This is a genomic window from Curtobacterium salicis (assembly GCF_011759505.1).
GTDB classification, from domain to species: Bacteria; Actinomycetota; Actinomycetes; order Actinomycetales; family Microbacteriaceae; genus Curtobacterium; species Curtobacterium salicis.
This window is the reverse complement of record NZ_JAAOYO010000001.1, coordinates 284,487-342,157: the sequence shown is the minus strand read 5'-3', so window position 1 is coordinate 342,157 and position 57,671 is coordinate 284,487. Positions and strand designations below refer to the sequence as shown.

Below are 57,671 nucleotides of genomic sequence, written 5' to 3'. Positions count from 1 at the left end.
CCAGGGCAGCAGCACGCCGTCCTTCAGCGAGGCTTCGGGGTCACCGAGCACCAGGTCCGGGTCGACCGACATCCGGGTGCCGAGGCCGGAGCACTCGGGGCAGGCGCCGAACGGGGCATTGAACGAGAACGTCCGCGGCTCGATCTCGGTGAGGGCCAGCGGGTGGTTGTTCGGGCAGGAGAGGTTCTCGGAGTAGGTCCGCACCGCGCCGGGGCCCTCGTGGTCGACGAGGTCGATCGCCACGGTGCCGTTCGTCAGACGCAGAGCGGTCTCGAGCGAGTCCGTGAGGCGTCCGAGGATGTCGTCGCTCGCGACCAGACGGTCGACGATGACGGAGATGTCGTGCTTGACCTGCTTCTTCAGGGTCGGCGGGCTGCTCAGCTGGATCCGCTCGCCGTCGACGATCGCACGCGAGTAGCCGGAGGCGGCGAGCTCCTGGAAGAGGTCGACGAACTCGCCCTTCTTCTTCGACACGATCGGCGCGAGCACCTGGAAGCGGGTTCCGGTCTCCTGCGTCATGAGCTGGTCGGCGATCTGCTGCACGCTCTGCTTGCTGATCACCTCACCGCAGACGGGGCAGTGCGGGATGCCGATGCGCGCCCAGAGCAGACGCATGTAGTCGTAGACCTCGGTGATCGTGCCCACCGTCGACCGCGGGTTCCGGTTCGTCGACTTCTGGTCGATCGACACGGCGGGTGACAGGCCCTCGATGAAGTCGACGTCCGGTCGGTCGACCTGCCCGAGGAACTGCCGGGCGTACGCCGAGAGGGACTCGACGTAGCGTCGCTGTCCCTCGGCGAAGATCGTGTCGAACGCCAGCGACGACTTGCCCGAGCCGGACAGGCCGGTGAACACGACGAGGGAGTCACGCGGGATCTCGAGGTCGACGTCCCGGAGGTTGTGCACGCGCGCGCCACGGACGCTGAGCGTCGACGTGTCGTGCGGTGCCGTCCCGCCGGGCAGGTGCAGGTCCGACGGCTCGTCGAAGTCGTCCGGGCCGGACATGGCGGTTCCGCGGTCAGAGGTGATGGTCATCGCAGACGATTCTACGAAGCCGGTCCGACAATCGCCCGCCGAGTCGGCTCAGTCGAGTGCGTCCAGAGCGAACGTGACGCCGGAAGCGGCCTCGCTGGCCGCCCACAGCCGAGCGGCCTCGTGACGGTCGTACGCCCGCGGTTCCGCCGGGACGACGGTCGGCCGGCCGCGGAGCTGGAACCAGCCGTCCGGTCCCCAGTACTCGCCGGACCGCACGTCGCCGCCGACCGCCGCGTGCACGAGCGGCACCGCGCCGGCGTCCTTCCCCTGCGCGACCCAGCGCTGACCGGCGCCGATCCACGACGGTTCGGCCCGGGACGGCCCGGGACGCGACGGCACCGCTGCCGGGTCGCCGGTGCCGGTGTCCTGCGTCAGGGACTCGAGGGCGAGCCCCGGGTGCGCCACGACGCTCGACACCGTGGACCCGGCGTCCGCCAGACGCTGCGCCAGCTCGAACCCGAACAGCATCACCGCGAGCTTGCTCCGTGCGTACTGCCGGTAGCCGTTGTAGCGCCCGGCACCGAGCGGGTCGTGTCCGTCGAGCGTCGCCCAGCGGTGCGAGATCGAACCGAGGTGGACGACGCGACCGCCGGTGGCCTGCAGCAGCGGGAGCACGAGGCCCGTCCAGGCGAAGTGCCCCAGGTGGTTCGTGCCGATCTGCAGCTCGTACCCCTGCGCGGTGGACCGACGCTCTCGTGACCCGACGACACCGGCGTTGTTGAGGACGGCGTGCACGGGGCCGAGGGCCGCCAGCGCGTCCGCCGCTGCACGGACCGAGTCGAGGTCGGCCAGGTCGAGGTGGACGTGCTCGAGCGCGGCGCCCGGCACCGCGGAGCGGAGGCTGCGCTCGGCGGCCGCCGCCTTCTCCGGGTTGCGGGTCGCCAGGACCACCCGGTGCCCGGCCGGGGCGAGCTGCTCGGCGGCCTGGTACCCGAGCCCGGCACTGGCCCCGGTGACGACGACCGTCTGCGAGGCGGTCCGCGCACCGGGGTCAGACGACATGGCCCGCGGACTCCATCTGGCGCAGGGCCTTCTTCAGGTCCTGGACCTCGTCGCGGAGTCGTGCCGCGAGCTCGAACTTCAGCTCGGTCGCCGCCTGCAGCATCTGGTCGTTGAGGTCGGCGATCGTCGCTTCGAGCTGGGTCGCGCCCTCGCCGGCGATGCCCTCTCGACGGAGCGAGGGCGTCGGTGCACGGCGACCGTCACGGACGCCGCCCCCGCGGCGCTCGAGGAGTTCGCGCGTGTCGTCGCTCTCACGGTTCAACACCTCGGTGATGTCGGCGATCTTCTTGCGGAGCGGCTGCGGGTCGATGCCGTGCTCGAGGTTGTACGCGACCTGCTTCTCGCGGCGACGGTCGGTCTCCTCGATGGCCTGCTTCATCGAGTCGGTCATCTTGTCGGCGTACATCAACACCTGGCCCGACACGTTGCGGGCGGCACGACCGATCGTCTGGATGAGCGAGGTCGACGACCGGAGGAAGCCCTCCTTGTCGGCGTCGAGGATCGCCACCAGCGAGACCTCGGGCAGGTCGAGGCCCTCACGCAGGAGGTTGATGCCGATGAGCACGTCGTAGACGCCCTGACGCAGCTCGGTGAGGAGCTCGACGCGCTTCAGGGTGTCGACGTCCGAGTGCAGGTAGCGCACACGCACCCCGGCGTTGCCGAGGAAGTCGGTGAGCTCCTCGGCCATGCGCTTGGTCAGGGTGGTGACGAGGACGCGCTCGTTCTTCTCCGAGCGCTGCTTGATCTCCTCGAGCAGGTCGTCGATCTGGCCGTCGCTCGGCTTGATGATGATCTCGGGGTCGATGAGGCCCGTCGGGCGGATGATCTGCTCGACGACGCTGTCCGTGATGCCGAGCTCGTACTTGCCGGGGGTCGCCGACAGGAAGACCTTCTGCCCGACGCGGTCGAGGAACTCCTCCCACTTCAGCGGTCGGTTGTCCATCGCGCTCGGCAGTCGGAAGCCGTGCTCGACCAGGGTGCGCTTGCGGGACGCGTCGCCCTCGTACATCGCACCGATCTGCGGCACGGTGACGTGGGACTCGTCGATGACGACGAGGAAGTCGTCCGGGAAGTAGTCGATGAGGCAGTGCGGGGCCTCGCCGGGACCACGGCCTTCCATGTGCCGGGAGTAGTTCTCGATGCCCGAGCAGAACCCGATCTGCTCCATCATCTCGATGTCGAACGTCGTGCGCATCCGGAGCCGCTGGGCCTCGAGCAGCTTGCCCTGGCCCTCGAGCTCGGCGAGCCGCTCGGCCAGCTCGTCCTTGATGGAGCTGATCGCCCGGTGCATGACGTCGGTGTCGGCGACGTAGTGGGACGCCGGGAAGATCGACACGGCCGGCAGGTCGTCGATCACGTTGCCCGTCAACGGGTGCAGGGACGAGAGCGCTTCGATCTCGTCGCCGAACATCTCGATGCGGATCGCGTGCTCTTCGTACATCGGGATGATCTCGAGCGTGTCGCCACGGACCCGGAACGTGCCGCGCGCGAAGTCGACGTCGTTGCGCTGGTACTGCATGCTGACGAACTTCCGCACGAGCTGGTCGCGGGAGATGTTCTGTCCGATGTGCAGCGCGACCGAGGCGTTCATGTACTGCTCGGGCGTGCCGAGGCCGTAGATGCAGGACACCGTGGAGACCACGACGGTGTCACGCCGGCTGAGCAGCGAGTTCGTCGTCGAGTGCCGGAGCCGCTCGACCTCGGCGTTGACGGACGAGTCCTTCTCGATGAAGGTGTCCGTCTGCGGGACGTAGGCCTCTGGCTGGTAGTAGTCGTAGTACGAGACGAAGTACTCGATCGCGTTGTTCGGCATCAGCCCGCGGAACTCGTTCGCGAGCTGGGCCGCCAAGGTCTTGTTGTGGGCGAGGACCAGCGTCGGCCGCTGCACCTGCTCGATGAGCCAGGCGGTCGTCGCCGACTTGCCGGTACCGGTCGCACCGAGCAGCACGACGTCGGTCTCACCCGCGTTGATGCGCCCGGCGAGTTCGGCGATCGCCGCGGGCTGGTCACCGCTCGGCGAGTACTCGCTGATGACCTCGAAGGGTCGGATGGCACGCGTGGGCTCGATGGCAACTCCCATGGGACCAACAGTAGGCGGGGCCGCCGACATCGGAGTGCGCTGCTCGCCGTCGGCGTACTGTCACCCGATAGCGCACGCAGAGGTCACTGATCGGAACCGGTCGTAGCCTCCGAGCCGTTCAGCAACCCGACCGAAGAGGCCCCATGACCACGGCCCCCACCGCAGCACCGGTGCAGGGCACCCCGATCCGCGGACGCATCCGCGGGCGGGTGCTCCTGCTCCTCTGCTGCATGTACGCCATCTCGTACATCGACCGTACGAACATCTCGACCGCCCTCCCCCACATCACCGACGAGTTCGGCCTGACCGACACCGCCGCGGGCTTCATCGTGTCGGCGTTCTCGTTGCCGTACGCCCTGCTGCAGGTGTTCGGCGGCACGATCAGCGAACGGTTCGGCCCCCGCCGCGCGCTGTTCGTCATCACCGTGGTCTGGGGTGTCGCGACACTCTGGACGGGATTGTCCATCGGGTTCTGGACGCTGTTCGCGGCGCGGCTGCTGCTCGGCCTCAGCGAGGCGGCGGCGTTCCCGTCCGCGACCCAGGCGATGAGCCGGTGGATCCCCCGCGACCGCAACGGCTTCGCGCAGGGCGTCGTACACTCCGCCGCCCGACTCGGCAACGCCCTGGCGCCCCTGCTCGTCGCGTACTGCATCGCGATCAGCGGCTGGCGTCTGGCGTTCTTCGCCACCGCCGTCCTGTCCGTGGTCTGGGGCGTCGTCTGGTTCACCCTGTTCCGCGACCGTCCGGAGGACGCACGTGGCATCACGAAGGCCGAGCTCACCGAGCTGCCTCCGGTGGAGCCCCGGGCCACCCGTCCCCCGGTGCCGTGGCGCGCCCTGGCGAAGCAGATCCTGCCGGTGTCGTTCGTGGACTTCGGCTACGGGTGGACGCTCTGGGTGTTCCTCACCTGGATCCCGACGTTCCTCAGCGACCAGTACGACCTCGAGATCTCCGCCTTCGCCTGGTTCACCACCGCGGTCCTCCTGGCCGGCGTCGTCGGGGACACGGTCGGCGGGATGCTCAGTGACCGCATCATCCACCGCGGCGGTGACCCCCGGCACGCACGTCGAGTCGTCCTGGTGGTCGGGCTCGGCGGCTCCCTGGTCTGCCTGCTGCCGCTGGTCGTGGTCGGGCAGAGCCTGACGGTCGCGACGGTGTCCCTCGCGCTGTCGTTCTTCTTCCTCGAGCTGTGCAACGCGAACCTGTGGGCGATCCCGATGGACGTCGCGCCGCAGTGGTCCGGCACCGCGTCCGGCTTCATGAACACCGGCTTCGGCGTGGCCGGCGTCGTCTCCCCCATCGTCTTCGGGTTCCTCATCGACACGTCCGGCTGGCGGCTGCCGTTCGGGATCTCGTGCGCGCTCCTCGCCGGCGCGGCCGTCGTCGCCTGGATGATGAAGCCGCAGCGGCTCACCGTCGTGGACGGCGTCCTCGAGGTCGGCGTGCCCACCGCCGAGCGCGACACAACGCGCTAGCGGCCGGCGGCGACACAGCCCGCTAGCGTCCGGCGGCGGACCCGCCGTGCTCGGGACGGCCGGCCCGTGAGCGGCACGCTCAGTGGCGTCCACCGGAACGCCTCGGTCACCGCGACCGACAGCACCAGCACGAGCACGTACGTGACGAGCGTCAGCCACGGCTTCGGGACGACAGCCTCCAGCCAGCTGTCCCCGTACAGCAGGACCCAGATCATGAACGGGTGGCTGAGGAAGATGCCGAACGACCGGTCCGAGCCGTAGTCGACGACGCGGGCCAGTGCCGAGCCCGCGCGACGCCGGTCCGCCCACGCTGCCCCGATCGCCAGGAAGCCGACGAAGACGGCCGTGCTCCACAGCACCTGGACCGGCTGCAGCGGCGTCCCCGCGGCGTACAGCGACTGCCCGAGACCGACCTGCAGCCACCAGACACCCAGGGTCAGTCCCCCGGTGCCGGCGAACGCCCAGAGGACGGCACGGCGGTGGACCCGGATGAAGCGGAGGAACGCGTCCGCGTGGTCGGCGGCCACCGCGCCGGAGACGATGAAGAACACGTACGAGAAGAAGAACTGCTTCTGGTAGCCGTGCAACCAGTCGATCGAGTGCGGCCAGTACTTGTACGCGGCGAACACGGCGAGTTGCAGCAGGAAGGTGACGACCAACACCGCGACGTGGTGGCGGCGGGTGACCCGGACGAGCCAGACGATCACCGGCAGCAGCAGGTAGACCTGCATCGTCACGAGCAGGAAGTACAGGTGGTACCAGGACGTCCCGGTGACGATCCCCTGGGCGTACGTCGTGACCAGTGCCGGGACGTCGCCCCGCGTCGACGGGCTGATGAGCCACGACGCGACGACGTACACGGACGACCAGGCCAGGTACGGCACGCCCACGAGCAGGAACCGGCGGGGCCAGAACTGCGCGAGCGGGCGCGGGCGGAGCGACCAGCTGTAGACCAGCACGAAGGCGGTGAGGGAGAAGAACACCAGGCGTGTGAAGTGCAGCAGTCCGAGCAGGGCGTTGAGCGGGACGTCGTCGGTGGCGATCGTGTGGCTCGTGGTGTGCACGCCGATGACGCACGCGAAGGTGAGGATGCGGAGGACGTCGACCTCGTACAGGTGCCGCGGCTTCCCGGACGCCGTCCGGGTCGGGGTCTGCACGCCCGGCGTCGTGGTCGCGGTGCTCACCGCGACTCGGTCATCGCTCGGACGCGCGCGCGCTGCACCTTGCCCGTCGGCGCCCGCGGCAGGTCGGGCACGACGGAGATCTCGGCCGGTCGGCGGAACCGGGTCAGTGCGGCCCCGGCCAGGGCGGTGAGGTCGGCGACGAGCCCGTCGGTGTCGACGTCGGGCTGCGGGATGACGTACGCCACCGGGACGGCGCCGAGGACCGCGTCCGGACGACCGACGACGACGGCCTCGAGCACACGGGGGTCACGGAGCAGGACGTCCTCGACCTCGGACGGGTAGACCTTCTCGCCGCCGCGGTTGATGACGTCGTCGGACCGACCGGCCAGCGTCACCCAGCCGTCGTCCGCGACGGACCCGAGGTCACCGGTCTGCAACCAGCCGTCCGCGTCGAACCGGTCGGCCGCCCGACCGCCCAGGTACGAGCGGACGATGCCGGGACCGCGCACCCACAGGGCGCCGATCTCGCCGGCGGGCAGGAGCCGTCCGTCCTCGGCGCGGACCTGGACCTCGGAGCCGACGGGCAACCCGACGCTGCCCGGCCGTGCCGGCGCGTCGAGCGGAGTCGCGGTGATCTGGCTGGCGCCCTCGGTCATCCCCCAGCTGACCACGAGCGGCAGGTCGCCGAGCGCGGCGCGGACGGGGTCGGGCAACGGTGCGGAGGCGCTGCGCACGAATCGCAGGGTCGTCGGCGGCCGCAGCGGCCCGGTCGCGGCGAGGACCGCCAGGACCGCGGGGACGGCGTTCAGCCACGTCACCCGCCGGTCCTCGAGGAGCTCCCAGAACCCGGTCCGCCGGAACCGACGGTCGAGCACCAGGGTCGCGCCGGCGACGAGGGTGGCGATCAGGCCCACCACCTCGGCGTTGACGTGGAAGAGCGGCAGCGAGTTGAAGCCGCGATCGCGCTCGGTCAGGCCGTTGTGCCGGGCGATCGCGTTTGCGACGAACCGGAGCTGCGACTCCGGCAGCTCGACGCCCTTCGGCGTCCCCGTCGACCCGGACGTGAAGAGGACGACGGAGCCCTCGCCCGGACCGTCGGTGGGTGCGTCCGGCACGTCACCGTCGCGGACCCCGACCGGGAGGCCCGTGGCCGGGTCCACGCCGGCCGCGGGCGCTCCGGGGATGGTCGAGTCCTCGTCGCGGTCCGACACGACCATCGCCGCACCGCCCAGGAGGGCTCCGAGCCGGGCGGGTTCGTCGACCGGCTGCCCGGTGTCCACCGGGACCGACCGGCGGCCGGAGGCGATGGCTGCGAGGTGCACCGCGGCGAACGCGATCGGGTCGCCGACGTCCACCAGGACGCCGCCGGAGGCCGGCACGCCGATGGCGTCGAACGTCCGTGACCAGGCGGTGACGGCCGCGTCGAGACCGCCGTACGTCAGCGTCCGGTCGGAGCGGGCGTCCTCGAGGTAGACGTGGTCCGGGGTCTGCTCGGCGCGCTGCCGGATGAGCGCCGAGAGGGTCGTCTCGTCGCCGCGGACCGCCGCGAGGTCGGTGGTGGGGCGTTCGCCGTCGTGCTGCACCACCTCATCGTATTTCCGCTGCCTATGACCGTCCGGAGGGAACGGCAGGAGTCGGGAACCGGTGCAGCATCCACTGCCAGATCCGGAGCATCCGCGGGTCGCCGTGCTCGTCGAGCGGCGTCGTGTCCTTGATGATCCGCGAGTGCGCCCAGTGCGGGTCACCGACGGGCAGGTCGGTGAGGACCGCGTGCGGATCGGCACCGGGCGGCGGCGGTGCGGTGTCCGTCCGCCACGGACCGTCCTTGCCGGCCGGGCCCTCGCTCGATCGGTCCCCGTCGAGTCCCAGGGCCGACCATGAACCCGTGATCCGGGGGCCGAAGGTGTCCCGGACGTCGTCGAGCGCGTACATCCGGCTCGCGGGGGTCTGCCCGGGTCGGTCCATCCACGCGGCGTGCACCGGCCCGACGGACTCCACGGGTGACGAGAACATCAGCGCACCGAGCACGGGCCGGATGTGCGCGATGTAAGCCGCCTCCCCGCCGCCCTGCGAGTGTCCGGCGACGACGATGTCCCGCCACCGGATGTCCTCGTCGGGCCGCACGAACCGACCCCAGCCGCCGGCGGGGTCCACGTCGTCCAGGTGGGCCACCGCGTCCCGGAAGCGCGACACGATCGAGCCCGCGGGGCTGACGTCGCTCAGCGCGGATCCGCGGGTACCGTCGAACCGGTTCCGCTGCACCTGGCCGTAGCAGCGGGCGTCGGACTCGCACGTGCCGGACAGGGTCTTGCCGAGGTTCCAGTAGTCGAGGCCCAGCACGTGGTAGCCGTCGTCGAGCGCCGTGGTGAGGAAGCGCTGGTAGTCGGCGGGCTTCGCCCGGGTGGCGGGCAGGAACAGCAGCAGCGGTCCGTTCGGCGCGGTCCGGGCTGCGAAGTCATCGCGGTTCGGAGCCAGGCGTTCCCCGTCGATGGCGCCGAGCCGGAACCGGTGGAAGTCGCCGTGCGGTGCTTCACCGGGCTCGAGCGTCCGGTGGGGTTGCCCAGGTCGGCCGCCCTCGGCGACCCGCTGGCCGCCGAGCACGTTCGCGCCGACCAGTGCGGCGAGGCCCATGGCGACGAGGACGAGGACCGCGACGACGAGCAGCCGGTGGTGCGTCCTCATCCGACGAGTCGCGCCCAGACCTCGTCGGCCGAGCGGAGCGTCTGCTCGAGCGTGCCGGTCGCGTCGACCACGTGGTCGGCCAGGGCGAGCCGGTCGGCGTCGGAGGCCTGCGCGGCCACACGGCGTTCGGCGTCGTCGCGGGGCATCCCGCGGTGCTCGACGAGCCGTTCGATCCGGACCGCGGCAGGGGCATCGACGACCACGACGGCGTCGAACCGCAGCGGCCGGGTCCCCTGCGCCTCGGCGAGGAGCGGCACGTCGTAGACGACGACAGCGTCCGGGTCGGCTGCTTCGGCAGCGTCGAAGCGCTGCTGCGCGAGCCGCCAGACCTCGGGGTGGGTGATGGCCTCGAGGGCCTTGCGCGCCTCCGGGTCGGCGAACACGACGGCACCGAGCGCCGGACGGTCGAGGCTGCCGTCGGGGGCGATCACCGTGTTCCCGAAGCGTTCCCGCACCGCCTGCAGCCCCGGGCTGCCGGGCGCCACGGCGTCCCGTGCGAGCTGGTCGGCGTCGACGACGACCGCGCCGTGTGCGGCGAACCGCTGGGAGACCGTCGACTTGCCCGCGGCGATGCCGCCCGTGAGTCCGATGATGCGCACTCGGACAGCGTCGCACGGACTGCTCCACGAATGCTCCCAGCCGTCGATCCCGAGGAGCCCGACGCACGCCGGAGTGCACGACGCCGGAGCGCACGACACTGGAGCGCACGACGCCGAAGAGCCCGGCCCCGACCATCCCCTGGGGGACGATCAGGACCGGGCTCCGGTCGATGGGTCGGGTGGTCAGCTCACCCGGTCACATCCGTTCAGCTGTTGCTGAGCTTCTCGCGCAGCGCGGCGAGGGACGCGTCGTCGGCGAGGGTGCCGGCTCCGGTCGCCTCGCTCGTGAACGTCGAAGCGGCGGCCGGGAGGTCGAAGCCATCCTGCGCCTCCTCGGTGAGGGACTTGGCGACCTGGGCCTTGTGGGCCTCCCAACGCGCCTGGGCGGCCGCGTACTGGCCCTCCCACTCGGTGCGCTGGGTGTCGTAGCCCTCGAGCCACTCGTTGGTCTCCGGGTCGAAGCCCTCGGGGTACTTGTAGTCACCCTTGTCGTCGTACTCGGTCGGCATGCCGTAGAGCGCCGGGTCGAACTCGGTGCTCTCCGGGTCGACGCCCTCGTTGGCCTGCTTGAGGCTGAGCGAGATGCGGCGACGGTCGAGGTCGATGTCGATGATCTTGACGAAGACCTCGTCGCCCACGGACACGACCTGCTCGGCGAGCTCGACGTGCTTGTTCGAGAGCTCGGAGATGTGCACCAGGCCCTCGATGCCATCCGCGACGCGGACGAAGGCGCCGAACGGCACGAGCTTCGTGACCTTGCCCGGCGCGATCTGACCGATCGCGTGGGTGCGGGCGAAGACCTGCCACGGGTCTTCCTGGGTGGCCTTGAGCGAGAGCGACACGCGCTCGCGGTCCAGGTCCACCTCGAGGATCTCGACGGTGACTTCCTGACCGACCTCGACGACCTCGCTGGCGTGCTCGATGTGCTTCCAGCTGAGCTCGGAGACGTGGACGAGACCGTCGACGCCGCCGAGGTCGACGAACGCACCGAAGTTGACGATCGACGAGACGACGCCCTTGCGGACCTGGCCCTTGTGGAGGTTGTTGAGGAACGTGGTGCGCGACTCGGACTGCGTCTGCTCGAGCAGGGCGCGGCGCGAGAGGACCACGTTGTTGCGGTTCTTGTCGAGTTCGAGGATCTTCGCCTCGAGCTCCTGACCGAGGTACGGCGTCAGGTCGCGGACACGGCGCAGCTCGATGAGCGATGCCGGGAGGAAGCCGCGGAGGCCGATGTCGACGATCAGACCGCCCTTGACGACCTCGATGACCGTACCGGTCACGACGCCGTCGGACTCCTTGATCTTCTCGACGTCGCCCCATGCACGCTCGTACTGTGCACGCTTCTTCGACAGGATCAGGCGGCCTTCCTTGTCCTCCTTCTGGAGGACCAGGGCCTCGACCTCGTCACCGACGTTGACGACCTCGTTGGGGTCGACGTCGTGCTTGATCGAGAGCTCGCGCGAGGGGATGACGCCCTCGGTCTTGTAACCGACGTCGAGGAGGACCTCGTCGCGGTCGATCTTCACGACGGTGCCGGAGATGAGGTCTCCGTCGTTGAAGAACTTCAGGGTCTTCTCGACCTCGGCCAGGAAGTCATCAGCCGAGCCGATGTCGTTGATGGCGACCTGCTTGGGAGCCTTGGTCGTGGTGGTTGTCATGTAGAGATTGCTCCGAACGGACATGAGTCGGGCCGTGGCGGCGAGGGAGCGACCCCCGGTCCGCGAGCCGGTCGTGCGACCGGTGCGAGCCACCATGGCGATGAGTGTTGTTGGCGCGGATTGCGCCGCACAAGTCTATCCAGCGTGAGGGGCGCCCACAACCGGGCGTGTCGCCTCAGCCGACGAGCGCACTCCGCAGGGTGTCGAGACCGACACCGCCCAGTGCGAGGGCCCGGTGGTGGAACGCCTTGAGGTCGAACGCCGCCCCCTCGCGCGCCGCGACGTCGTCACGGATCGACTCCCAGACGCGCTGGCCGACCTTGTACGACGGAGCCTGCCCCGGCCACCCGAAGTACCGCGCCACCTCGAACTGCACGAACGCGGGGTCCATGTTGACGTTCTGCCCCATGAAGTCGAGGGCGTACTCCCACGTCCAGCCGCCGCCGTCCGGGTTGGTCTTCTGCAGGTGCACACCGATGTCGAGCACCACGCGGGCCGCCCGCATCCGCTGCCCGTCGAGCATGCCGAGCCGATCGCCGTCGTCGTCGAGGAAGCCGAGCTGCTCCATGAGGCGCTCCGCGTAGAGCGCCCAGCCCTCGACGTGACCGGACGGACCCGCGAGCTGTCGGCGCCAGGTGTTGAGTTCGCCGCGGTTGTAGACCGCCTGGCTGATCTGCAGGTGGTGACCCGGCACACCCTCGTGGTACACCGTGGTCTTCTCACGCCACGTGCCGAACTCCGTCACGCCCTGGGGCACCGACCACCACATCCGGCCGGCCCGCGAGAAGTCGTCGGACGGACCCGTGTAGTAGATCCCGCCCTCCTGCGTCGGGGCGATCCGGCACTCCAGGCGCTTGATCGGGTCCGCGATGTCGAAGTAGCGGCCGTCCATCGCGCGGATCGACTCGTCGCTGGTCTCCTGCATCCAGGCACGGAGCGCGTCGGTGCCGTGCAGCACCCGCGCCGGGTCGGCGTCCAGGACCTCGATCGCCCGGGCGACACTCGCACCGGACTCGATGCGGTCGGCGATGCGCTCCTGCTCGTCGCGCATCCGGGCGAGCTCCTCGATGCCCCACTCGTACGTCTCGTCGAGGTCCACGACGGCCCCGAGGAACCGGCGGGAATGCAGTGCGTAGTCGTCGCGGCCGACGGCGTCCACCGGGGTCGAGAGCGGCAGCACGTCGTGCTGCAGGAACGCGCCGAAGGACCGGTAGGCGGCCGCGGCGACCTCTGCCCCGCGGGCCAACTCGGCACGCAGCTGGTCGGGCACCGGAGCTCCGCCCTCGAGCGCGGCGCCGTCGGCGAGCTGACGGAAGAACCCGTCGGGCGCACCGTTCCGGGCGGCCTGCTCGGCGATCAGCTCGACCTGGCGCTTCGCCGCGGTGACGCCCTCTCGCGTGCCCTCGAGCAGGGTCTCGCGGTAGCCCTCCAACGCGTCCGGCAGCGCCTGCAGGCGGCCGGCGACGTCCTGCCAGTCCTCGGCCGTCGCGGTCGGCATCAGGTCGAAGACGTCGCGGAGCGACTGCGCCGGGCTCTGGATGACGTTGAGGTCGCGGAGGTGCAGCTTCCGCTCGTACGACTCGACGGTCAGGTCGAGCTCGGCACCGAGGTCGGTCTTCGTCACCCGGTCGACGTCGTCCCTGGCGTCGGCGGCGTCGAGCGCACGGCGTGCCGCACGGGCGGCGTCGGCGAGGGCCGCGGCGCCCGCCGGTGAGGTGTCGCCGTACCCGTCGGTGTGACCCGGGACGCCGATGTACGTGGCGACGGTCGGGTCGAGGTCCACGAGCGTGGTGACCCACTGCTCGGCGACCTGGTCGACGGCGGACGGCTGACGGACGGGACGGTCATCGCTCATGTCCCCGACCCTACCCACCAGCACGCCACTCCCCACCGGCACGGCCCTCCCAACCGGCACGACCCTCTCCACCGGCACGGAGCGAGCGGCGGGACGGACGGGAGGCGCGCCTCCCGTCCGTCCCGCCGCTCACGCGGGTGCGACCGCGCTCAGTGCGCCGCCGCCTCCCAGTTCGCGCCGACGCCGACCGACACGTCGAGCGGGACGGTCAGCTCGGCGGCGCCGCCCATGCGGGTGCGGAGGATGTCCTCGACCCGGTCCTGCTCCCCTGGTGCGATCTCGAGGATCAGTTCGTCGTGCACCTGCAGCAGCAGCCGCGAGCCGAGGCCGCCGTCGCGGAGGTCCGCGTCGACGCCGAGCATCGCGATCTTCATGATGTCGGCGGCCGAGCCCTGGATCGGCGCGTTCAGCGCGGCACGCTCGGCGTTCTCGCGGAGCACCCGGTTCGGGCTCTTCAGGTCGGGGAACGGACGACGACGACCGAAGATGGTCTCGGTGTAGCCGTCTTCGCGGGCCTGCTCCACGACGTTCCGGAGGTAGTCGCGCACCGCACCGAAGCGGGCGAAGTACTCGGTCATCAGGGTGCGGGCTTCGCTCTGCTCGATGCGGAGCTGCTTCGACAGACCGAACGCGCTCAGCCCGTACGCCAGGCCGTAGGACATCGCCTTGACCTTGGTGCGCATCTCCGGGCTGACGTCGGACGGCTCCACACCGAAGACCCGGGCGCCGACGAAGCGGTGCAGGTCCTCGCCCTCGTTGAACGCCTGGATGAGGCCCGCATCGCCCGACAGGTGCGCCATGATCCGCATCTCGATCTGCGAGTAGTCGGCGGTGAGGAGCGTCGTGTACGGCTCGGCGACCGCGAAGGCCGACCGGATCCGTCGACCCACGGCGGTCTTCACCGGGATGTTCTGCAGGTTCGGGTCGGTCGAGGACACGCGGCCGGTGCTCGTGCCGGTCTGCTCGTACCGGGTGTGGATGCGACCGTCGACCACGGCGGCGTCGAGGGTGTCGACGATCTGTCGCAGCTTCGTCGCGTCACGGTGCTGGAGCAGCAGCCCGAGGAAGGGGTGCGGGTGCTGCTCCTGCAGGTCGGTCAGGCTCGCGGCGTCGGTCGAGAAACCCGTCTTGGTCTTGCGGGTCTTCGGCATCGCGAGCTCGGTGAAGAGCACCTCCTGCAGCTGCTTCGGCGACCCGAGGTTGACCTCGTGCCCGATCTCGCCGAAGGCCTGCTGGGCGAGGTCCGCCGCCCGCTCTCCGAGCTCGTGCGACAGCCCCGTGAGGACCGGGCGGTCGATGCCGACGCCGGTGGTCTCCATCCGGGCCAGCACCGACGTCAGCGGCAGCTCGATGTCGTCGAGGACCGTGAGCGAGGTCGGGTCGACGCGGGCCCGGAGCGCGGTGACGACCCGGAGGACGTACCAGGCGTGCACCCCGACGTTCACCGGGTCGGTCTCCGGCACGAGCTGGTTCGGGTCCGCCGTCGGCAGTTCCTCGCCGAGCTCCTGGTAGACGAGGTCGGCCAGCGGCTGCCCCTGCTTGCCGGGGTTCGCGAGCCATCCGGTGATGCGCGCGTCGCCGGCGACACCGGCGACGGTGATCCCGACGGTGCCGAGCGCCTTGATCGCGGCCTTGGCGTCGTGGAAGTGCTTCGGGGCGTCCGAGGCGAACCAGGCGGACAGCTGCTCGTAGTCCTGCGCACCGCTGCCGCCCGGCACCAGCACGGCGTCGTCGTGCGTCGCGATGCCGATCGCGCTGAGCCGCCCGTCGATCATCTCGACGGCGACCCCGAAACCGTTCTCGGCGTCGGCGGCGGCCTTGCGCTCGAGCCAGTAGCCGAGCTCTTCGTCGATCAGGGTCTTCACCGGCGGCGGTGTCGGGCCGGCGTCCTCGACACTGCCGTCCGTCGTCGACGGGTCGGTCGGGTCCCCGCTGCCGACGACCTTGAACACGCGGTCGAGCAGCGTCCGGAACTGCAGGGTGGCGAACAGCTCGCGCACCGCGGCTTCGTCGAGCGGGCGGAGGGCGACGTCCGCCGGCCCCACCGGCAGTTCGACGTCGGTGACCAGCCGGTTCAGACGGCGGTTCCGGATCGCCCGGTCCTTCTGCTCGCGGAGGTTGTTGCCGACGACGCCCTTGATGTCGTCGGCGTGTTCGAGCACCCCGTCGAGCGAGCCGTACTGGGTGACCCACTTCACCGCGGTCTTCTCGCCGACCTTGTCGACGCCGATCAGGTTGTCGCTGGTCTCCCCCACCAGGGCCGCGATGTCCGGGTACTGGTGCGGCTCGATGCCGTACCGCTCGTACACCTTGTCGCGGTCGTACCGCGTGAGTTCGGACACCCCGCGGACCGACGGGTAGAGCAGCGTCACGTCGTCGTTGACGAGCTGGATCGCGTCACGGTCACCGGACACCACGAACACCTGGAAGCCCTGGTCGGCGCCCTGCTTCGACAGGGTCGCGAGGATGTCGTCCGCCTCGAAGTCCTCCTTCGTGACGGTCGTGATGCCCATCGCCTCGAGCGCCTGCTGCAGCAGCGGGATCTGGCCCTTGAACTCGGCCGGGGTCTCGGATCGGGTGCCCTTGTACTCGGCGTACTCCCGCGTGCGGAACGAGAACCGCGAGATGTCGAAGGCGACGGCCAGGTGCGTCGGCTTCTCGCGCTGCAGGAGCATGAGCAGCATCGAGATGAACCCGTGGATGGCGTTCGTGTGCTGCCCCTCGCGGTTCACGAAGCTGTCGACCGGCAGCGCGTAGAAGGCCCGGAAGGCGAGCGAGTGGCCGTCGATGACCATGAGGGTAGGCTTTGCGGAGTCCGACACCCGGACAGCCTACCGACGGCCCCCGACAGGGTGCGGCCTCGGTCCGGGCGGAACGAGAACGCGGAAGGCCGACGCGACGTGACCGACGAACAGACCGTCCAGGGTCCCCCGGCAGCAGTTGCCGAGTACCTGGAACGGGGCATGGGCCAGCTGGCCGACAAGATGGGCATGGTCGTCACGGAGCTCGGAGCAGACCGGGCCGTCGCCTCCATCCCGGTCGAGGGAAACCGGCAGCCCGCCGGTCTGCTGCACGGCGGCGCGTACGTCGTCCTGGCCGAGAGCCTCGGGTCGATGGCGGCGAACATCCACGCCGGCCCCGGACGCTACGCGGTCGGCATCGAACTCAGTGCGTCGCACACGCGCAGCGCGACGAGCGGTCGCGTCACCGGGACGTGCACGGCCATCCACCTCGGCGGGACGCTCACCACGCACGAGATCGTCCTCACCGACGACGAGGGGCGACGCTGCTCGACGGTGCGCATCACGAACATCATCCGCGACGCCCGCTGAGGCGTCGACACCGACGCTGCGACGGCCGGTCCGCCCCGTCAGGCGTCAGGCGTCGGGCGGTCGCTGCAGCAGCAGTGGATTGTCTCCGAAGCCGAGCCGGCGGTAGAGCGTCTCGCCGTCGACGCTCGAGTGGACCGAGGTCCGCTCGACCCCGGCGTCGTCCGCGAGCTCCAGCAGTGCCGTGACGATCCGCCCCGCGACGCCCCGGCCGCGCAGCTCCGGGTGCACGTAGACCGTCTGCACGTCACCGGTCACGCGGCGACCGGGTCGGTCCGGCGTCGGTGGCCGTTCGGTGAGCGCCAGCCAGCCCATCCCGAGCACGACGCCGTCACGTTCGGCGACCACGCACCGGTGGGATCCCGGGTGTGCTGCCGCGAAGGACACCATCGCGTCGCGGTACCCGGCAGCGTCCACCTCGGGCGGTGCTCCACCCTCGTCGACGCTCCACCGCCAGCGGAGGTCGGCGACCGTCGGCAGGTCGGCCGGTCGGGAGGCCCGGATCACCACGTCGTCCATGCCCTCACCCTGCCACGCGACGTGGCGGAGCGGGCGCGGACCCGTCGGCGACTACTTCTTGGCGCTGAGCTGCTCGATGATCGCCTTGGCGACGTCGTGCATGGTCAGACGGCGGTCCATGGACGCCTTCTGGATCCACCGGAACGCCTCGGGCTCGGTCAGGCCCATCTTCTCGTTGAGCAGACCCTTGGCCCGGTCGACGAGCTTGCGGGTCTCGAACCGCTCGACGAGGTCGGCGACCTCTGCCTCGAGCGTGATGATCTGCTGGTACCGCGAGAGGGCGATCTCGATCGCGGGGAGCAGGTCGTTCGGGGTGAAGGGCTTCACGACGTAGGCCAGCGCGCCGGCCTCGGTCGCACGCTCGACGAGTTCCTTCTGGCTGAACGCCGTCAGGAGGACGACCGGCGCGATGTGGTTCTTGGACAGCTTCTCGGCTGCGGAGATGCCGTCGAGCTGCGGCATCTTGACGTCCATGATGACGAGGTCGGGACGCAGATCGGTCGCGAGCTGCACCGCGGTCTCACCGTCACCGGCTTCGCCGACCACGTCGAACCCGTTGTCGCGGAGGATCTCGACGATGTCGAGGCGGATGAGCGACTCGTCCTCGGCGACGACGACGCGACGGGGTGCGGCTGCGGTTGCTTCTGTGTCACTCACGACGGAGAGCCTACTAGACGCTCGATCCGACCGCGGCAACCCCGCCGCCGATCACACGAGGCCGACGCCGATGCATCAGGACCAGGCCGATCAAGATCAGGACAAGTACGAGTGGCGGGACTCGAACCCGCACGCCAGAGGCAGAGCATTTTGAGTGCCCCGTGTCTACCATTCCACCACACTCGCGAGCCGTGCCAGCGTAGCAGGAGCGCCCGGAGCCGCAGGTTCCGGCCAGCTCGCGTCCGGCGAGCGGCACACCGCGACGCGCGCCGCCCGGTCACGGTACGGTCGGAGGTCCGGCTGACCTGTCAGGGAGGAGCCCCGTGGACTCTCGTGCCGTCCGCACGTTCCGCGCGTTCGTCGTCGTCACCGCCGTCGTCGCGGTGGCCGCCGGCGTCGTCGCCGTCGTCTGGCCGCGCCCGACGCTCGTGCTCGTCGCACTGCTGTTCGGCGTCTACCTGGTCGTCGCGGGCGCCATGCGGGTGTTCGCCGCAGCGCGAGGGCACGGTACGCCGGCGGTCTGGCGCTGGACCTCCGGCGTGGTCGGAACCCTGGTCGGGATCGCCGGACTCGTCACGCTCCTCGACCCCGCGGTGCCGCTCGTCGTGTACGCGGTCCTCGCCGGGATCGGCTTCCTGGTCGAGGGCGTCGCGGCTCTGGTCGGGGCACTCGTCGGGCATCCCGGGTCCTCGCGCGCCCCGTCGGTCGTCAGCGGTGTGCTCTCGGTGCTCTGCGGTGCGGCCGTGCTCCTCGCGCCGACGACGGCGCTCGAGGTGTTCACGGTCCTCGCCGGCATCGCCCTCGTCGGGGTCGGCAGCGCGGCACTGCTCCTGCTGCCGCCGCGCGCGGCCGCACGCCGCTGACCTCGCCGGCTCGCGTGGATCGGCGCTAGGCCGTGCTCGTCCCGAAGAGCAGGCCGAGCAGGTACGTCACGACCGCGGCGCCGAAGCCGATCCCCAGTTGCCGGAGGGCTCGTCGCAGGGGCGAGGCACCACTCAGCACGCCGACCACCGCACCCGTCCCGAGCAGCGCCAGGCCGACCAGGGCCGCCGCGACCCCGATCGCCGGCCACCCCTCGAGCCCGAACAGGTAGGGCAGCACCGGGATCACGGCTCCCGAGGCGAAGAAGCAGAAGCTCGAGAGCGCCGCGCTCGTGCCGGTGCCGATCGCCTCGTGGTCCGCGGCGTCGTCCGGGACGCTCGGGCGGGGCAGCGCCGACCGCGACCGGACGACGGGGACGGAGCCCGACGGCGGCGCTGCCGACAGCGCGGCGATGACCTCGGCGGCGTGTGCCGCTGCCTCGACCTCGCTCATCCCCCGGGCCCGGTACACCAGCGCGAGCTCGTTCGCGTCGACGTCCAGGTCGGCGACCGCGTGCTGCGCCTCCGGGTGCGGTGCGGACGCCTCGAGCAACTCGCGCTGGGACCGCACCGAGACGTACTCCCCCGCGCCCATCGAGAGCGCACCCGCGAGCAGACCCGCGATGCCGCTCAGCAGGACGAAGTGTCGGTCCGCGCCCGAGGCGCTGATGCCGATGATCAGCGCCAGGTTCGACACCAGCCCGTCGTTCGCGCCGAACACCGCCGCGCGGAACGTCCCGGACAGGCGCATCCGCCCCCGGTTGGCGAGCCCCCGCACCACCTCGCCGTGGATGCGTTCGTCCGCGGCCATCGTCGCGGTCGCGTCGGCGTCGTCGGCGTAGGGCGACCGGTCCTCGGCACGCTGCATCAGCGCGAGCACGAACACCGACCCGAACCGCTTCGCCAGTGCCGCGAGGACACGGGTCCGCAGGCTGCCCGCGAGCGGTCGGCCGACCTCGTCGCCGAGCAGGTCGCGCCAGTGCTGCTCGTGTCGCCCCTCCGCCTCGGCGAGACCGGCGAGGATCTCGCGCTCCTCCCCGGTGCGGCGCGCAGACAGGTTGCGGTAGACGGCGGCCTCGGCGCGCTCGTCCGCCAGGTAGCGGCGCCACCGCTGGACGTCGGCACGGGAGGGCGTCGTGCCCACTGACTGGAGGTCGGGCTCACTCATGTGACGCTCCTCGCGTGTTCGGTCGGTCGGGACGGCACCACGCTACCGACGCGTGCCGCCCCGGGGACGCACGCCGGGCCTCCCGGCCGTCCAGGTCGAGCGGACACGTGACGGGAGGCCGCCACCCGATGCGGGTGACGGCCTCCGGTCGGGACGCTCCGCGGTCAGTCGCGGACGTAGGCCGGCGCGGCCTCGGCGTGCGCGTCACCGACGCGGTGTACGCGGAGGTCGTTCGTCGAGCCCTCGAGTCCGGGAGGGGATCCCGCCGTGACGATGACGCGGTCGCCGGGGATCGCGAGGCCGTTGCCGATGAGGACGTCGTCGACCTGCGAGAAGAGCTCGTCGGTGTGCGTCTTCCGGTCGACCAGGAAGGAGCGCACGCCCCAGGTCAGCGCGAGGCGACGACGGGTCGCCTCGTTCGGCGTGAAGGCGATGATCGGCAGACCGTGGCGGAGGCGCGACATGCGTCGTGCGGAGTCGCCGGACTCGGTGAACACGCAGAGGTAGGACGCCTCGGTGAACTCGGCGATCTCGACCGCAGCGAGGGTGATCGCACCGCCGAGGGTGCGCGGCTTCGTGCCGAGCGGCGCGATGCGCTCGAGGCCGTGGTCCTCGGTGGACTCGACGATGCGCGCCATGGTGCGGACCGTCTCGACCGGGTAGTCGCCGACGCTCGTCTCACCGGAGAGCATGACCGCGTCGGCCCCGTCGAGGACGGCGTTCGCGACGTCGGAGGTCTCGGCGCGGGTCGGGATCGGGGACGAGATCATCGACTCGAGCATCTGCGTCGCGACGATGACCGGCTTCGCCATCCGGCGGGACAGCTCGACGGCACGCTTCTGCACGATCGGGACGGCCTCGAGCGGGAGCTCCACACCGAGGTCACCGCGGGCGACCATGATGCTGTCGAAGGCGTCGATGATCTCCTCGAGCGCGTCGACGGCCTGGGGCTTCTCGACCTTCGCGATCACGGGGAGGCGCTTGCCCTCCTCGTCCATGATCTCGTGCGCGCGGACGACGTCCGAGGCGTTGCGGACGAACGACAGTGCGATGAGGTCCGCGCCCTGGCGGATGCCCCAGCGGAGGTCGGCCTCGTCCTTCTCGCTGAGTGCGGGGACGTTCACGGCCACGCCGGGCAGGTTGATGCCCTTGTTGTTCGACACCGTGCCGCCGACGACGACCTCGGTCCGCACGCGCACGCCGTCGGTGTCGAGGACGCGCAGGCGGACCCGGCCGTCGTCGATGAGCAGCGGGTCACCGGGCTTGACGTCCTGCGGCAGGCCCTTGAAGGTCGTGCCGCAGACGTCCTTGGTACCGGGGACGTCCTCGGTCGTGATGGTGAACTCGTCACCGACGGCCAGCTCGTGCGGGCCGTCCGCGAACTTCGCGAGACGGATCTTCGGACCCTGCAGGTCGACGAGGATCGCGACGGGCTTGCCGAGCTCCTCGGCGGCCCGGCGGACGTTCACGTAGTTGGCCTCGTGCACGCTGTAGTCACCGTGGCTGAGGTTCAGGCGGGCCACGTCGACCCCGGCCTGGATGATCTGCTTGACGACCTCGTAGTCGGCGGTTGCAGGTCCGAGCGTCGAAACGATCTTTGCGCGTCTCAATGGATTCCTTCGTGTGGTGGTGTGGCTTCGGGAACGACGAGAGGCCACCAGCACCCTATCGAGTGCAGGTGGCCTCTCGTCTACGGGGAGGGGACCATCAGACCGAGATCGCCCGGTCCGTCGCCTTGACCGGTGCGGGCAGGATCGTCGAGCCCTCGAGGTACTCGTCGACCTTCGCGGCGGCGGCGCGGCCCTCGGCGATGGCCCAGACGATCAGGGACTGTCCACGGCCGGCGTCGCCGGCGACGAAGACACCGGGCTCGTTGGTCGTGTAGTCGGCCTGACGGCTGACGCCGCCGGAGACGCTCGTCGGCAGACCCAACTGGGGCTCGAGCGTGTCCGTCTCGGGACCGGTGAAGCCCAGCGCGATGAGCACCAGGTCCGCCGGGATCTCCCGCTCGGTGCCGGCCTTCGGGACGCGGCGGCCGTCGAGGTACTCGGTCTCGGCGACGCGGAGTGCACGGACCTCGCCGGCCTCGTTGGACAGGAACTCCACCGTGGACGCGAGGAACATGCGCTCCCCGCCCTCCTCGTGGGCGCTCGTGACCTCGAACACGGTCGCGAACATCGGCCAGGGCTGCTCCGACGGGCGCTCCAGCGGCGGCTGCTTGCCGATCGCCAGGTTCGTCACGCTGAGCGCGCCCTGCCGGTGCGCGGTGCCGATGCAGTCCGCACCGGTGTCCCCGCCGCCGATCACGACGACGTGCTTGCCCTCGGCGCTGATCTGGTTGTCGACGACCGTGCCGGCGTTCGCGCGGTTCTGCTGGACCAGGTAGTCCATGGCGAAGTGCACGCCGGCCAGGTCGCGGCCCGGGATCGGCAGGTCACGCGGCACCGTGGCGCCGGTGGCGACGACGACCGCGTCGTACCGCGACTTCAGGTCGTCCCAGGTGATGTCCCGGCCGATCTCGACACCGGCCCGGAAGCGGGTGCCCTCGGCCTGCATCTGGGCGAGGCGGGCGTCGATCTGCCGCTTCTCCATCTTGAAGTCCGGGATCCCGTAGCGGAGCAGACCCCCGATGCGGTCGTCGCGCTCGTAGACGGCGACGGTGTGGCCGGCGCGGGTGAGTTGCTGCGCGGCGGCGAGCCCGGCGGGACCGGATCCGACGACCGCAACGGTCTTGCCCGTCAGGCGCTCCGGCGGGTGGGGGGTGACCCACCCGTTCTGGAACGCGTCGTCGATGATCGAGACCTCGACCTGCTTGATGGTGACCGGCGGCTGGTTGATGCCCAGCACGCAGGACGCCTCGCAGGGGGCCGGGCACAGACGACCGGTGAACTCCGGGAAGTTGTTCGTCGCGTGCAGACGTTCGATCGCCTGACGACCCTCGCCACGCCAGGTGAGGTCGTTCCACTCCGGGATGAGGTTGCCGAGCGGGCAGCCCTGGTGGCAGAACGGCACACCGCAGTCCATGCATCGGCCGGCCTGACGCTTCAGCGCACCGGACTCCTGCTGCTCGTAGACCTCTTTCCAGTCCATGAGGCGGACGGGGACGGGGCGGCGGGGCGGCAGTTCACGTTCCTGGACCTTCAGGAACCCCTTGGGGTCAGCCATGGGTCACCTCCTGGGTGGTGGTGCGGGTCGAGCGGGAGTGGGGAGTGCGGGTGCACGTGCTGTCAGCCACCGGTGACCTCCAGGATGCGGTTCCAGACGACGGTGCCGTCCGGGTCGAGGCCCTCGTCGACGGCCTGGCGACGCGTCTCGAGCACGGCCGCGTAGTCGCGCGGCAACACCTTGACGAACTCGGAGAGGTCGCCGGCGTCGAGCAGGCCCGCGGCGATCGTCGAACCGGTCTCGTCGGCGTGCCGGCGGAGCAGGTCGGTGACGATCTCGACGTCGGCGCTGTCGAGCGGCTCGAGCCGGAGCTCGCCGGAGGCCAACGCGTCGGTGTTGACGAGTTCGCGACTGAGCCCGCGGACGTACGCCGTGCCTCCCGACATGCCGGCGCCGAGGTTCCGGCCGGTCTCGCCGAGGATGAGCGCGAGACCACCGGTCATGTACTCGAGCGCGTGGTCGCCCACGCCCTCGACGACCGCGGTCGCGCCGGAGTTCCGGACCAGGAAGCGCTCCCCCACGATGCCGCGGATGAACATGCTGCCCTGGGTGGCGCCGTAGCCGATGACGTTGCCGGCGATGACGTTCTCGGCCGGGTCGAACCCGACGTCCTCGGCGGGACGGACGACGATCTCGCCGCCGGACAGGCCCTTGCCGACGTAGTCGTTGCTGTCACCGACCAGGCGGAGCGTGATGCCCGCCGGCAGGAAGGCGCCGAGCGACTGCCCGGCGGACCCGCGGAGCGTGATGTCGATCGACCCGGTCGGCAGACCGTTCTCGCCGTGGCGCAGGGTGACCTCGTGGCCGAGCATCGTGCCGACCGCGCGCTCCGTGTTGCGGATCGGCAGGTCGAGCGCCAGCGTCCCACCGTGCTCGAGCACGTCGGACGCCTCGGCGATGAGCCGGACGTCGAAGTGCTGCTCGAGCTCGTGGTCCTGCGCGCGGCGACGGCTGCGCGGCTCGTCGGGGGCGAAGTCCGGTCCCTTGAGCACGGGCCCGAGGTCGAGACCGGAGGCCTTCCAGTGCTCCACCGCACGGTCCACGTCGAGGGCGTCGGCGTGACCGATCGCCTCCTCGAGGCTGCGGAAGCCGAGCTCGGCGAGCAGCTCGCGCACCTCCTGCGCGATGAACTCGAAGAAGTTCACGACGAACTCCGGCTTGCCGGAGAAGCGCTTGCGGAGCTCGGGGTTCTGCGTCGCGACGCCCACCGGGCAGGTGTCGAGGTGGCAGACGCGCATCAGGATGCAGCCCTCGACGACCAGCGGAGCGGTGGCGAAGCCGTACTCCTCGGCGCCGAGCAGGGCGGCCACGACGACGTCACGACCGGTCTTCATCTGCCCGTCGACCTGCACCGTGACGCGGTCGCGCATGCCGTTGAGCATGAGCGTCTGCTGCGTCTCGGCGAGTCCGATCTCCCACGGCGTGCCGGCGTGCTTCAGCGAGTTCAGCGGGCTGGCACCGGTCCCACCGTCGTGACCGGAGACCAGCACGACGTCGGCCAGGGCCTTCGTCACGCCGGCCGCGACCGCGCCGATGCCGGACTGGCTGACGAGCTTGACGTGCACACGCGCCGAGGGGTTGGCGCGCTTGACGTCGAAGATCAGCTGCTTGAGGTCCTCGATCGAGTAGATGTCGTGGTGCGGCGGGGGCGAGATGAGGCCGACGCCCGCGGTGGCGTGACGGGTGCGGGCGACCCACGGGTACACCTTCTGCGGGGGCAGCTGACCACCCTCGCCGGGCTTGGCGCCCTGGGCCATCTTCAACTGGATGTCGGTGGCGTGCGTGAGGTACATGCTCGTCACGCCGAACCGGCCGGAGGCGACCTGCTTGATCGCGCTGCGGCGCTCGGGGTCGAGCAACCGCTCGACGTCCTCGCCGCCCTCGCCGGTGTTGGACCGCCCGCCGAGGCGGTTCATCGCGATCGCGAGCGTCTCGTGGGCCTCCTGCGAGATGGACCCGTAGGACATCGCACCGGTGTTGAAGCGCTTGACGATCTCGGCGATCGGCTCGACCTCGTCGAGCGGCACCGGGGTGCGGTCGCCGGCGGAGAACCCGAACAGGCCGCGCAGCGTCATGAGCTGCTCGGACTGGTCGTCGACCGCCTTCGAGTACTCGCGGAACACGTCGTACCGGCGGGCACGGGTGGCGTGCTGCAGGCGGAAGACGGTGTCCGGGTTGAACAGGTGCGGCGGTCCTTCACGGCGCCACTGGTACTCGCCGCCGGTCTGCAGGCGCTCGTGCGAGAGCACCGCGCCGTCCTGCGGGTAGGCCTGGGCGTGACGCTCGGCGTTCTCGGCCGCGATCACGTCGACGTCGACGCCGCCGAGGATGGACGACGTGCCGGTGAAGTACCGGTCGACGAACTCCTGGCTCAGGCCGACGGCCTCGAACGCCTGGGCGCCGGCGTAGCTGGACACCGTGGAGATGCCCATCTTCGACATGATCTTCAGGACGCCCTTGCCGAGCGCCTTGATGACGTTCTTCACGGCCTGCTCCGGGGTGAGCCCGGTGATCATGCCGGAGCGCACGAGGTTCTCGCAGGTCTCCATGGCGAGGTACGGGTTGATCGCCGAGGCGCCGTACCCGATGAGCGTGGCGACGTGGTGGACCTCGCGCACGTCGCCGGCCTCGACGATCAGGCCGACCTTCATGCGCTGCTCGGTCCGGATCAGGTGGTGGTGCACCGCGGCGAGCAGCAGCAGGCTCGGGATCGGCGCGCTCTCGGCGTTGCCGTCGCGGTCCGACAGGACGATGAACTGCTTGCCCGACTCGATCGCCGCATCGACCTCGTCGCAGACGGCCTGGAGGCGCTGCTCCATCGCCGTCTCGCCGGCGTCGACCCGGTAGAGCCCACGGATCGTCACGGTGAGGTGCCGGCCGGAGGCCGTCTCGAAGTGCTGGATCTTCGCCAACTGGTCGTTGTCGATCACCGGGAAGTCGAGCACGATCTGCTTCGCGTGCTCCGGTCCGGCGCTCAGCAGGTTGCGCTCCGGACCGAGTCCGAGACCCATCGACGTGATGACCTGTTCGCGGATCGAGTCGAGCGGCGGGTTCGTGACCTGGGCGAACTGCTGCGTGAAGTAGTCGAACAGCAGGCGCGGTCGCTGCGACAGCACGGCGATCGGGGTGTCCGACCCCATGGCTCCGAGCGGCTCCGCGCCGGTCTGCGCCATCGGACGCAGCAGGACGCGGACCTCTTCCTCGGTGTACCCGAAGGCGCGCTGACGCCGGGTCACCGACGCCGGCGTGTGCACGATGTGCTCGCGGTCGGGCAGGTCGTTGAGGTTGATGCGCCCGGACTCGAGCCAGTCGGCCCACGGCCCCGAGGTCGCGAGCTCGCGCTTGACCTCGTCGTCCTCGATGATCCGACCGTTCTCGGTGTCGACCAGGAACATCCGACCCGGGCGGAGACGGCCCTTCCGGACCACCTTGGACGCGGGCACGTCGATGACACCGGTCTCACTGCCCATCACGATGAGGCCGTCGTCGGTCACCAGGAAGCGACCGGGGCGCAGGCCGTTGCGGTCGAGCGTGGCCCCGACGAGCGTGCCGTCGGTGAAGGTGATGGCCGCCGGGCCGTCCCACGGCTCCATGAGCATCGAGTGGTACTCGTAGAACGCCCGGAGCTCGGGGTCCATGTCGGTCTGGTTCTCCCAGGCCTCCGGCACCATCATCGACATCGCGTGCGGCAGCGACCGCCCGGTGAGCGTGAGGAGCTCGAGGACCTCGTCGAAGGAGGCCGAGTCGCTCGCACCGGGGCTGACGATCGGCAGCAGCGGGGCCATGTCGCCGAGCAGGTCGCTCTCGAGCTGCGACTGACGGGCGCGCATCCAGTTGCGGTTGCCGCGGACGGTGTTGATCTCACCGTTGTGTGCGAGCGACCGGAACGGCTGCGCGAGGGGCCAGGACGGGAACGTGTTCGTCGAGTACCGCGAGTGCACGATCGCCAGACGGGAGGCGAAGCGCTCGTCGCTGAGGTCCGGGTAGAACGGCTCGAGCTGCAGCGTCGTGACCATGCCCTTGTAGACCATGGTGCGGCTCGACAGCGACATGAAGTAGAGCTCGCTGCCCTGCTCGGCGCGCTTGCGGAGGCGGAAGGCCTGGCGGTCGAGGTCGATGCCGGAGCGGAGCGCGCCCTGCTCGTCGTGGTGGGTGGACGCGACGAAGACCTGCTCGAAGGCGGGCATCGCGGCGCGGGCGAGGGTGCCGAGCACCTCGGGCCGGACCGGGACCTCGCGCCAGCCGAGGACACGGAGCCCCTCGGTGACGGCGAGCTGCTCGACGGACGTCTTGACTTCCGCGCGGGCGGCGGCGTCGAGCGGCAGGTAGGCCGTGCCGACGGCGTACTGTCCGGCGTCCGGCAGGTCGAAGTCCACGACGGCGCGGAAGAAGTCGTCCGGGACCTGGCAGAGGATGCCGGCCCCGTCACCGGTGCCGGCGTCGGAGCCGACGGCACCGCGGTGCTCGAGGTTCCGGAGCGCGCCGAGCGCGGCGTCGACGATGTCGTGCCCGGGCGTCCCGCGGAGCGTCGCGACCATGGCGAGGCCACAGGCGTCCTTCTCGTTCGCCGGGTCGTACATGCCGGCGGCGTCGGGGATCGCCGAGAACCGTCGGTGCGGCGAGCGGAGCCCGGTCCGCGACGACGGGGCTGACGCGCCGTTCGGGAGTGCAGAGGGCTGGGGTGGCAGGAGCGCCATGGGGAACCGTCCTCACGAGGAAGTGGAACAGGGACAGCGATGGCCCGGTGGTGCGTTCCGCCCGAGCGGGCGGGACTGGTGCCCGTGCTCGCCGTCAGGCTGTGCCCTGACGGCGTGCGAGGAGTGGGGTCCGCTTGTGGCGGACCGCAAGCGCGGTGTGGTGCTGCGTTCGGGGAGAGGCTGGGGACCTCAGTGTCGGTCGGCGACGGCGGCGACCGGCTCCGGATCGGCGACACCGGTCGTGGTGTCGTGCTCCGAGTAGGTGTCGTCCGAGTCTACATCGGACTTCGAGCGAGGCTCGCGACCCGGCAGGTACGGGCTGGGTTCCTTGCCGACGTGTCGTCGCGACTGGATCGCGAAGACGAGGACGCCGAGCAGGATCGCGGCGAAGGACATCCAGACGTTGGTGCGGACGCCGGCGAAGGTCTCGCTCGTGTCGACACGGATGGACTCGAGCACCGACCGACCGATGCCGTACCAGACGAGGTAGAGCGCCATGACGCGGCCCCACTGCAGGCGGAAACGGCGGTCGATGAGCAGGATCAGCACGGCACCGACGACGTTCCAGATGATCTCGTAGAGGAACGTCGGGTGGAACAGCACGCCCTCCGGCAGGCCCTTCGGGTACGCCGGGTTCGAGGCCTCGATCTGCAGGCCCCACGGCAGGTTCGTCGGCATGCCGAAGAGCTCGTGGTTGAAGTAGTTGCCGAGTCGGCCGGCGGCCTGGGCGAGCAGCACGCCGGGGGCGGCGGCGTCGATGAACGCCGAGAAGCGCAAGCCCGTCATGCGGCAGCCGATCCAGGCGCCGACGGAGCCCAGGATCAGCGCGCCGAAGATGGCGAGCCCGCCCTCCCAGATGTAGAAGATCGAGAACGGGTCGATGCCGGGGCCGAAGTAGTCGCTGACGTGCGTGAAGACGTGGAACAGGCGACCGCCGATGATGCCCGCCGGTACCGCCCAGATCGCGATGTCGATGATGATCCACCGCTCGGCGCCGCGCGCGTTGAGCCGGTTGTTCGTGAGCAGCACGCAGATGACGATCCCGATGAGGATGCAGATCGCGTACGCGTGGATCCGGAAGTCGAGCGGCAGCGTGAAGCCGGCCACACGCTGCAGCCAGGCGGTCAGGTCGAAGTACTGCCAGGCCGTGCTCGGGCTCGGGATGCTCAGGAGGGGCATGTGCGACTGTCGCCTTTCACGTGTGGAGCTGGGCAGCCGATGGGGCTGGCGACCCTCTCGGCCCGGTCGGCACTACCCGGTGAGCACTGCCTGCGGGCCCGGTCGGCCCGGATCACTGTAGCGCGGCTCAGCGCCGTGCTGCGCCGGACGACAGGTCGGCCGCGCGCTCCGCGACACCGGTCACGCCGAGGTCGGCGAGGGCACGGACGAACGCGGAGCCGATGATCGCTCCATCGGCGTACTCGAGCACCTCGGCGACCTGCTCGGCGGTCGAGATGCCGAGGCCGACGCAGGTGCGCTGGACACCGGCGTCGCGGAGCCGCGAGACGACCGTGCGAGCGGCCGTGTCGACGCCCAAACGGGCACCGGTGACGCCCATCGTCGAGACGGCGTACACGAAGCCGCGGCTGCGGTCGACGGCCTGACGCATGCGGGTGTCGGTGGAGGACGGCGCCGCGAGGAACACCCGGTCGAGCCCGGTGCGCTCGGACGCGTCGATCCACTGCTGTCCCTCGTCCGGGATCAGGTCCGGCGTGATGAGGCCGGCGGCACCCGCGGCGACCAGGTCGTCGGCGAAGCGCTCGACGCCGTACCGCAGCACCGGGTTCCAGTAGGTCATCACCAGGACCGGCACGTCGACCCGCTCGGTGATGGCGTTGACGGCGTCGAACACCTGCGCCACCTTGAACCCGTTCGCCAGGCTCTCCTCTGCCGCGCGCTGGATGACGGGGCCGTCCATCACGGGGTCGGAGTACGGCAGGCCGAGCTCGATGACGTCGACGCCGTTCTCGGCGAGGGCGACGGCCGCGTCCACGCTGGTCTGCAGGTCGGGGTAGCCGGCCGGCAGGTAGCCGACGACGGCCCCGGCGCGCTCGGCGTTGGCGCGGTCGATGGTTTCGGCAACGGTCTTGTTCGTGCTCATGACTGCTCCGCCGTCTCGTCGAGGATGCCGAAGTAGCGGCTGGCCGAAGCCACGTCCTTGTCGCCGCGTCCGGAGAGGTTCACGAGGATGACACCCTCCGGCCCGAGCTCCTTGCCGAGCTTGATCGCTCCGGCGAGGGCGTGGGAGGACTCGATCGCGGGGATGATGCCCTCGGTCCGGCTCATCAGGCGGAAGGCCTCCATCGCCTCGGTGTCCGTGATGGGCTCGTACTTGGCCCGGCCGATCGACGCCAGGTACGCGTGCTCCGGGCCGACGCTCGGGTAGTCGAGCCCGGCGGAGATGCTGTGGCTCTCGATGGTCTGGCCGTCCTCGTCCTGCATCAGGTACGACTTGGCCCCCTGCAGCACGCCTTCGCGCCCGAGGGTGATGCTGGCGGCGTGACGGCCGGTCTCGACCCCGTCACCGCCCGCTTCGAACCCGTGCAGGCGGACGGACTCGTCGTCGAGGAACGCCTCGAAGATGCCCATCGCATTCGATCCGCCGCCGACGCACGCGGCGACGGCGTCGGGGAGACGACCGACGCGGTCCAGGACCTGCTGCCGGGCTTCCTCCCCGATGACCTTGTGGAACTGGCGCACCATCTCGGGGAAGGGATGCGGGCCAGCGACCGTGCCGAGGAGGTAGTGCGTCGAGTCGACGTTCGCGACCCAGTCGCGGAGGGCGTCGTTGATGGCGTCCTTCAGGGTGCGCGAACCGGTCTCGACCGGGATCACCTCTGCCCCGAGCAGCCGCATCCGGGCGACGTTGAGCGCCTGGCGCTCGGTGTCGACGGCACCCATGTACACGACGCAGTCCATGCCGAACAGGGCGGCCGCGGTCGCGGTGGCGACGCCGTGCTGCCCCGCCCCGGTCTCCGCGATCAGCCGGGTCTTGCCGAGTCGGCGCGCGACGAGTGCCTGACCGAGCACGTTGTTGATCTTGTGCGAGCCGGTGTGGTTGAGGTCCTCGCGCTTGAGGATGATCCGGGCGCCACCGGCGTGCTTCGCGAACCGCGGCACCTCGGTGATGATCGACGGACGTCCGGTGTAGTCGCGCTGGAGGGTGTCCAGCTCGTTCCGGAAGGACGGGTCCGCCCAGGCCGCACGGAACGCGGTCTCGAGTTCGTCGAGCGCCAGGACGAGCGACTCGGGGACGAACCGCCCACCGAAGTCGCCGAAGTAGGGGCCTTGCAGGTCACGGAGTGAGGTCACGGTGGTGCTCCCAGGGGGTCCGGCGTGCACCGGACGGGTTGTCAGCCGTCGATGAACGACGCGAGCGTGGCGGCGGGGTCGGCGCCGGTGACCAGCGCTTCACCCACGAGGACGACGTCGGCACCGGCGGACCGGTAGTGGGCGACGTCGGCGGGGGTCTTCACGGCGGACTCGGCCACGCGGACGACCCCGTCGGGGATGCGGTCGGCCAGGGACCCGAACAGGTCACGGTCGAGCGAGAAGTCGGTGAGGTCGCGGGCGTTGACGCCGAGGATCCGAGCGCCGGCGTCGAGGCCACGCGAGACCTCGTCCGCGGAGTGCGCTTCGACCAGGACGCGCATGCCGAGTTCCTCGGCGAGGCCGTGGAGCTCGACGAGCGTGGGCTGCTCGAGCGCGGCGACGATGAGCAGGACGATGTCGGCGCCGGCAGCACGGGCTTCGATGACCTGGTACGGGTCGGCGATGAAGTCCTTGCGGAGCACGGGGATGCCGACCCGGGCCTTGACCGCTTCGAGGTCTGCGAGCGAGCCGAGGAACTTCCGGCCCTCGGTCAGGACGCTGATCGCGGAGGCTCCCCCGCGCTCGTAGTCCGCCGCGAGACCCGCGGGGTCGGCGATCGCGGCCATCGACCCGCGCGACGGGCTCGCCCGCTTGACCTCGGCGAGGACCTTCACCCGGTCGCCGGGGGCCAGGAAGCCGAGCGCGTCGAGCGGCGACGCCACCCGGTCGAGGTCACGCTCGACGTCCGCGTAGGGACGGTCGAGACGACGGGCCGCGGCGTCCTCGAGAGCGCCGGCGACCAGGCTCTGCAGCAGGTTGGTGCCGGGTGTGGGCATGCCGTTGACGGGCGCCGACACGGGCTCAGCCGCCGTGGTGCTTGGTGACGTACTTCGGGCCGTTGACGCCGTAGCCGGCCTTGCCCATCGCGAAGCCCACGATGAGGCCGATCACGACGACGGCGGCGGACGCCCACACTCCCCATGCGAGGTCGAACCAGAAGCAGAGCGTCCCGGCGGCGAAGCCGATCAGCATGATGACGACGGCCGTCCAGGCCGCCGGCGAGTGGCCTTCGCCGAGTTCTGCGGGCTCAGTGTTGCTCACGGTGCTCCTCGTTGTCGCTGGCGCCACCGGTCGGGCGGCGCTCCGTCGATCCTACCGTGTCCAGGGTGTCGGGCTGCCCGGCGGCGGCGTCCCCCGCGGTCGGGTCGACGCCGGCGCTGAGGTCGTCCCAGTCGACGACCGCGTCGCGGACGACGGGTCGACGTGGCGTGCCGTCGGCGGCCGCGGGACCTCCGGCGACACCCGCGGCGGAGGCGGAACCGGGCGTGGCCGCGTCGCCGTACTTCCGGCTCGGTCCGGGCCAGGACCGCTGGAGGAAGAGGACCGCGACGCCGAGCAGCGCGGCGAGCACCCCACCGATGATCCCGATGACCGGCCAGGCGCTGACGTCGACCCCGGTGACGACCTGGCGGACGGCCCCGATGTCGCTGACACCGGCGACCGAGCCGATCGCGCTCCGGGCGGCGGCTACCGGGTCGGACAGGGCCGTGACCCCGGTGACGACGACGGCCACGCCGAGCAGGACCTGCACGACGGCGAGCACGACGCGGACGACCCGGCCCGCGATCGTCATCGCGAGGAAGAGGGCGAGGCTGGCGATCGCGACCGCCGTGTACTGCGGCACCACGGTGGCGCCGTCCGCGTCGACGGTCTTCACGACGGCCGCGGTGTGGTCGAGGTGCACGGTGAACCAGGTCTGGGTCCACGAGAGCATGACGAGTCCGGCGACCAGGAGCCCGAGGACGACGACGAGCGGGCGGGAGCGCTTCACGGGGTGACTCCGGTCATCCGGTTGGCGGTCGCGACGGCACGCAGCGGTGCCGCGGCCTTGTTGACCGACTCGAGGTGTTCGCTCGCCGGGTCCGAGTCGGCGACCAGTCCGGCACCGGCCTGCACCCGGGCCACCCCGTCCTGGATCAGGGCGGTGCGGATCGCGATCGCGACGTCGGCGTCCCCGGCGAAGTCGAAGTAGCCGACGACCCCCGCATACGCCCCGCGCTTGGCGGGTTCGAGCTCGTCGATGATCTGCAGCGCACGGGGCTTCGGTGCCCCGGAGAGCGTGCCGGCCGGGAAGGTCGCCCGGAACACGTCGATGGCGGACATCCCCGGTCGGATCGCGCCCTCGACACTGGAGACCAGGTGCATGATGTGGCTGAACCGCTCGACCGTCATGAACTCCGTGACGGCGACCGTGCCCGGCTCGCACACCTTCTGCAGGTCGTTGCGGGCGAGGTCGACGAGCATCAGGTGCTCGGCGCGTTCCTTCGGGTCCTGCAGCAGCTCGTCGCCGAGGCGGACGTCCTCTTCCGTGGTGGCACCACGGGGCCGGGAGCCGGCGATCGGGTGGGTCATCGCCCGACCGTCCTGCACCTTCACCAGGGCCTCCGGCGAGGCGCCGACGATCCAGAACGGCTGACCGTCGGTGCCCTCGAGGGACAGGAAGTACATGTAGGGGCTCGGGTTCAGGGTGCGGAGGACCCGGTAGACGTCGAGCGGGTCGGCCGTCACGTCGTGGTCGAACCGCTGCGAGATGACGACCTGGAACACGTCGCCGTCGCGGATGAACTGCTTCGACCGCTGGATCGCGGCCGCGTACTCGTCCGGCGTGGACCGGGATCGCGCGGTCGGCTCCGCGATGTCGAACGCCTCGGCCACGGTCGCGATGCTCGGCTGCACGAGGTCGGCCTGCATCCGGTCCAGCCGGGCCTGCGCGTCCGACCAGAGGGTGTCGGCGTCGTCGGTGCCGTCGTTCAGGGCCGTCGCCACCAGGAGGACGAGCCCGGTGCGGTGGTCGAGGGCGGCGAGTTCGGCGACGAACGACAGCGCCTGCCCCGGGACGTCGAAGTCGGCGGGCGGTGCGTCGGGCAGGTGTTCGAGCTGGCGGACCGCTTCCCACCCGATGAAGCCGACGGTGCCGCCGACGAGGGGCGGCAGGCCCGGCACACGGGGGGTCGCCCAGCGCTCGTGCAGCCGTGCGAGGACCTCCAGCGGCTGCCCGTCGAGCGATCCGACGGCCCGTTCGGCGGACATCCCGGTGTCGATCCAGGCGGCCCGGTCGCCGTCCTGGGTGAGGACGCCGAAGCTGCGGACGCCGACGAACGACCAGCGCGACCAGAGACCGCCCTGCCCGGCGGACTCCAGGAGGAACGACCCGGCACGGCCGTCGGCCAGCTTCCGGTAGACCCCGACCGGGGTCTCGCTGTCGGCGAAGAGCGCGCGGACGACGGGGACCACGCGGTGGCCGTCGCCGACGAGTCCGTCGAAGTCGTCGCGGAGCGTGGTGCGGGGCGAGTCGCTCACCGTGCGTCCCCGTCCGCAGCAGCAGCGGGTGCCGAGGCCGTCACGGGATCGAGCGGGTCGACGTCGAAGCACCGGTGCGCGCCGGTGTGGCACGCGGCACCGATCTGCTGCACCGTGACGAGCAGTGTGTCGTCGTCACAGTCGAGGGCCGCGGCACGCACGTACTGGGCGTGACCGGACGTGTCCCCCTTGCGCCAGTACTCGCTCCGGGACCGCGACCAGAAGGTCACCCGGCCCTCGGTCAGGGTGCGGCGGAGGGCTTCGCGGTCCATGTAGCCGAGCATGAGGACGTCCTTCGACGATTCCTCCTGCACGATGGCGGGGAGCAGTCCGTCCGCACCGAAGCGCGCGCGGTCGAGGACCGCTTCGGTGCTGGTGCTGGTGCTGTCGGTCATGAGGGCACCAGCCTACGGCCCCGCCCGTCGCGCCGCCTGCGGGCGGCCAGGCCGGACGGGAGGCCCGACACGGCTGGACGTGACCGCCTCAGCGGACGACGTGGCCGGTGGCGCGCAGCGCGTCCTTGACGTCCCCGACGGTCATCTCGCCACGGTGGAAGACGCTCGCCGCGAGGACCGCGTCGGCCCCGGCGTCGACGGCGGGGGCGAAGTGTGCGACGTGCCCCGCGCCTCCCGAGGCGATGACCGGCACCGAGGACACCGCACGGACGGCGGCGACCAGCTCGAGGTCGAAGCCGTTCTTCGTGCCGTCGGCGTCGATCGAGTTGACGAGGAGCTCCCCCGCGCCCCGCTGGACTGCCTCTCGGGCCCAGGCGATCGCGTCGATGTCGGTCTCGGTGCGGCCACCGTGCGTGGTGACCACGAAGCCGGACGGCACCCGCTCGGAGCGCTTGACGTCGAGCGACAGGACGACGGCCTGCGCGCCGAACCGGTCGGCGATCTCGGAGACCAGCTCGGGGCGGGCGATCGCGGCGCTGTTCACGCCGATCTTGTCCGCACCGCACTGCTGCAGCCGGCCGACGTCGTCCACGCTGCGGACGCCGCCACCGACGGTGAGCGGGATGAAGACCTGCTCGGCGGTGCGGGTGACGGTGTCCCACATCGTGGCGCGGTTCTCGACCGTGGCACCGACGTCGAGGAACGTCAGCTCGTCGGCACCCTGCTCGTAGTAGCGCGCCGCGAGCTCGACGGGGTCGCCGGCGTCCTGCAGGTCGAGGAAGTTGACGCCCTTGACGACCCGGCCGCCGGAGACGTCGAGGCACGGGATGACGCGGACCGAGACGCCGCCCAGCGCGGTGGCGGCGACGCCCGGCTCGGGTGCGGCGGTCACAGGCGTGCGGCGTGGATCGGGCTGACGAGGATCGCCCGGGCGCCGAGGTCGTAGAGCGCGTCCATGATGAGGTTCGCGTCGTCACGCGGGATCATCACGCGGACGGCGGACCAGTCGCGGTCGTGCAGCGGCGAGACCGTCGGCGACTCGATGCCGGACGCGATCGCGGTCGCCTGCTCGAGCAGCGCGGACGGGATGTCGTAGTCGAGCATCACGTAGCCGCGGGCCACGAGGACGCCCTGCAGCCGCCGGCGCAGCACGTCGATGCCGGCGATCGTCTCGTCGGTGGTGATGAGCACCGCGGTCGACTCGAGGATGACCGGGCCGAAGATCTCGAGCCCGGCGGCGCGGAGCGTGCTGCCGGTGGAGACGACGTCGGCGACGGCGTCGGCGACCCCGAGTCGGACGGCGCTCTCGACGGCGCCGTCGAGCTTGACCAGGGTGGCGGTGACGCCGTGCTGCGCGAGGAACTCCCCGACCAGGCCCGGGTAGCTCGTGGCGACGCGGACGCCCTCGAGGTCCTGCAGCGTGCTGTACCGGCCCGGAGCGCCGGCGAAGCGGAAGGTGGAGTCCGCGAAGCCGAGCGCGTCGACCTCGTGCGCGGTCGACCCGGAGTCGAGCAGCAGGTCGCGGCCGGTGATGCCGACGTCGAGCGCGCCCGACCCGACGTAGGTCGCGATGTCGCGCGGCCGGAGGAAGAAGAACTCGACCCCGTTGCGCTCGTCGATGAGGTGCAGCGCCTTCGGGTCACGGCGACCGGCGTACCCGGCCTCCCGCAGCATCTCGGAGGCGGTCTCGGACAGTGAGCCCTTGTTGGGCACGGCGATGCGGAGCATCAGGTCTGCTTCCTGGAGGAGGGGTCGGTGACGGTCTCTGCGGTGCGCGGGGTGACGCGCTCCCTACAGATGTCGCCAGACGTCCGCCGGGGTGAGGCCCTTCGCGATCATGAGGACCTGCAGGTGGTACACGAGCTGCGAGATCTCTTCCGAGGTGCGCTCGTCACCCTCGTACTCGGCCGCCATCCAGACCTCGGCGGCTTCCTCCACGATCTTCTTGCCGATCTGGTGCACGCCGGCATACAGTTCGGCGACGGTGCCGGAGCCGTCCGGGCGCGTGCGCGCCTTCTCGGTCAGCTCCGCGAACAGGTCGTCGAACGTCTTCACGCTCTCAGGCTACCGGTCCGCGAGGGCCTGCTGCGCCGCGGCCCGGAGATCGGTGATGCGTGCCGCCGGCTCACCGCCGTACACCGCGGACCCGGCGACCAGGGTGTCGGCGCCGCTCCGGACGGCCTCCGGCACGGTGTCGACCGCGATGCCGCCGTCCACCTCGAGCCAGACGTCGAGCCCGGACGCGTCGACCGCGGCTCGGGCGTCGGCGAGCTTCGGCATCACCGAGCGCATGAACGCCTGCCCACCGAAGCCGGGCTCCACGGTCATGAGCAGGATCATGTCGTAGGCGTCGAGGTGGTGCAGCACCTGCGTGACCGGGGTGCCGGGCTTCAGGGCGACCGCGGCGCGGGCTCCGTTCGACCGGATCGCAGCGGCGGTCGCCACCGGGTCGGTCGCGGCCTCGAAGTGGAAGGTGACGCTCGACGCCCCCGTCTCGGCGTACTTCGGCGCCTCGGTGTCGGCGTCGGTGATCATCAGGTGGACGTCGAGCGGCACCGGCGACACCTGCTGCAGGCGCTGCACGATCGGCAGGCCGAGCGTGAGGTTCGGGACGAAGTGGTTGTCCATCACGTCGACGTGCACCATGTCGGCGGTCTCGATGCGCTGGAGTTCGCGCTCGAGGTTCGCGAAGTCGGCGGACAGGATGCTCGGCGAGATGCGGATCGTCACCCGTCGAGCCTACCGGCCGGGGCCCGGGCAGCCACCGACCCGGCGGGCCGTCAGGCGGTGCGGCGGAACAGCGCGATGAACATCGCGTCGGTGCCGATCCGGTGCGGCCAGAGCTGCACGGTCCGGCCGTCGGCGACCTGCGGGTCACGTGCGGCGACCGAGCGGACCACCGAGGCGGTGTCGAGCTGTTCGAGCAGGTCCCCGTGCCGGCGCATCAGGGCGTCGACCTGCCCGCGCGTCTCGGCCAGGTGCGGTGAACAGGTCACGTACGCCAGGGTGCCGCCCGGTGCGAGCACGCGGACCGCGGCCTCGAGCAGTTCCTCCTGCAGGAGCGCGAGTTCGGCGACGTCCTCCGGCTGCTTCCGCCAGCGGGCCTCCGGGCGGCGGCGCAGTGCGCCGAGCCCGGTGCACGGGGCGTCGAGCAGGATGCGGTCGTACATGACGCCGGAACCGTCGTGGCCGTAGCGACGGCCGTCGCCCTCGACCACGGTGACGGTGTCCCGGAAGTCGCGGAGGGCCTCCCGGACGAGCCCGACCCGTGCCGGGACGAGTTCGTTGGCGGTGAGCGTGGCACCGCCCTGTGCGGCCTCGGCGGCGAGGAGCGCGGCCTTGCCGCCGGGTCCGGCGCAGAGGTCCAGCCAGCGTTCGCCGGCGCGGACGGCGGACGAGCGGGACAGGGCGAGGGCGGCGAGCTGCGAGCCCTCGTCCTGGACGCGCAGCCGGCCGGCTGAGACACCGGGGACGCGGGCCGGGTCGCCGGTGACACCGCGGATCCCGACGGGCGAGACCGGCAGGTCGGGTGCGGCCGGCAGGTCGGGTGCGGGCGGCGCGGTCTCGGCGCGCGCGCTCCCGCGCGCTGCGTCGTCACGGTCGGCCTCGTCGTGGTCGACTTCGGCGGCGGCACGGACGGGAGGCTCGTCCTCCGCCGCGTCGTCGTCCACCGTCGTGCGCGCGGTCGCCTGCTCGACGTCCTCGGCCGTGGCGACGCCGGGCAGCGCCGCGAGCTGGACCCGCGGTGCCTCGTTGTCGGCGGCGAGGAGCGCGACGAGTTCGTCACGGGACCGTTCGGCGGCCAGGGCGTCCCGGAGCGCGGAGACGACCCAGACCGGGTGCGACCACCGCGTCGCGAGCAGGGCGTCGCCGCCGAGGCCCGCCGTCACGAGCGTGTCCCACTCCTCCGGGGTCTTGCCCGCGACCTTCCGCATCACGGCGTTGACGAAGCCGGTGGCGCGCGCGACGCCGACCTCCCGGGCGAGCTCCACCGTCGCGGAGACCGCCGCGTGCGTGGGCGTCCGCATGCCGAGGAGCTGGTGCACGCCGAGGCGCATGACGTCGAGCACGTCGGCCTCGATGAGATCCGCCCGGCGTCCGGACGCCACGGCCACGACGACGTCGTAGCGACCGATCATCCGGATCGTGCCGTAGGTGAGCTCGGTGGCGAAGCCGGCGTCCCGGGCGCTCAGGCCGGCACGTCGGATGCGGGTCGGCAGGAGCAGGTTCGCGTAGGCGTCGTCGACCTGGACGGCGCGCAGGACGTCGAACGCCACACGCCGGGCGCTCACCTGACGGGGTTCACGTGGACGCCCTCCGGGTCGTCCGCCGGTCCGCCCGACACCGCTGCCGCTGCCCCGGCCCCGCTGCGCGTCACGTGCACGTCCCTGATCCGCGCTCATGCGAGCACCTTCCCGTCGAGCGGTCCGAGCCCTCGGGCCCACGCCGCGGCGTCCATCGCCTTCTTGCCGGCCGGCTGCACCTCGGTCAGCACGAGCGGTTCGTCCGCCGTCCCGACCAGCAGGGCGCCGTCCACGAGCCGGAGCGCACCGGGGGCGAGGTCCGGGGCGGAGTCCCCCGTGCCTCCCGGCCGTCCGTCGTGTGCGGCGAGCCGGTGCGCCCGCAGCAGCTTCACCCGGGTCTCACCGAGGTGCGCGAACGCGCCCGGTTCCGGGGTGACGCCACGGAGTCGGGCGTGCACCACGGACGCCGGGGCGGCGAAGTCGGTGCGGCCGTCCTCGAGCGTCAGTTTCGGGGCCGAGGTGGGCTCACCGACCTGCTCGGTGGCGACGGCCGTGCCCGCGGCGAGGGCGTCGACGACCCGCACGACCACGTCGGCGCCGGTCACCGCCATCGCGCTGAGGACCTCGCCGGAGGTGGCCTCCGGGTCGATCGTGAACGGCTCGGCCGCGAAGACCGGGCCGGCGTCCAGCGCCTCGACCAGCTGGAACACCGTCGCCGCCGTCGTCGTGTCGCCGGCCATCACGGCGCGCTGCACGGGGGCGGCCCCGCGGTACGCCGGCAGGTCCGAGAAGTGCAGGTTGACCCAGCCGAGCCGTGGGGCGTCGAGCGCGGGTCGGCGGAGCAGTGCGCCGTACGCGACGATCACGCCGAGGTCGACGTCGAGCGCTGCGATGCGGGCCGTCACGGCGTCGTCCACGCGGGAGGCCTCGATGGCGGGCAGCCCGAGCTCCGCCGCGACCTGCGCGACCGGCGTCGGCGTGAGCACGCGCTTCCGACCCTGCGGTGTCGGCGGGCGGGTCAGCACCGCCACGATCTCGTGGTCGGAGGCCGCCAGAGCACGGAGGGTGGGGACCGCGGCAGCGGGGCTGCCGGCGACGACGAGACGCATCGGACCAGTCTCCCACGACCCGCAGCGGCGAGCGGGCGGCCTGACGGGTGGCCCCGTCCTGGGTTGTCCCCGGTGCGAGGATCCGCCGCACCTCCGGACACCCCGGTCGCCGCACGGGTACCTTCACAGGCAATTCCCTGAAAGGAACGAACATGTCAGACCGACTCTCCACCCCCGCACCCACCAGCTTCGCCGAGACGCCCGTGCAGAAGGGCGCCCTCGTCGTCGGCATCGTCTTCCTGCTCGTCGGGCTCGCCGGCTTCATCCCGGGCCTCACCACCGGTGACCTCGGTGGCGCCGGCAACGACTCGATGGGCATGCTGCTCGGCATCTTCCAGGTGTCCGTCCTGCACAACATCGTGCACCTGCTCTTCGGCGTCGTCGGCGTCCTGGCCGCCCGTCGTGCCAGCGGTGCCCGGCTCTACCTGGTCATCGGTGGCGTCGTCTACTTCGTGCTCTGGATCTACGGCCTGTTCACCGCGAACAGCGACAGCGCCGCGAACTTCGTGCCGCTGAACTCGGCCGACAACTGGCTGCACCTGGTCCTCGCCATCGGCATGGTCGCCCTCGGCGTCGTGCTGTCGCGTGGCCGTCGTGCACCGGTCGGTGCGGAGCGCACCGCTCGTTGAGAGCTGCGGTGACGGAACGGGAGGCCCGTGGCGGGATCGCCACGGGCCTCCCGTCATGTCCGGGGCGGGTTCCGCGACCAGCGCCCTCGCACCCCGGGCCTCGGGCCCCGGGTCTCGGGCCTCAGACCTCCGAGAACGGTTCGGCGTCGTCCATCCGGACCCGGAGGGCCGGCGCAGCGCGGCGCTTCGTCCCGCCCTTCACGACCCGCCGCGTCGACGACCGGCGGATCACCTCGGCCTTGAGGGTCGCCGCGACCTCGGTGCCGTGCCCGTAGGGGAAGCGCACGATCGCCCGGACCGTCCCCGGCGTCGGGTCGTCGACCGGCACCGGTCCGAGGACCGGACCCACCGGTGCGTCTCCGAGCGCCTCGATCGCGCCGGTCACCGCCTCGTCCGTCCCGGTCAGGGTGGCGACCCGCACCGCCGGCGGGAAGAACAGTTCACGACGGTCGGTGAGTTCCTCGTGCGCGGGGACGTCGAGCCGCCAGAGGGCCATCGCGTTCGCGAGTTTCCCGCCGATGCCGACGAGGTACACCGGCGCCCCGGGGGCGCCCTTCGCCGCGGCGTTCGCCCAGATCCGGAGGACGTCCTCCTGCACGCGCAGCCCCTCGCGCGCCAGCATGCGTTCGCCGTCGAGCAGCAGCACGCAGGCGTACCCACCGGCGACGTCGGGTTCGGCGCCGCGGGTGGCGACGACGACCGCGGGACGGGCCGGGACCTCGTCGATCGGGCGTGACCCGTCGGCCACCACGATCCGGGTGTTCGGGAAGGCACGACCGAGTTCGTCCGCGGTGCGCTGGGCGCCCTGCCCGACGGGCTTCAACCTGCCGTTCCCGCACGTGGGGCAGCGGTACCCGGCCGCCAGCGCGCCGCAGAACCGGCACTGCGGGGTCGACCCGGCGTGCGGGCTGCCGAGCGGACCACCGCACACCCGACAGTGCGCGCGTTCCCCGCACTCGGTGCAGACCAGGCCCGTCCCGAAGCCGGGGTTCGACACCTGCACGAGCACGGGACCGTCGTGGCTGGCCTCGCGCGCCGCACGCCAGGCGCTGCTCGGGATCCGGGCCTGTGCGGCGTAGCCGTCGGCGTTCGTCTGGTGTGCCGTCGGGATCACCTTCGGCACCCGGGCACGGTACGGGCTGACCTCCCGCAACCACCCGAGCTCGACGAGCCGCTGCACGTCGGTGCTCCGGGCGTGCGACACCATCAGCAGCGCGGCCCCGGACTGGGCCGTGCGCACCAGGGCGACGTCACGGGTGTGCACGTACGGGGCGCGCTGCTCGGCGAACGACGGGTCACCGTCGTCCCAGAGTGCGATGAGGCCGAGCTCCGACGCCGGCGCGTAGACGGCGGCGCGGCTGCCGATCGCCACGACGGGGTGCGTGCGTGCGGTGAGGAGTGCGCGAGCCCGCTGTCCGTTCGTCTGCTTGGCGTCGAACCGCACCACCCGCTCGGCGGGCACGAGGACGAGCAGGGCGCGCTCGAGGTCGGCGACGTCACGGAAGTCGGGCACGGCGATGACGGCGGACCGCTCCCCCGCCAGGGTGTGTGCGGCGGCCTGCGCCAGGGTGGCGGCCCAGCCGGGGACCCAGGTGGGAGCGGGCGAAGTGCTGTCGGCGGTGTCGGGGTCGCCGGTGCTGTCCGCGTCGCCGGTGTCGGTGCTGTCGGCGTCGCCGGTGCTGTCTGCGTCGTCCGCGGCCGTCGTGGTGGGGGCGGCGAGGAGGACCGGGTGCGGGATCGCGCTGACGGCGGCGCGTCCGCCGGCGTCGATGACGCCCTCGAGGACCGCGTCGCCGTACCCCTCGACCGGGACCGCCGTCACCCGGGGCGGCACGTGGCCACGGTCGCGCGCGAGCCAGGCCTTCTCCGGCCGGACCTGGCGGGTCGGCACGGCGAGGCGCAGCACGTCACTGGCGACACCCGCGGCGCGGTCGGCCACGGCACGCGCGAGCTGCCAGACCTCCGGTGCGAGCACCGGCACCGGGCTGACGAGCTCCTCGACGGCGCTCAGCTCCCCCGGGAAGTCGTTCTCGGGGGACAGCGCGTCGTCGGCCACGATCTCCACCACGTAGGCGTCGGTCATCCGGGCGCCGGAGCGCAGCGGCACCCGGACGCGGACTCCCGGCACGCAGTCGTCCTCGATCTCGGCCGGCACCCGGTAGTCGAACAGACGGTCGAGCTGCGGGAGCGGCGAGTCGAGGACGACACGCGCGACGGTGGCCACGAGGGCCTCAGACGGTGGCGGGGACGAGTCCTGCCGCGGTGCGGAGCTCCTCGACGCGGTCGAGCTGCTCCCAGGTGAAGCCCGGCAGTTCGCGACCGAAGTGCCCGTACGTCGCCGTCTGCGCGTACTTCGGCTGCAGCAGGTCGAGGTCGCGGATGATCGCGGCCGGACGCAGGTCGAAGACCTGCGTGATCGCGGCCTCGATCGTCGCGTCGTCCACGTGTCCGGTGCCGAACGACTCGACGTACAGACCGACCGGCTTCGCACGGCCGATCGCGTACGCGACCTGGACCTCGAGGCGGTCGGCGAGACCGGCCGCGACGGCGTTCTTCGCGACCCAGCGGAGCGCGTACGCCGCCGAGCGGTCGACCTTCGACGGGTCCTTGCCGCTGAACGCGCCGCCACCGTGACGGGAGGCCCCGCCGTAGGTGTCGACGATGACCTTGCGTCCGGTCAGTCCGGCGTCGCCCTGGGGGCCGCCGATCTCGAAGCGTCCGGTCGGGTTCACGATGACGTCGACGTGCGACGAGTCGAGGTCGACCAGGCCGAGGACCGGACGGATGACGTGCTCGGTGATGTCGGCCGTCAGCTGCTCGAGCGAGACGCTCGGCGCGTGCTGGGTCGACAGGACCACGGTCTCGACGGTCTTCGGCGTGACGCCGTCGTACCCGACGGTGACCTGGGTCTTGCCGTCCGGACGCAGGTACGTCAGCTCGCCGGACTTGCGGACCGCGGCGAGCTTCTCGGCCAGACGGTGCGCGAGCCAGATGGCGACCGGCATGTACTCGGGCGTCTCGTTCGTCGCGAAGCCGAACATGATGCCCTGGTCGCCGGCACCCTGGCGGTCGAGCGGGTCCGTGCCTGCACCCGAGCGGGTGTCGAGCGACTCGTCGACACCCTGGGCGATGTCCGGAGACTGGGCACCGATCGAGATCTCGACGCCGCAGGTGCGGCCGTCGAAGCTCACGTCGGACGAGTTGTACCCGATGCCGGTGATGACGTCGCGGACCAGCTGCGGGATCTCGACGTACCCGGAGGTCGTGACCTCTCCTGCGACGTGCACGAGCCCGGTCGTCACCATCGTCTCGACGGCGACCCGCGCGTGCGGGTCCACCGTGAGCAGGGCGTCCAGGATCGCGTCCGAGATCTGGTCGCAGATCTTGTCGGGGTGGCCTTCGGTCACCGATTCCGACGTGAACAGACGGAGCGCACTCACCGGGATCAGGCGGAGGGCTGCTGCTGCTTGGTGACGGTCAGCTTGTCCTCGTTGATCTCGTGGAGCGCGACCGAGAGCGGCTTGTCGTCGATCGTCGAGTCGACGAGCGGGCCGACGTTGTCGAAGAGCGAGCCTTCGTGCAGGTCGGCGTAGTAGTCGTTGATCTGTCGAGCGCGCTTCGAGGCGAAGATCACGAGCGCGTACTTCGACTCGACCTTGCTGAGCAGGTCGTCGATGGGCGGGTCGATGATGCCCTGGGGGTTGGCCATGGGGTTGCTCCTCGTCGTCGGTGCACCGGTCAGGGCGCAGAGAACAAGTCTACGACCTCGCGTGCCGCCGTGCTGACATCGGAGTTCACGATCCGCACGTCGAACTCGTCCTGGGCCGCGAGCTCCACCTTGGCGGTCTCGAGTCGGCGGGTCTGTTCCTCCGGCGACTCGGTGCCGCGGCCGATGAGCCGACGGACGAGTTCGTCCCACGTCGGGGGCAGCAGGAACACCAGGACGGCCTCGGGCATGGCGTCCCGCACCTGGCGGGCGCCCTGCAGGTCGATCTCGAGCATGACCTTCTCGCCGGCGTCCAGCGCGCGGTCGATCGGCGGGCGCGGGGTGCCGTACCGGTAGGAGTTGTGCACGGTCGCGTACTCGAGCAGTTCGCGGTCGCGGATCATCCGGTCGAACTCGGCGTCGTCCACGAAGTAGTAGTGCACGCCGTCGACCTCGCCCGGGCGGGGCTTGCGGGTCGTGGCGGAGACGCTGAGGTTCACCTCGGGGTACTGCTCGCGGATGTACGCGCTGACCGTGCCCTTGCCGACCGCGGTGGGTCCGGCGAGCACGACGAGCTTCGACGCCGCGCGCTTGCGTCCGCGCTGGGCGAGCCAGTCGGCGAGCTCGGTCCGCTGTCGGCTGCCGAGTCCCCCGAGACGCTTCGACGGGGCGATCCGCAGTGCACCCATGACGGCTTCGGCCCGGGCGGGTCCGACGCCCGGCAGGCTCGTCAGCAGGTCGCGGACACGGAGCGAGCGTTCGGCCGCGGTGGTCGCGACGACCGACTCGTCCTCGGACCACGCGGAGCGGGCGACCTCGAGCGGCGACCGGTCACCGGCGGCCACCGCGGCCTTCACCGCGGCACGGGCGCGTCGGGCGGCGACGGCGGCCTTCGCGGCGGCGACCCGGTCGACCTCGGGCGGGTTGCGGTGCGCCGGCAGTGCCGAGCGGTCGGCGGTCGGGCCCACGGGACCCTCCGTCGCCTGCTCCTCGCTCACGCTGCCGTCCCCAGCGCCCGGGCGATCCGGTCGGCGCGGTCCGCCACGAGTGCGGCGACACCGTCCGGCCCGTCGCCGAGGAGACCACGGGACTCGTTCACGAGCACCTGCTCGGCACGGCTGCCGTACAGCGCGCGGAGGTCCTCGATGCGGGCCCCCTGGGCACCGAAGCCCGGTGCGAGGACCGGAGCGGTGCCGATCTCGTCGGCCGTGATGCCGAAGTCGTCGAGGTCGAGGGTCGCGCCGAGCACCAGCCCGACGTCCCCCAGGGCCTGGTCGGCCGTCGTCCGGTTGTCGTCTGCCACGTCCACGACGATACCGGCAGCCACGGTCCGCCCGGCACGCGGTCCCTCGGCCAGCACGGCGGTCTGCACGACCCGGGCCTCCGGGTTGCTCGTCGCGGCGAGCACGAACACGCCGGCACCGTGCTCGCGGGCGACGCTGATCGTCCCCGACAACGAGCCGTAGCCGAGGTACGGCGACACGGTCATCGCGTCCGCCGCGAACGGACCGTCACGGTCGAGCCACGCGAGCGCGTAGTCGTCCCCGGTCGACCCGATGTCGCCACGCTTGACGTCCGCGACGACCAGGAGGCCCGCATCACGCGCGCGACGGATCGTCGCCTCGAGCGCACGGTACCCGGGCACGCCTGCTGCCTCGAAGAACGCGATCTGCGGCTTCACGACCGCCGCGCGACCGGCGGCGGCGTCGACCAGGGTCGCGCCGAAGGCGGTGAGCCCGGCCTCGTCACGGCCGAGCCCCCACGCCGCCAGCGTGGCGGCGTGGGGGTCGATCCCGACGCAGAGTGCGGACCGCGACCCGATGGCGGCCGCGAGCCGGACGCCGAACGGGGTCGGGCCTCCGTGCCGACCTGGGGTCACCAGCCCGCCCGCTCGAGCGCGTAGTCCTGCAGGCTCCGGACGCTGTGCGGCGTCCCGATCGTCTCGATCGCCGCGACCGCGGCGCCGAGCTGCGAGATCGTCGTGAACAGCGGCTTGTCCGCCGCCACGGTGGCCGCGCGGATCTCGTACCCGTCCGCCCGACCGGCGGCACCGCTCGGCGTGTTGATGACGATGTCGACCTCGTTGCGGGCGAGCAGGTCGACGACGCTCTCCTGCCCCTGGCTGAACTTGCCGACGACGCCGACCAGGATGCCGTTGCGGCGGAGCACCTCGGCGGTGCCCTCGGTCGCGATGATGGTGAAGCCGAGCTGCTGCAGGCGGTGCACCGGCAGGACGATGGCGCGCTTGTCGGTGTCGGCGACGCTCACGAACACCGTGCCGCTGGTGGGCAGCCCGCCGTACGCGGCCTCCTGGCTCTTGAGGAACGCCCGCGGGAAGTCACGGTCGATGCCCATGACCTCACCGGTGGAGCGCATCTCCGGGCTGAGCACCGAGTCGACGACCTGGCCCTCGCGGGTGCGGAAGCGTCGGAAGGGCAGTACGGCCTCCTTGACGGCGATCGGCGACTCCATCGGGACGAAGGCGCCGTCGCGGGTCGGCAGCATCCCCTCGGTGACCAGGTCGTCGATGCTCGTGCCGGTCATGATGCGTGCCGCGGCCTTGGCCAGGGCGATGCCGAGCGCCTTCGAGACGAACGGGACGGTGCGGCTGGCGCGGGGGTTCGCCTCGAGGACGTAGAGCACGCCCGCGGCGATGGCGAACTGCACGTTGAGGAGACCGCGGACGCCGACACCCCGGGCGATCTGCTCGGTCGCGTCGACGACGGCCTGGATCTCGGCGCGGCCGAGGCCGACCGGAGGCAGGGTGCAGGACGAGTCGCCGGAGTGGATGCCCGCCTCTTCGATGTGCTCCATGACGCCGCCGACGTAGAGCCGGTCGCCGTCGTAGAGCGCGTCGATGTCGATCTCGACCGCGTCGTCCAGGAACCGGTCCACGAGCAGCGGCAGGTCCGGGCCGATGATCGCCTGGTCGGCCATCCGGTCGAAGTAGTCGGCGAGGGTGGCGGAGTCGTAGACGATCTCCATGCCGCGGCCACCGAGCACGAAGGACGGGCGGACGAGCACCGGGTAGCCGATGCCCTCGGCGACCGCGGTTGCGCTGGCCAGGTCGTGGGCCGTGCCGTTCTTCGGCGCGAGCAGGCCGGCGTCGTCGAGGATGCGGGAGAACGCGCCGCGCTCCTCCGCCAGGTCGATCGCGTCGGGGCTGGTGCCGAGGATCGGGATGCCGGCGGCCTCGAGCGGCTTCGCCAGGCCCAGCGCGGTCTGGCCGCCGAGCTGCACGACCACGCCGACGACCTCGCCCGAGGCCTGCTCGGCCGCGATGACCTCGAGGACGTCCTCCACCGTCAGCGGCTCGAAGTAGAGCCGGTCCGAGGTGTCGTAGTCGGTCGAGACCGTCTCCGGGTTGCAGTTGACCATGATCGTCTCGAACCCGGCGTCGCTCAGCGCGAAGGACGCGTGCACGCAGGAGTAGTCGAACTCGACGCCCTGGCCGATGCGGTTCGGGCCGGAGCCGAGGATGACGACCTTCTTGCGGTCGCTCGGGGCGACCTCGGTCTCGGTGTCGTAGGACGAGTAGTGGTACGGCGTCAGGGCCGGGAACTCGCCGGCGCAGGTGTCGACCGTCTTGAACACCGGCCGGATGCCGAGTGCGTGGCGCTGGTCACGGGCCTCCTGCTCGGAGACGCCGCGGAGCGCGGCGATCTGGGCGTCGCTGAAGCCGTGCTCCTTCGCCCAGCGGACGGTGTCGGCGTCGAGGGTCTCGGCGGCGCGCACCTCTTCCGCCACCTCGTTGATGAGGACGATCTGGTCGATGAACCACGGGTCGATCTTCGTGGCCTCGAAGACCTCGGCCGCGGTCGCGCCCGCGACGAGGGCCTGCTGCACCGTGACGATGCGGCCGTCGGTCGGGATCGCGGACTTCTCGAGCAGCGCGGCCTTGTCGAGCTGGTCGGCCGGGGTGTCCCAGTGGAAGCTCGACCCGCGCTTCTCGAGCGAGCGGAGCGACTTCTGCAGCGCGGTGGCGTAGTTCCGGCCGATGGCCATCGCCTCGCCGACGCTCTTCATCGTGGTGGTGAGGGTGGCGTCGGCGGCCGGGAACTTCTCGAACGCGAAGCGCGGGGTCTTCACGACGACGTAGTCGAGCGTCGGCTCGAAGCTCGCCGGGGTGACCCGGGTGATGTCGTTCTGGATCTCGTCGAGGCGGTAGCCGATGGCGAGCTTCGCGGCGATCTTCGCGATCGGGAAGCCCGTCGCCTTGGACGCGAGCGCTGACGAGCGCGAGACCCGGGGGTTCATCTCGATGACGATGAGCCGGCCGTTCGACGGGTCGACCGCGAACTGGATGTTGCAGCCGCCGGTGTCGACACCGACGCGACGGATGATGTCGATGCCGATGTTCCGCATGTTCTGGTACTCGCGGTCGGTCAGCGTCAGTGCCGGGGCGACGGTGATCGAGTCACCGGTGTGCACGCCGACCGGGTCCACGTTCTCGATCGAGCAGACGACGACCGTGTTGTCGGCGTTGTCCCGCATCAGTTCGAGCTCGTACTCCTTCCAGCCGAGGATCGACTCCTCGAGCAGGACCTCGGTCGTCGGGCTGGACTGCAGCCCGTCGCCGACGAACCGGACGAGCTCCGCTTCGGTGTACGCGAAACCGGAGCCGAGGCCTCCCATGGTGAAGGACGGGCGGACGACCAGCGGGTAGCCGAGGTCCTTCGCGAACTCCTTCGCTTCCTCCAGCGTGTGGGCGATGTGGCTGCGGGCCACGTCGGCGCCCGACTCGAGGACGAGCTCCTTGAAGAGCTGGCGGTCCTCGCCGCGCTGGATGGCGTCCACCTTCGCGCCGATGAGCTCGACGCCGTACTTCTCGAGGATGCCGGCCTCGTCGAGGGAGATCGCCGCGTTGAGCGCGGTCTGCCCGCCGAGGGTCGGCAGGACGGCGTCGGGCTGTTCGATCCGGATGATCTCCTCGAGCGACGCGTTCGTGATCGGCTCGATGTAGGTCGCGTCGGCGAAGTCCGGATCGGTCATGATCGTCGCCGGGTTCGGGTTGACCAGGATCACGCGGACGCCCTCGGCGCGGAGGACGCGGCAGGCCTGGGTGCCGGAGTAGTCGAACTCGGCGGCCTGGCCGATGACGATCGGGCCGGAGCCGATGACCAGGACGGAGGTGATGTCGGAGCGCTTGGGCATCAGTTGCCCTCCTTCGTGATGTCGGCGGCGGGGGTGGTCGCGTCGGCGGTGGCCGCGTCGAGCGGCGTCCCCTGTCGGCGGGCCAGGACCATGTCCCGGAAGCGGTCGAAGAGGTACATGCTGTCGTGCGGTCCGGCGGCGGCCTCGGGGTGGTACTGCACGCTGAAGGCGGGGATGTCGAGCGCCCGGAGGCCCTCCACCACGTTGTCGTTGAGCGAGTAGTGCGAGACCTCGACGCGACCGAAGCCGACCGGGGACTCGAGGACCTGCCCGACGGGCGCGTCGACGGCGAACCCGTGGTTCTGGCTCGTGATCTCCACCTTGCCCGTCGTGGTGTCGAGCACCGGCTGGTTGATGCCACGGTGGCCGAACGGCAGCTTGTAGGTGCCGAAGCCCAGCGCGCGGCCGAGCAGCTGGTTGCCGAAGCAGATGCCGAAGAACGGCCGACCGTCGCGGAGGCTCTCCTGCAGCAGGGACACCTGCGCGTCGGACGCCGACGGGTCACCGGGGCCGTTCGAGTAGAACAGCGCGTCGGGGTCGAGTTCGCGGAGTCGCTCGACCGTGACGTCCTGCGGCAGGACGTGCACCTCGAAGCCGCGCTCGGACAGGTAGCGGGTCGTCGACGACTTCACGCCGAGGTCGAGGACGGCCAGGGTGCCGATGCGCTCCCCCACCGGTTCGACGACGTACTCCTCGGCGGTGGAGACCTCGGCGGACAGGTACTTGCCCGCCATGCCGGCCTGCTCGGTGACGACGCGGAGCTGCTCGTCGGCGTCGAGCGCGGCGTCGGCCCCGCTGAACACTCCGCCCTTCATGGCGCCCGCGTCACGGATGCGGCGGGTCAGGGAGCGGGTGTCGATCCCGGAGATCCCGACGATGCCGTCGCGCACCAGGTGGTCGTCGAGCGAGGCGTCCGCGCGGTGGTTCGAGACCACACGGCTGGGGTCGCGCACGACGTACCCGGCGACCCAGATGCGACGGGACTCGGGGTCCTCGTCGTTGACACCGGTGTTGCCGATGTGCGGCGCGGTCTGCACCACGATCTGTCCGGCGTAGGACGGGTCGGTCAGCGTCTCCTGGTACCCGGTCATGCCGGTCGCGAAGACCACCTCGCCGAGCGAGCGCCCACGGGCCCCGTAGGCCCAGCCGTCGTACCGGGTGCCGTCTTCGAGGACCAGTACGGCCCGTTCGCGTGTCATGAGTTCGTCCCTTCGCCCGCGGTGTGCGGGGAGTCGTTCGTCGTCGCCAGTCCCTGCAGGGCGGTGAGCGCTTCCGCGTCGCCCTCCGGGAACCGGAAGTAGGTGTCGAGGTCCGTCGCTGCCGCGGCGCCGGTCGCCGTCCATCGCAGTCGGACCAGTCCTCCGGGCTCGACCACTCGGTCGATCGCCCACGTGGCCCGGTCGGCGCCGCGGACGGCGCTCCGGGCGATCCACCGGTCGTCCACGCCGGCGTGGTGCAGCACGACGCCGGACGCGTGGACGGTCACACCGCCACGGCCGCGGAATCCGAGGCCACCGGCGGTGATCCGTTCGAGCGGCTGGTCCGCACGGGTGGTCGCGACGGTGAAGCCGTCCCACGACCCGGCCGCCGGTCCGCGGTCGGTGGGCACCGGGACGGGAGGCACGGACTCCGCCTGTCGTCGGCTGCGCGTCCGCCAGGTGCGGGCCATCGCCACGAACAGTGCCGCCACCGCGACCAGGATGACCCCGCCGAGCAGCCAGCGTGCCGCGTCACCGCTCATGCCGTCGCCGCCCGGGTCGCGGTCGCCCGTGCGCCGAGCGCACGTGCGGCCACGGTCTCGCTGTCGACGAGTCGCCCGTCGAGCACGGTCGGCATGCCGTGGTGGAACGTCGCGACGACCCGGCCCGGCAGCGGCATGCCGAGGTACGGCGAGTTCTGCGACTGGCCGTGCAGGTCGGCCGCCGAGAACTCGCGGCCTGCGGCGGGGTCGTAGAGCGTGATCTCGGCCGGTGCGCCCTCGGCGATCGCGTGGCCGTGGCCCTCGACCTGACCGATCCGGGCCGGTGCGCTCGAGAGCACCCGGGCGACGTCGGCCCAGTCCAGCCGGCCGTCGTCGACCACGGCGGCGTGCACGACGCGCAGCGCGGACTCGAGCCCGACCATGCCGTTCGCGGCGGCGGGCCACTCGCAGTGCTTCGCCTCGGCCGGGTGGGGCGCGTGGTCGGTCGCGACGATGTCGATCGTGCCGTCGGCGAGGGCGGCGCGGAGTGCCTCGACGTCCTCGCGGCGACGGAGCGGCGGGTTCACCTTGTACCGGGCGTCGTAGCCCGGAGCGCCGTCGTGTCCGGCGATCAGGTCCTCGGTGAGCAGGAGGTGGTGCGGGGTGACCTCGGCCGTGACGGCGATGCCGCGGGTCTTCGCCCAGCGGATCACCTCGACGCTGCCGGCGGTCGAGACGTGACAGACGTGCAGGCGTGCGCCGACGTGCTCGGCGAGCAGCACGTCCCGCGCGATGATCGACTCCTCGGCCACCGCCGGCCACCCCGCCAGACCGAGCTCGGACGACAGGCGGCCCTCGTTCATCTGCGCGCCGACGGTCAGTCGCGGCTCCTGCGCGTGCTGGGCGAGCACCCCGCCGAAGCCCTTGATGTACTCGAGCGCGCGGCGCATGAGCAGCGGGTCGGCGACGCACGAGCCGTCGTCCGAGAACACCCGGACCTTCGCGCGCGAAGTCGCCATCGCCCCGATCTCGGACAGGTGCGTGCCCTGCAACCCCTGCGAGACGGCCCCGATCGGGCGGACCGTGACGTAGCCGGCGTCGTCCCCGAGCGCCTGCACCTGCTCGACGACCCCGGCGGTGTCGGCCACCGGCGAGGAGTTCGCCATCGCGTTCACGGCCGTGAAGCCACCGGCGGCCGCGGCCCGCGAGCCGGAGAGGACCCTCTCGGACTCCTCGTGTCCGGGCTCGCGGAGGTGCGTGTGCAGGTCGACCAGACCGGGCAGCGCGAGCAGTCCGTCGGCGTCGACCACCGTCGCACCGGCCACGTCGAGACCGGAGCCGACCGCGGTGACGAGTCGGCCCTCCAGGCGGATGTCGGCACGGGTGCCGTCAACCAGCTGGGCGCCACGGATCAGGTGTGCGGTCATGCGACGGTCTCCTTCTGCTGGTCGCCGGTGAGGGCGAGGTAGAGCACGGCCATCCGCACCGAGACGCCGTTCGCGACCTGCTCCACGACCGTCGAACGGGCGTCGTCGGCGGCGACCCCGGCGATCTCGAGCCCGCGGTTCATCGGCCCCGGGTGCATCACGAGCGTGCGCTCGGGCAGTCGGGCGAACCGGGCGGCGGTGAGGCCGAAGTGCCGCGTGTACTCGCGGGGGTTCGGGAAGAAGGCGTCGTTCATCCGCTCCTGCTGGATGCGGAGCGTCATCACGACGTCCGGGTCCTCGGCGAGGGCCACGTCCAGGTCGTGGTGCACGGCCGCCCCGAACGGACGGTCGACCGCGGGCAAGAGCGTCGGCGGTGCGGCGAAGGTCACGTGCGCGCCGAGCGTGCGGAGCAGCCAGGCGTTGCTGCGGGCGACACGACTGTGCAGCACGTCGCCGACGATGAGCACCCGGACGCCGTCGAGCCCCTGGCCGCGGCTGTCCGCACCGTGCAGGCGGCGACGCATCGTGAACGCGTCGAGGAGCGCCTGGGTCGGGTGCTCGTGCGTGCCGTCCCCCGCGTTGACGACCGGCACGTCGATCCAGTCGGCCTCGGCGAGCACCCGCGGCGCGCCGGAGGCTCCGTGCCGGATGACGATCCCGTCGATGCCCATCGCGTCCAGGGTCTGCACGGTGTCCTTGAGGGACTCGCCCTTCGAGACGCTGGAGCCCTTCGCGGCGAAGTTGATCACGTCGGCGGACAACCGCTTGGCGGCGGCCTCGAACGAGATGCGGGTGCGGGTGGAGTCCTCGAAGAAGAGGTTGACGATCGTCCGTCCACGCAGGGCCGGCAGCTTCCGGACCTCGCGCGTGTTGACCTCGGCCATCTCTTCGGCGACGTCGAGGATCCGGACGGCGTCGTCGCGCGACAGGTCGGCGGTGGAGAGCAGGTGCCTCATGCCGCACCGCCCTGCTCGATGACGACGTCGTCGACGCCGTCGGTCTCGGTCAGGTGCAGGGTGACCCGCTCGTCGCCGGCGGTCGGCAGGTTCTTGCCGACGTGGTCCGCACGGATCGGCAGCTCGCGGTGGCCGCGGTCGACGAGGACGGCCAGGCGGACGGCGCGCGGCCGGCCGATGCCCTGCAGCGCGTCCAGTGCGGCGCGGACCGTGCGACCGGAGAAGAGCACGTCGTCGACCAGGACGACGACCTTGCCGTCGACGCCGCCGGCCGGGATCACCGTGGGGTGCGGGGCACGTCCGATCCCCCGGCGCAGGTCGTCGCGGTACATCGTGACGTCGAGGGCCCCGACGCGCTCACTGCCGATCCCCCCGGCGGCGGACTCCCACCCGGGTTCGATGTCGGCGAGGATGCGCCCGAGCCGCTCGGCCAGGACGGCGCCGCGGGTCGGGATGCCGAGCAACACGAGGTCCGAGCCACCGTGGTTGGCCTCGAGGATCTCGTGTGCGATGCGTGTCAGTGCACGCGTGATGTCGGGTTGCTGCAGGACCGTTCTGGTACCCACGCAGACCTCCTTCCCCGTCTCTCTGGACGGCTCCCGTCTCTCAGGACGGCTTCAAGGATGCTGACGTGTTCGAGCCTAGTGGGACTCCTGGTCCTCCGCGACAGTCCGACCGGACGGTCCACGTCCGCCCGCAACGGCGCCGAGGACACCGTTCACGAAGCCGGCCGAGTCCTCAGTCGACAGTGACTGCGCGAGCTCGACGGCCTCGGCGATCGCGACCGCGTCGGGGACCTCCGGGTTGAACCGGAGCTCCCAGACGCCCATGCGCAGGATGCAGCGGTCGAGGACGGGCATGCGGGCGATCGCCCAGCCCTGCGCGTGGTCGGTGATGACGTCGTCGATCTCGTACCGGGCCTCGTCGATGCCGGTCACGATCTGCCGCGCGTAGTCCCAGCTGGAGGTGCGCTCCGGCTGGTCGAGGTGGCGGACCGTCTCGGTCGCCAGGACGTCCGCGATCGGCAGCTCGCGCACCTCGGCCACGTAGAGCATGTCGAGGGCGCGCTTGCGCGCCTTGGAACGAGCACTCATCCGGTCAGCGCCTAGTCGTTGACGCGGCCGAGGTAGTTGCCGTCGCGCGTGTCGACCTTGACCTTGGTGCCGCTCTCGAGGAACAGCGGGACCTGGATCTGGTAGCCCGTGACGATCGTCGCCGGCTTGGTGCCACCGGAGGAACGGTCGCCTTGCAGGCCCGGCTCGGTCTCGATCGTGGTGACGATCGAGGTCGGGAGCTCGACGTAGAGCGGGTTGCCCTCGTTCATCGCGATGGTGACCTGCGCGGACTCGAGCAGGAAGTTCTTCGCGTCGCCGACGACCGTCGAGGGGACGCTGATCTGGTCGTAGGTGTCCTGGTCCATGAACACGTACGAGTCACCGTCCTCGTAGAGGTACTGGTAGTCGCGGCGGTCCACCACGGCGGTCACGATCTTCGCGCCCGCGTTGAACGTGCGGTCGACGACCTTGCCCGACACGACGTTCTTGAGCTTGGTGCGCACGAAGGCGCCGCCCTTGCCCGGCTTCACGTGCTGGAACTCGACGACCGACCAGAGCTGCCCGTCGATGATGAGAACGGCGCCGTTCTTGATGTCAGTGGTACTCGCCATTGGTCTTCCGTTCGATGGTGTTGTGAAGGTTGCCGGGCTCGTGGAGCCCCGGACGAGTGTAGCGGACGGGCTACTGCCGTCGGCGCGCGAGCCACGCGTCGATCGCGGCCCACCCCAGCAGGATGACGCAGGTGCCGCCGAGCAGGGCCCCGGCGACCAGAGTCGAGATCACCGCGGTCGGTCGCACCGGCGCGGCGAGGTACACGACGGCCAGGAGGCCCGCCCCGGCTCCCAGGAGCACGAGCAGCACCCGACGGATCATGCCCGACACCGTCTGGCGGTCCCGACGGTCGCTGAGCAGGCGGATGTTCACCGACAGCCTGCCGGCCTCCACCGCCTCGGTGATCTTGTCGATCCGTCGCGGCAGTCGGCGCGCCGCGGTGACCAGGCCGAACAGCTCGCGGACCAGGACACCTCGGATCGCCGCAGGGCGGAGCTGGTCGCGGATCTGTTCGCCGGCCAGCCCGCGCGACTCCTCGAGCAGGTCGAAGGACGGCGCCAGGGTCCGGAGCGTGCCCTCGAAGATCGCGAGTGCGCGGGCCGCCGCCACGAAGTCGGCCGGCGCCCGCAACCGGTACCTGCCGAACACCTCGACGGCGTCGTCGACCGTCTCGACCCCGATCCGTGCGCCGGGGCCGAGCTCCTCGGCGACGAACCGGGCCATGTCCCGACGGAAGTCCGACTCGTCGTCGGTGTCCTGCACCGGCGCCATCCTGAGCACCGCGTCGGCGATGCGCGAGGTGTCGTCCTGCAGGTAGGCGGCCAGCAGTTCCTGGACCGTGTCCCGGAGACCCGGGTCGAGCCTCCCGACCGAGCCGAAGTCGATGAGCGCCGGTCGTCCGTCGGGCTGCACCAGGACGTTCCCCGGGTGCAGGTCCGCGTGGTAGACGCCGTCGAAGACGACCTGCCGGAGGAACGAGCGGAGGATCGCCCGCATCGGCTCGTCGAGATCGCGGTCCGAGCGCTCGGCGCGGATGGCGCTGAGGGTGTCGCCCTCGAGGAACTCCATGACGAGCACGCGTCGGCTCGACAGGTCGCGGTACGGGTCCGGGAAGCGGACCTCGTCCGGCCGGGCGCTGCGGGCCTGTGCGGCCCGGAGCGACTCGAGGTTCCGGAGCTCGGCGGAGAAGTCGACCTGACGGATGAGGTCGGCACCGTACTGTTCGGCGACCTGCACCACCCCGAGCTGGCGGGCCTGGGCCGAGGTCCGCGTGAGGAACCGGACGACCCGCAGTGCGATGTCGACGTCGCGACGCACAGCGGCGTCGATGCCCGGACGCTGGACCTTCACCGCGACGGCGGTGCCGTCCGGCAGGCGGGCGCGGTGCACCTGCGCGATCGACGCGGCGGCGACCGGCTCCGGGTCGAAGGACGCGAACACCTGGGACACCGGCGCGCCGAGCTCGGCCTCGAGGAGTGCGAGGACCTCCTCGGGTGCCGCGGGTCGCACGTTCCGCTGCAGGTGGGCGAGCTCCTCGGTCCACTCCTCCGGCAGCAGGTCGTCCCGGGTCGAGAGGAGCTGGCCCATCTTCACGAAGCCGCCGCCGGCCTCCTCGAGTGCACGGCGGAGGTGGTCCGCCTGGCTGCGCCGCAGTTCCGACGTCGCCGGGTCGTGCGAGAAGTCGAGCCGTCGGAAGGGCAGCAGGGCGTGCCGTCGGGCGATGCCCAGGACCTCCGCGAAGCGACGACCCCGACTCCGGAGGCCCGAGGGCTCCTGACGCTGCTGGGTGGAGAAGTCGCTGAGACGGGGCGGGTTCGGCACTCCGCCAGTCTGCTCCGCGGGCCTGAGGTCCAGCGGGGCGCGGGGCGTGCTCAGGCGCTCAGGCGCCGACCTCCTGGTAGGCGGTGAAGAGCAGGTGGTCCTCCGGGCCCTCGAGCGTCACGGGCTTGCCGACCGCATCGAGGATGATGAAGCGGAGCATGCCGGCCCGCGCCTTCTTGTCGCGGCGCATCGTCGCCAGCAGGCTCTGCCAGCGGCCGAGCGGGTACGACGTCGGCAGCGACAGGGAGTCCAGGATCGACCGGTGCCGGTCGACGGTCGCGTCGTCCAGGTGCCCGGTGAGGCGTGCGAGCTCGGCGGCGAAGACCATGCCGACGGCGACGGCCGCACCGTGCCGCCACTGGTAC

General features: G+C 71.4%; 49 protein-coding genes and 1 tRNA gene (2 of these 50 cut by a window edge). 4 read left to right on the top strand and 46 right to left on the bottom strand.

Annotation, left to right across the window (positions count from 1 at the left end; all coding sequences use genetic code 11):
* The 3 genes in view from uvrA to uvrB are tightly spaced (at most 48 nt apart) and all read right to left on the bottom strand, a layout consistent with a single transcriptional unit that may run on beyond the window.
* Positions 1 to 1,035 carry the start of an excinuclease ABC subunit UvrA gene (gene uvrA, locus E9228_RS01595; RefSeq protein ID WP_252727493.1) on the bottom strand. Its footprint begins 1,974 nt before the window's first position, so 1,035 of the gene's 3,009 nt are visible here — the first part of the coding sequence; the start codon lies at positions 1,033 to 1,035; the stop codon falls past the left edge of the window.
* Positions 1,036 to 1,083: 48 nt separating this feature from the next.
* Positions 1,084 to 2,037, bottom strand: a complete 954-nt coding sequence (locus E9228_RS01590) for an SDR family NAD(P)-dependent oxidoreductase (RefSeq protein WP_166778858.1) — start codon at positions 2,035 to 2,037, stop codon at positions 1,084 to 1,086.
* Positions 2,027 to 4,117 carry an excinuclease ABC subunit UvrB gene (gene uvrB, locus E9228_RS01585; protein WP_208385439.1) on the bottom strand — a complete coding sequence of 697 codons (2,091 nt, stop codon included), beginning with the start codon at positions 4,115 to 4,117 and terminating at the stop codon, positions 2,027 to 2,029. The genes E9228_RS01590 and uvrB overlap by 11 nt, the downstream gene beginning before the upstream one ends.
* A gap of 143 nt (positions 4,118 to 4,260) precedes the next feature.
* Here uvrB and E9228_RS01580 point away from each other — a divergent pair, with 143 nt between their 5' ends.
* Positions 4,261 to 5,592: an MFS transporter gene (locus tag E9228_RS01580; protein WP_166778857.1), complete on the top strand. Its 1,332-nt coding sequence runs from the start codon at positions 4,261 to 4,263 to the stop codon at positions 5,590 to 5,592.
* Here the strand turns inward: E9228_RS01580 and E9228_RS01575 are convergent.
* The 7 genes from E9228_RS01575 to polA all read right to left on the bottom strand — a co-directional run bounded on the left by E9228_RS01575 (position 5,589) and on the right by polA (position 16,332).
* Positions 5,589 to 6,776 carry an acyltransferase family protein gene (locus tag E9228_RS01575; RefSeq protein ID WP_166778856.1) on the bottom strand — a complete coding sequence of 396 codons (1,188 nt, stop codon included), beginning with the start codon at positions 6,774 to 6,776 and terminating at the stop codon, positions 5,589 to 5,591. The genes E9228_RS01580 and E9228_RS01575 overlap by 4 nt on opposite strands.
* Complete coding sequence (locus tag E9228_RS01570; protein ID WP_166778855.1) at positions 6,773 to 8,299, bottom strand: AMP-binding protein; 1,527 nt, start codon at positions 8,297 to 8,299, stop codon at positions 6,773 to 6,775. Before E9228_RS01570 ends, E9228_RS01575 begins: the two co-directional genes overlap by 4 nt.
* 22 nt (positions 8,300 to 8,321) lie before the next feature.
* A complete protein-coding gene (locus E9228_RS01565) occupies positions 8,322 to 9,398 on the bottom strand; it encodes a BPSS1187 family protein (protein ID WP_166778854.1) in 1,077 nt (358 codons plus the stop codon).
* Positions 9,395 to 9,997: a dephospho-CoA kinase gene (coaE, locus tag E9228_RS01560; RefSeq protein WP_166778853.1), complete on the bottom strand. Its 603-nt coding sequence runs from the start codon at positions 9,995 to 9,997 to the stop codon at positions 9,395 to 9,397. Before coaE ends, E9228_RS01565 begins: the two co-directional genes overlap by 4 nt.
* 206 nt (positions 9,998 to 10,203) lie before the next feature.
* Complete coding sequence (gene rpsA, locus E9228_RS01555) at positions 10,204 to 11,655, bottom strand: 30S ribosomal protein S1 (RefSeq protein ID WP_166778852.1); 1,452 nt, start codon at positions 11,653 to 11,655, stop codon at positions 10,204 to 10,206.
* A 175-nt stretch (positions 11,656 to 11,830) separates the two neighbouring features.
* Positions 11,831 to 13,510: a DUF885 domain-containing protein gene (locus E9228_RS01550; RefSeq protein ID WP_166778851.1), complete on the bottom strand. Its 1,680-nt coding sequence runs from the start codon at positions 13,508 to 13,510 to the stop codon at positions 11,831 to 11,833.
* 149 nt (positions 13,511 to 13,659) lie between these two features.
* Complete coding sequence (gene polA, locus E9228_RS01545) at positions 13,660 to 16,332, bottom strand: DNA polymerase I (protein ID WP_166778850.1); 2,673 nt, start codon at positions 16,330 to 16,332, stop codon at positions 13,660 to 13,662.
* A 141-nt stretch (positions 16,333 to 16,473) separates the two neighbouring features.
* Here polA and E9228_RS01540 point away from each other — a divergent pair, with 141 nt between their 5' ends.
* On the top strand, positions 16,474 to 16,842 hold the full coding sequence (locus tag E9228_RS01540; protein WP_166779355.1) for a PaaI family thioesterase: 369 nt from the start codon (positions 16,474 to 16,476) through the stop codon (positions 16,840 to 16,842).
* Positions 16,843 to 16,887: 45 nt separating this feature from the next.
* On the opposite strand, the gene E9228_RS01535 is transcribed toward E9228_RS01540, so the two are convergent.
* The 3 genes from E9228_RS01535 to E9228_RS01525 form a co-directional block, all read right to left on the bottom strand.
* A complete protein-coding gene (locus E9228_RS01535) occupies positions 16,888 to 17,358 on the bottom strand; it encodes a GNAT family N-acetyltransferase (RefSeq protein WP_166778849.1) in 471 nt (156 codons plus the stop codon).
* A 51-nt stretch (positions 17,359 to 17,409) separates the two neighbouring features.
* Entirely contained in the window at positions 17,410 to 18,015 is a 606-nt protein-coding gene (locus E9228_RS01530; RefSeq protein ID WP_110825040.1) for an ANTAR domain-containing response regulator, read from the bottom strand.
* Positions 18,016 to 18,121: 106 nt separating this feature from the next.
* Positions 18,122 to 18,201: transfer RNA gene (locus tag E9228_RS01525), tRNA-Leu, on the bottom strand.
* Between the two features lie 137 nt (positions 18,202 to 18,338).
* On the opposite strand from E9228_RS01525, the gene E9228_RS01520 reads away from it, so the two are divergent.
* Positions 18,339 to 18,878 (top strand): DUF308 domain-containing protein, encoded by a 540-nt coding sequence (locus tag E9228_RS01520; RefSeq protein WP_166778848.1) that lies wholly within the window; start codon positions 18,339 to 18,341, stop codon positions 18,876 to 18,878.
* A 25-nt stretch (positions 18,879 to 18,903) separates the two neighbouring features.
* Here the strand turns inward: E9228_RS01520 and E9228_RS01515 are convergent, their stop codons facing one another.
* The 18 genes from E9228_RS01515 to E9228_RS01430 all read right to left on the bottom strand — a co-directional run bounded on the left by E9228_RS01515 (position 18,904) and on the right by E9228_RS01430 (position 40,325).
* Positions 18,904 to 20,043 carry a VIT1/CCC1 transporter family protein gene (locus E9228_RS01515; RefSeq protein WP_166778847.1) on the bottom strand — a complete coding sequence of 380 codons (1,140 nt, stop codon included), beginning with the start codon at positions 20,041 to 20,043 and terminating at the stop codon, positions 18,904 to 18,906.
* A 164-nt stretch (positions 20,044 to 20,207) separates the two neighbouring features.
* Complete coding sequence (pyk, locus tag E9228_RS01510) at positions 20,208 to 21,653, bottom strand: pyruvate kinase (RefSeq protein ID WP_166778846.1); 1,446 nt, start codon at positions 21,651 to 21,653, stop codon at positions 20,208 to 20,210.
* Between the two features lie 97 nt (positions 21,654 to 21,750).
* A complete protein-coding gene (locus E9228_RS01505) occupies positions 21,751 to 23,208 on the bottom strand; it encodes a glutamate synthase subunit beta (protein ID WP_166778845.1) in 1,458 nt (485 codons plus the stop codon).
* Between the two features lie 62 nt (positions 23,209 to 23,270).
* The gene (gene gltB, locus E9228_RS01500) at positions 23,271 to 27,788 is read right to left on the bottom strand and encodes a glutamate synthase large subunit (protein WP_166779354.1); all 4,518 of its coding nucleotides are present in this window, start codon (positions 27,786 to 27,788) and stop codon (positions 23,271 to 23,273) included.
* 306 nt (positions 27,789 to 28,094) lie between these two features.
* A complete protein-coding gene (gene lgt / locus E9228_RS01495) occupies positions 28,095 to 29,084 on the bottom strand; it encodes a prolipoprotein diacylglyceryl transferase (protein ID WP_166778844.1) in 990 nt (329 codons plus the stop codon).
* A 127-nt stretch (positions 29,085 to 29,211) separates the two neighbouring features.
* Entirely contained in the window at positions 29,212 to 30,006 is a 795-nt protein-coding gene (gene trpA / locus E9228_RS01490) for a tryptophan synthase subunit alpha (protein ID WP_166778843.1), read from the bottom strand.
* A complete protein-coding gene (gene trpB / locus E9228_RS01485) occupies positions 30,003 to 31,217 on the bottom strand; it encodes a tryptophan synthase subunit beta (RefSeq protein WP_166778842.1) in 1,215 nt (404 codons plus the stop codon). The genes trpA and trpB overlap by 4 nt, the downstream gene beginning before the upstream one ends.
* 41 nt (positions 31,218 to 31,258) lie before the next feature.
* Positions 31,259 to 32,032: an indole-3-glycerol phosphate synthase TrpC gene (gene trpC, locus E9228_RS01480; protein WP_166779353.1), complete on the bottom strand. Its 774-nt coding sequence runs from the start codon at positions 32,030 to 32,032 to the stop codon at positions 31,259 to 31,261.
* Positions 32,033 to 32,078: 46 nt separating this feature from the next.
* Positions 32,079 to 32,318, bottom strand: coding sequence for a DUF6704 family protein (locus E9228_RS01475; protein ID WP_111073564.1), 240 nt, complete (start codon positions 32,316 to 32,318; stop codon positions 32,079 to 32,081).
* Positions 32,305 to 33,048 (bottom strand): Trp biosynthesis-associated membrane protein, encoded by a 744-nt coding sequence (locus E9228_RS01470; protein ID WP_166778841.1) that lies wholly within the window; start codon positions 33,046 to 33,048, stop codon positions 32,305 to 32,307. The genes E9228_RS01475 and E9228_RS01470 overlap by 14 nt, the downstream gene beginning before the upstream one ends.
* A complete protein-coding gene (locus E9228_RS01465) occupies positions 33,045 to 34,577 on the bottom strand; it encodes an anthranilate synthase component I (protein WP_166778840.1) in 1,533 nt (510 codons plus the stop codon). The genes E9228_RS01470 and E9228_RS01465 overlap by 4 nt, the downstream gene beginning before the upstream one ends.
* Positions 34,574 to 34,972 (bottom strand): phosphoribosyl-AMP cyclohydrolase, encoded by a 399-nt coding sequence (hisI, locus tag E9228_RS01460; protein WP_166778839.1) that lies wholly within the window; start codon positions 34,970 to 34,972, stop codon positions 34,574 to 34,576. Before hisI ends, E9228_RS01465 begins: the two co-directional genes overlap by 4 nt.
* An 88-nt stretch (positions 34,973 to 35,060) precedes the next feature.
* Positions 35,061 to 35,864, bottom strand: a complete 804-nt coding sequence (hisF, locus tag E9228_RS01455; RefSeq protein WP_425248361.1) for an imidazole glycerol phosphate synthase subunit HisF — start codon at positions 35,862 to 35,864, stop codon at positions 35,061 to 35,063.
* Positions 35,861 to 36,700 carry an ATP phosphoribosyltransferase gene (hisG, locus tag E9228_RS01450; RefSeq protein ID WP_111073568.1) on the bottom strand — a complete coding sequence of 280 codons (840 nt, stop codon included), beginning with the start codon at positions 36,698 to 36,700 and terminating at the stop codon, positions 35,861 to 35,863. The genes hisF and hisG overlap by 4 nt, the downstream gene beginning before the upstream one ends.
* Before the next feature lie 63 nt (positions 36,701 to 36,763).
* On the bottom strand, positions 36,764 to 37,027 hold the full coding sequence (locus E9228_RS01445) for a phosphoribosyl-ATP diphosphatase (RefSeq protein ID WP_166778838.1): 264 nt from the start codon (positions 37,025 to 37,027) through the stop codon (positions 36,764 to 36,766).
* A 9-nt stretch (positions 37,028 to 37,036) separates the two neighbouring features.
* A complete protein-coding gene (rpe, locus tag E9228_RS01440) occupies positions 37,037 to 37,702 on the bottom strand; it encodes a ribulose-phosphate 3-epimerase (protein ID WP_166778837.1) in 666 nt (221 codons plus the stop codon).
* A gap of 50 nt (positions 37,703 to 37,752) precedes the next feature.
* Positions 37,753 to 39,264, bottom strand: a complete 1,512-nt coding sequence (locus E9228_RS01435; RefSeq protein ID WP_341849728.1) for an RsmB/NOP family class I SAM-dependent RNA methyltransferase — start codon at positions 39,262 to 39,264, stop codon at positions 37,753 to 37,755.
* Positions 39,265 to 39,371: 107 nt separating this feature from the next.
* Positions 39,372 to 40,325: a methionyl-tRNA formyltransferase gene (locus tag E9228_RS01430; RefSeq protein WP_166778836.1), complete on the bottom strand. Its 954-nt coding sequence runs from the start codon at positions 40,323 to 40,325 to the stop codon at positions 39,372 to 39,374.
* A 152-nt stretch (positions 40,326 to 40,477) separates the two neighbouring features.
* On the opposite strand from E9228_RS01430, the gene E9228_RS01425 reads away from it, so the two are divergent.
* Entirely contained in the window at positions 40,478 to 40,954 is a 477-nt protein-coding gene (locus tag E9228_RS01425; protein WP_208385436.1) for a DUF4383 domain-containing protein, read from the top strand.
* A gap of 121 nt (positions 40,955 to 41,075) precedes the next feature.
* Here the strand turns inward: E9228_RS01425 and E9228_RS01420 are convergent, their stop codons facing one another.
* The 15 genes from E9228_RS01420 to aroB form a co-directional block, all read right to left on the bottom strand.
* The gene (locus E9228_RS01420; protein WP_166778835.1) at positions 41,076 to 43,178 is read right to left on the bottom strand and encodes a primosomal protein N' family DNA-binding protein; all 2,103 of its coding nucleotides are present in this window, start codon (positions 43,176 to 43,178) and stop codon (positions 41,076 to 41,078) included.
* Between the two features lie 7 nt (positions 43,179 to 43,185).
* Entirely contained in the window at positions 43,186 to 44,394 is a 1,209-nt protein-coding gene (gene metK / locus E9228_RS01415; RefSeq protein WP_166778834.1) for a methionine adenosyltransferase, read from the bottom strand.
* A gap of 5 nt (positions 44,395 to 44,399) precedes the next feature.
* Complete coding sequence (gene rpoZ, locus E9228_RS01410) at positions 44,400 to 44,663, bottom strand: DNA-directed RNA polymerase subunit omega (RefSeq protein ID WP_110902190.1); 264 nt, start codon at positions 44,661 to 44,663, stop codon at positions 44,400 to 44,402.
* 29 nt (positions 44,664 to 44,692) lie between these two features.
* The gene (gmk, locus tag E9228_RS01405) at positions 44,693 to 45,628 is read right to left on the bottom strand and encodes a guanylate kinase (RefSeq protein ID WP_425248360.1); all 936 of its coding nucleotides are present in this window, start codon (positions 45,626 to 45,628) and stop codon (positions 44,693 to 44,695) included.
* A 26-nt stretch (positions 45,629 to 45,654) separates the two neighbouring features.
* Positions 45,655 to 46,539, bottom strand: coding sequence for an orotidine-5'-phosphate decarboxylase (gene pyrF, locus E9228_RS01400; RefSeq protein WP_166778833.1), 885 nt, complete (start codon positions 46,537 to 46,539; stop codon positions 45,655 to 45,657).
* The gene (gene carB / locus E9228_RS01395; RefSeq protein WP_166778832.1) at positions 46,536 to 49,814 is read right to left on the bottom strand and encodes a carbamoyl-phosphate synthase large subunit; all 3,279 of its coding nucleotides are present in this window, start codon (positions 49,812 to 49,814) and stop codon (positions 46,536 to 46,538) included. The genes pyrF and carB overlap by 4 nt, the downstream gene beginning before the upstream one ends.
* Complete coding sequence (gene carA / locus E9228_RS01390) at positions 49,814 to 51,013, bottom strand: glutamine-hydrolyzing carbamoyl-phosphate synthase small subunit (protein ID WP_166778831.1); 1,200 nt, start codon at positions 51,011 to 51,013, stop codon at positions 49,814 to 49,816. The genes carB and carA overlap by 1 nt, the downstream gene beginning before the upstream one ends.
* A complete protein-coding gene (locus E9228_RS01385; RefSeq protein WP_166778830.1) occupies positions 51,010 to 51,555 on the bottom strand; it encodes a PH-like domain-containing protein in 546 nt (181 codons plus the stop codon). The genes carA and E9228_RS01385 overlap by 4 nt, the downstream gene beginning before the upstream one ends.
* A complete protein-coding gene (locus tag E9228_RS01380; RefSeq protein WP_166778829.1) occupies positions 51,552 to 52,922 on the bottom strand; it encodes a dihydroorotase in 1,371 nt (456 codons plus the stop codon). Before E9228_RS01380 ends, E9228_RS01385 begins: the two co-directional genes overlap by 4 nt.
* Positions 52,919 to 53,878: an aspartate carbamoyltransferase catalytic subunit gene (locus tag E9228_RS01375; RefSeq protein WP_166778828.1), complete on the bottom strand. Its 960-nt coding sequence runs from the start codon at positions 53,876 to 53,878 to the stop codon at positions 52,919 to 52,921. The genes E9228_RS01380 and E9228_RS01375 overlap by 4 nt, the downstream gene beginning before the upstream one ends.
* Complete coding sequence (pyrR, locus tag E9228_RS01370) at positions 53,875 to 54,444, bottom strand: bifunctional pyr operon transcriptional regulator/uracil phosphoribosyltransferase PyrR (RefSeq protein ID WP_166778827.1); 570 nt, start codon at positions 54,442 to 54,444, stop codon at positions 53,875 to 53,877. The genes E9228_RS01375 and pyrR overlap by 4 nt, the downstream gene beginning before the upstream one ends.
* A gap of 75 nt (positions 54,445 to 54,519) precedes the next feature.
* Positions 54,520 to 54,972 (bottom strand): transcription antitermination factor NusB, encoded by a 453-nt coding sequence (gene nusB / locus E9228_RS01365; RefSeq protein ID WP_166778826.1) that lies wholly within the window; start codon positions 54,970 to 54,972, stop codon positions 54,520 to 54,522.
* 11 nt (positions 54,973 to 54,983) lie between these two features.
* Positions 54,984 to 55,544 carry an elongation factor P gene (efp, locus tag E9228_RS01360; RefSeq protein WP_166778825.1) on the bottom strand — a complete coding sequence of 187 codons (561 nt, stop codon included), beginning with the start codon at positions 55,542 to 55,544 and terminating at the stop codon, positions 54,984 to 54,986.
* A gap of 70 nt (positions 55,545 to 55,614) precedes the next feature.
* Complete coding sequence (locus E9228_RS01355; protein WP_166778824.1) at positions 55,615 to 57,306, bottom strand: AarF/UbiB family protein; 1,692 nt, start codon at positions 57,304 to 57,306, stop codon at positions 55,615 to 55,617.
* A gap of 58 nt (positions 57,307 to 57,364) precedes the next feature.
* Positions 57,365 to 57,671, bottom strand: the final stretch of a protein-coding gene (gene aroB, locus E9228_RS01350; RefSeq protein ID WP_425248359.1) for a 3-dehydroquinate synthase. It continues 791 nt past the right edge of the window; the window shows 307 of its 1,098 coding nt (coding positions 792–1,098); the start codon falls outside the window, past its right edge — the gene reads right to left on this strand; its stop codon occupies positions 57,365 to 57,367.

What these genes read in the sequence shown, in the direction of transcription:
- E9228_RS01425 (WP_208385436.1), top strand. Translation starts at nt 40,478, where the DNA reads ATGTCAGACCGACTCTCCACCCCCGCACCCACCAGCTTCGCCGAGACG.
- gltB (WP_166779354.1), bottom strand. Translation starts at nt 27,788, where the DNA reads ATGTACGACCCGGCGAACGAGAAGGACGCCTGTGGCCTCGCCATGGTC.
- E9228_RS01550 (WP_166778851.1), bottom strand. Translation starts at nt 13,510, where the DNA reads ATGAGCGATGACCGTCCCGTCCGTCAGCCGTCCGCCGTCGACCAGGTC.
- lgt (WP_166778844.1), bottom strand. Translation starts at nt 29,084, where the DNA reads ATGCCCCTCCTGAGCATCCCGAGCCCGAGCACGGCCTGGCAGTACTTC.
- E9228_RS01515 (WP_166778847.1), bottom strand. Translation starts at nt 20,043, where the DNA reads ATGAGTGAGCCCGACCTCCAGTCAGTGGGCACGACGCCCTCCCGTGCC.
- uvrB (WP_208385439.1), bottom strand. Translation starts at nt 4,117, where the DNA reads ATGGGAGTTGCCATCGAGCCCACGCGTGCCATCCGACCCTTCGAGGTC.
- E9228_RS01590 (WP_166778858.1), bottom strand. Translation starts at nt 2,037, where the DNA reads ATGTCGTCTGACCCCGGTGCGCGGACCGCCTCGCAGACGGTCGTCGTC.
- E9228_RS01380 (WP_166778829.1), bottom strand. Translation starts at nt 52,922, where the DNA reads ATGACCGCACACCTGATCCGTGGCGCCCAGCTGGTTGACGGCACCCGT.
- rpoZ (WP_110902190.1), bottom strand. Translation starts at nt 44,663, where the DNA reads ATGGCCAACCCCCAGGGCATCATCGACCCGCCCATCGACGACCTGCTC.
- efp (WP_166778825.1), bottom strand. Translation starts at nt 55,544, where the DNA reads ATGGCGAGTACCACTGACATCAAGAACGGCGCCGTTCTCATCATCGAC.
- E9228_RS01580 (WP_166778857.1), top strand. Translation starts at nt 4,261, where the DNA reads ATGACCACGGCCCCCACCGCAGCACCGGTGCAGGGCACCCCGATCCGC.
- E9228_RS01430 (WP_166778836.1), bottom strand. Translation starts at nt 40,325, where the DNA reads ATGCGTCTCGTCGTCGCCGGCAGCCCCGCTGCCGCGGTCCCCACCCTC.
- E9228_RS01505 (WP_166778845.1), bottom strand. Translation starts at nt 23,208, where the DNA reads ATGGCTGACCCCAAGGGGTTCCTGAAGGTCCAGGAACGTGAACTGCCG.
- E9228_RS01385 (WP_166778830.1), bottom strand. Translation starts at nt 51,555, where the DNA reads ATGAGCGGTGACGCGGCACGCTGGCTGCTCGGCGGGGTCATCCTGGTC.
- hisG (WP_111073568.1), bottom strand. Translation starts at nt 36,700, where the DNA reads ATGCTCCGCATCGCCGTGCCCAACAAGGGCTCACTGTCCGAGACCGCC.
- rpsA (WP_166778852.1), bottom strand. Translation starts at nt 11,655, where the DNA reads ATGACAACCACCACGACCAAGGCTCCCAAGCAGGTCGCCATCAACGAC.
- E9228_RS01565 (WP_166778854.1), bottom strand. Translation starts at nt 9,398, where the DNA reads ATGAGGACGCACCACCGGCTGCTCGTCGTCGCGGTCCTCGTCCTCGTC.
- hisI (WP_166778839.1), bottom strand. Translation starts at nt 34,972, where the DNA reads ATGACCGACAGCACCAGCACCAGCACCGAAGCGGTCCTCGACCGCGCG.
- trpA (WP_166778843.1), bottom strand. Translation starts at nt 30,006, where the DNA reads ATGAGCACGAACAAGACCGTTGCCGAAACCATCGACCGCGCCAACGCC.
- carB (WP_166778832.1), bottom strand. Translation starts at nt 49,814, where the DNA reads ATGCCCAAGCGCTCCGACATCACCTCCGTCCTGGTCATCGGCTCCGGC.
- nusB (WP_166778826.1), bottom strand. Translation starts at nt 54,972, where the DNA reads ATGAGTGCTCGTTCCAAGGCGCGCAAGCGCGCCCTCGACATGCTCTAC.
- E9228_RS01540 (WP_166779355.1), top strand. Translation starts at nt 16,474, where the DNA reads ATGGGCCAGCTGGCCGACAAGATGGGCATGGTCGTCACGGAGCTCGGA.
- E9228_RS01375 (WP_166778828.1), bottom strand. Translation starts at nt 53,878, where the DNA reads ATGAGGCACCTGCTCTCCACCGCCGACCTGTCGCGCGACGACGCCGTC.
- carA (WP_166778831.1), bottom strand. Translation starts at nt 51,013, where the DNA reads ATGACACGCGAACGGGCCGTACTGGTCCTCGAAGACGGCACCCGGTAC.
- E9228_RS01535 (WP_166778849.1), bottom strand. Translation starts at nt 17,358, where the DNA reads ATGGACGACGTGGTGATCCGGGCCTCCCGACCGGCCGACCTGCCGACG.